Annotated in this window: 38 protein-coding genes (1 of these 38 only partly in view); 29 read left to right on the top strand and 9 right to left on the bottom strand. The window is 48.4% G+C overall.

Translation table 11 applies throughout. The annotated features are described in order from the left end of the window. Positions 1-63, top strand: partial view of a bifunctional isocitrate dehydrogenase kinase/phosphatase gene (gene aceK, locus BCT27_RS11055; protein WP_102317424.1) — the end only. Its footprint begins 1,665 nt before the window's first position; 63 of the gene's 1,728 nt are visible here — the last part of the coding sequence; its start codon lies off the left edge, out of view; its stop codon occupies positions 61-63. Between the two features lie 193 nt (positions 64-256). After that, positions 257-733, top strand: a complete 477-nt coding sequence (locus tag BCT27_RS11050; RefSeq protein ID WP_017013230.1) for a hypothetical protein — start codon at positions 257-259, stop codon at positions 731-733. A gap of 24 nt (positions 734-757) precedes the next feature. On the opposite strand, the gene BCT27_RS11045 is transcribed toward BCT27_RS11050, so the two are convergent. Then, positions 758-1,237: a putative 4-hydroxy-4-methyl-2-oxoglutarate aldolase gene (locus tag BCT27_RS11045; RefSeq protein ID WP_102395837.1), complete on the bottom strand. Its 480-nt coding sequence runs from the start codon at positions 1,235-1,237 to the stop codon at positions 758-760. A gap of 812 nt (positions 1,238-2,049) precedes the next feature. Between BCT27_RS11045 and arcA the strand changes: the two genes are divergently transcribed. Beyond that, the gene (gene arcA, locus BCT27_RS11035; protein WP_017011650.1) at positions 2,050-2,769 is read left to right on the top strand and encodes a two-component system response regulator ArcA; all 720 of its coding nucleotides are present in this window, start codon (positions 2,050-2,052) and stop codon (positions 2,767-2,769) included. Between the two features lie 231 nt (positions 2,770-3,000). Here arcA and arcB read toward each other — a convergent pair whose 3' ends face one another. From arcB to mnmL, 3 genes are all read right to left on the bottom strand, one after another. Beyond that, positions 3,001-5,346 carry an aerobic respiration two-component sensor histidine kinase ArcB gene (arcB, locus tag BCT27_RS11030; protein ID WP_102395828.1) on the bottom strand — a complete coding sequence of 782 codons (2,346 nt, stop codon included), beginning with the start codon at positions 5,344-5,346 and terminating at the stop codon, positions 3,001-3,003. A gap of 114 nt (positions 5,347-5,460) precedes the next feature. Beyond that, positions 5,461-7,206 carry a sensor domain-containing diguanylate cyclase gene (locus BCT27_RS11025; protein ID WP_102395827.1) on the bottom strand — a complete coding sequence of 582 codons (1,746 nt, stop codon included), beginning with the start codon at positions 7,204-7,206 and terminating at the stop codon, positions 5,461-5,463. Positions 7,207-7,409: 203 nt separating this feature from the next. Further along, positions 7,410-8,336, bottom strand: a complete 927-nt coding sequence (gene mnmL / locus BCT27_RS11020) for a tRNA modification radical SAM protein MnmL/YtqA (protein ID WP_102317419.1) — start codon at positions 8,334-8,336, stop codon at positions 7,410-7,412. Positions 8,337-8,926: 590 nt separating this feature from the next. Here mnmL and gltB (BCT27_RS11015) point away from each other — a divergent pair. The 11 genes from gltB (BCT27_RS11015) (at position 8,927) to BCT27_RS10965 (ending at position 26,724) form a co-directional block, all read left to right on the top strand. After that, the gene (gene gltB, locus BCT27_RS11015; protein ID WP_102395826.1) at positions 8,927-13,474 is read left to right on the top strand and encodes a glutamate synthase large subunit; all 4,548 of its coding nucleotides are present in this window, start codon (positions 8,927-8,929) and stop codon (positions 13,472-13,474) included. Continuing rightward, positions 13,467-14,936 (top strand): glutamate synthase subunit beta, encoded by a 1,470-nt coding sequence (locus tag BCT27_RS11010; RefSeq protein ID WP_102395825.1) that lies wholly within the window; start codon positions 13,467-13,469, stop codon positions 14,934-14,936. Before gltB (BCT27_RS11015) ends, BCT27_RS11010 begins: the two co-directional genes overlap by 8 nt. Before the next feature lie 374 nt (positions 14,937-15,310). Next, positions 15,311-19,777, top strand: a complete 4,467-nt coding sequence (gene gltB, locus BCT27_RS11005; protein ID WP_102395824.1) for a glutamate synthase large subunit — start codon at positions 15,311-15,313, stop codon at positions 19,775-19,777. Positions 19,778-19,788: 11 nt separating this feature from the next. Further along, positions 19,789-21,204 (top strand): FAD-dependent oxidoreductase, encoded by a 1,416-nt coding sequence (locus BCT27_RS11000; protein WP_102395823.1) that lies wholly within the window; start codon positions 19,789-19,791, stop codon positions 21,202-21,204. 118 nt (positions 21,205-21,322) lie between these two features. Continuing rightward, positions 21,323-22,024: a 5'-methylthioadenosine/S-adenosylhomocysteine nucleosidase gene (mtnN, locus tag BCT27_RS10995; protein ID WP_102317414.1), complete on the top strand. Its 702-nt coding sequence runs from the start codon at positions 21,323-21,325 to the stop codon at positions 22,022-22,024. Then, the gene (locus tag BCT27_RS10990; protein WP_102395822.1) at positions 22,024-22,989 is read left to right on the top strand and encodes a cobalamin biosynthesis family protein; all 966 of its coding nucleotides are present in this window, start codon (positions 22,024-22,026) and stop codon (positions 22,987-22,989) included. Before mtnN ends, BCT27_RS10990 begins: the two co-directional genes overlap by 1 nt. After that, positions 22,989-23,810, top strand: coding sequence for a vitamin B12 ABC transporter substrate-binding protein BtuF (btuF, locus tag BCT27_RS10985; protein ID WP_102395821.1), 822 nt, complete (start codon positions 22,989-22,991; stop codon positions 23,808-23,810). Before BCT27_RS10990 ends, btuF begins: the two co-directional genes overlap by 1 nt. A gap of 95 nt (positions 23,811-23,905) precedes the next feature. Further along, positions 23,906-24,514 (top strand): TRIC cation channel family protein, encoded by a 609-nt coding sequence (locus tag BCT27_RS10980; RefSeq protein WP_017011778.1) that lies wholly within the window; start codon positions 23,906-23,908, stop codon positions 24,512-24,514. A 192-nt stretch (positions 24,515-24,706) separates the two neighbouring features. Beyond that, a complete protein-coding gene (locus BCT27_RS10975; RefSeq protein WP_017012325.1) occupies positions 24,707-25,123 on the top strand; it encodes a VOC family protein in 417 nt (138 codons plus the stop codon). Positions 25,124-25,195: 72 nt separating this feature from the next. Further along, a complete protein-coding gene (locus tag BCT27_RS10970; RefSeq protein WP_102395820.1) occupies positions 25,196-26,173 on the top strand; it encodes a questin oxidase family protein in 978 nt (325 codons plus the stop codon). Further along, complete coding sequence (locus BCT27_RS10965) at positions 26,173-26,724, top strand: flavodoxin family protein (RefSeq protein WP_102395819.1); 552 nt, start codon at positions 26,173-26,175, stop codon at positions 26,722-26,724. Before BCT27_RS10970 ends, BCT27_RS10965 begins: the two co-directional genes overlap by 1 nt. 147 nt (positions 26,725-26,871) lie before the next feature. Here the strand turns inward: BCT27_RS10965 and tyrS are convergent, their stop codons facing one another. Beyond that, a complete protein-coding gene (gene tyrS, locus BCT27_RS10960; RefSeq protein ID WP_102317409.1) occupies positions 26,872-28,059 on the bottom strand; it encodes a tyrosine--tRNA ligase in 1,188 nt (395 codons plus the stop codon). 213 nt (positions 28,060-28,272) lie between these two features. Here tyrS and BCT27_RS10955 point away from each other — a divergent pair, with 213 nt between their 5' ends. Beyond that, positions 28,273-29,592, top strand: coding sequence for a peptidoglycan DD-metalloendopeptidase family protein (locus tag BCT27_RS10955; RefSeq protein ID WP_102317408.1), 1,320 nt, complete (start codon positions 28,273-28,275; stop codon positions 29,590-29,592). A gap of 81 nt (positions 29,593-29,673) precedes the next feature. Here BCT27_RS10955 and BCT27_RS10950 read toward each other — a convergent pair whose 3' ends face one another. The 3 genes from BCT27_RS10950 to erpA form a co-directional block, all read right to left on the bottom strand. Continuing rightward, a complete protein-coding gene (locus BCT27_RS10950; RefSeq protein WP_102395818.1) occupies positions 29,674-32,889 on the bottom strand; it encodes an efflux RND transporter permease subunit in 3,216 nt (1,071 codons plus the stop codon). Positions 32,890-32,901: 12 nt separating this feature from the next. Continuing rightward, entirely contained in the window at positions 32,902-33,993 is a 1,092-nt protein-coding gene (locus BCT27_RS10945) for an efflux RND transporter periplasmic adaptor subunit (protein ID WP_102395817.1), read from the bottom strand. 77 nt (positions 33,994-34,070) lie between these two features. Next, on the bottom strand, positions 34,071-34,412 hold the full coding sequence (gene erpA / locus BCT27_RS10940; protein WP_017012318.1) for an iron-sulfur cluster insertion protein ErpA: 342 nt from the start codon (positions 34,410-34,412) through the stop codon (positions 34,071-34,073). 225 nt (positions 34,413-34,637) lie between these two features. Between erpA and hemL the strand changes: the two genes are divergently transcribed. The 14 genes from hemL to BCT27_RS10865 all read left to right on the top strand — a co-directional run bounded on the left by hemL (position 34,638) and on the right by BCT27_RS10865 (position 57,200). Further along, positions 34,638-35,924 (top strand): glutamate-1-semialdehyde 2,1-aminomutase, encoded by a 1,287-nt coding sequence (gene hemL / locus BCT27_RS10935; protein WP_102317405.1) that lies wholly within the window; start codon positions 34,638-34,640, stop codon positions 35,922-35,924. A gap of 290 nt (positions 35,925-36,214) precedes the next feature. Beyond that, positions 36,215-37,300 (top strand): AI-2E family transporter, encoded by a 1,086-nt coding sequence (locus tag BCT27_RS10930; protein ID WP_102317404.1) that lies wholly within the window; start codon positions 36,215-36,217, stop codon positions 37,298-37,300. Between the two features lie 128 nt (positions 37,301-37,428). Continuing rightward, on the top strand, positions 37,429-38,454 hold the full coding sequence (gene rsmC, locus BCT27_RS10925; RefSeq protein ID WP_102395816.1) for a 16S rRNA (guanine(1207)-N(2))-methyltransferase RsmC: 1,026 nt from the start codon (positions 37,429-37,431) through the stop codon (positions 38,452-38,454). 212 nt (positions 38,455-38,666) lie between these two features. Next, positions 38,667-42,044, top strand: a complete 3,378-nt coding sequence (locus tag BCT27_RS10920; RefSeq protein ID WP_102317402.1) for a response regulator — start codon at positions 38,667-38,669, stop codon at positions 42,042-42,044. A gap of 862 nt (positions 42,045-42,906) precedes the next feature. Next, positions 42,907-44,586: an ABC transporter substrate-binding protein gene (locus BCT27_RS10910; protein WP_102317400.1), complete on the top strand. Its 1,680-nt coding sequence runs from the start codon at positions 42,907-42,909 to the stop codon at positions 44,584-44,586. Positions 44,587-44,722: 136 nt separating this feature from the next. After that, on the top strand, positions 44,723-45,709 hold the full coding sequence (locus BCT27_RS10905; protein ID WP_102317399.1) for an ABC transporter permease: 987 nt from the start codon (positions 44,723-44,725) through the stop codon (positions 45,707-45,709). A 2-nt stretch (positions 45,710-45,711) separates the two neighbouring features. Continuing rightward, complete coding sequence (locus tag BCT27_RS10900; protein ID WP_102317398.1) at positions 45,712-46,740, top strand: ABC transporter permease; 1,029 nt, start codon at positions 45,712-45,714, stop codon at positions 46,738-46,740. Next, positions 46,740-47,705, top strand: coding sequence for an ABC transporter ATP-binding protein (locus tag BCT27_RS10895; RefSeq protein ID WP_102317397.1), 966 nt, complete (start codon positions 46,740-46,742; stop codon positions 47,703-47,705). Before BCT27_RS10900 ends, BCT27_RS10895 begins: the two co-directional genes overlap by 1 nt. A gap of 30 nt (positions 47,706-47,735) precedes the next feature. Next, positions 47,736-48,725: an ABC transporter ATP-binding protein gene (locus tag BCT27_RS10890; RefSeq protein WP_102391811.1), complete on the top strand. Its 990-nt coding sequence runs from the start codon at positions 47,736-47,738 to the stop codon at positions 48,723-48,725. A gap of 32 nt (positions 48,726-48,757) precedes the next feature. Beyond that, positions 48,758-50,491, top strand: a complete 1,734-nt coding sequence (locus BCT27_RS10885; RefSeq protein WP_102395815.1) for a glycoside hydrolase family 9 protein — start codon at positions 48,758-48,760, stop codon at positions 50,489-50,491. After that, entirely contained in the window at positions 50,484-51,362 is an 879-nt protein-coding gene (locus tag BCT27_RS10880) for a glucosamine kinase nucleotide-binding domain-containing protein (protein WP_102395814.1), read from the top strand. The genes BCT27_RS10885 and BCT27_RS10880 overlap by 8 nt, the downstream gene beginning before the upstream one ends. 3 nt (positions 51,363-51,365) lie before the next feature. Further along, positions 51,366-53,282: a beta-N-acetylhexosaminidase gene (locus BCT27_RS10875; protein ID WP_102395813.1), complete on the top strand. Its 1,917-nt coding sequence runs from the start codon at positions 51,366-51,368 to the stop codon at positions 53,280-53,282. Positions 53,283-53,321: 39 nt separating this feature from the next. Beyond that, positions 53,322-55,727 carry a glycoside hydrolase family 94 protein gene (locus BCT27_RS10870; RefSeq protein WP_102395812.1) on the top strand — a complete coding sequence of 802 codons (2,406 nt, stop codon included), beginning with the start codon at positions 53,322-53,324 and terminating at the stop codon, positions 55,725-55,727. A 60-nt stretch (positions 55,728-55,787) separates the two neighbouring features. Then, positions 55,788-57,200, top strand: a complete 1,413-nt coding sequence (locus tag BCT27_RS10865) for a phosphoglucomutase/phosphomannomutase family protein (protein WP_102395811.1) — start codon at positions 55,788-55,790, stop codon at positions 57,198-57,200. A 60-nt stretch (positions 57,201-57,260) separates the two neighbouring features. Here BCT27_RS10865 and BCT27_RS10860 read toward each other — a convergent pair whose 3' ends face one another. Next, positions 57,261-57,548, bottom strand: coding sequence for an MliC family protein (locus tag BCT27_RS10860; protein WP_102317390.1), 288 nt, complete (start codon positions 57,546-57,548; stop codon positions 57,261-57,263). Positions 57,549-57,671: the final 123 nt, after the last annotated feature.

The raw sequence follows: 57,671 nt of genomic DNA, 5'->3' as shown, positions 1-57,671 counted from the left end.
TTCAACGATGTCTTCCCGTACAGCGATGACACTCGTTTCAATATTCTCAGGGCTAAAATGTGAATTAAGGCTTAACTGGCGTGTCATTTAGGCACGCCGTTTGCTTTTAATTTAGAGAAGAAGAATAGACGGCAACGCACTGACACAGCGACAATTCCCAATTGTAGAAAAAATCTTCAACACCCCTTATCAAAACTGAAACGAGTGAACTAGACTAGACACTTAATCATAAAAATAACAAAAAGGAGTGGCATAAATGAACAAGCTTTTACTCGCTGTCACTCTTCAATTCGTGGCATTTTTCAGTGCTGCACAAGACTCCCTGCCACTTTATGAATATATAGAAGAAGACGCACGCAAGCCTTGGTTTTCGAGTTCAATCACCAGCGGTTATAGCGGGTTCGACAGCTGGACTATCAATAGCGGGTATCACTACCCAGTGCTTAAGAACATAAACGTCTATCTAGCCACTGAAATGCGCACCGCCACCAACGACTCAACAAGTACTAAAGGTTTGTTAAGCGGTATTCAATACAGCTTTAATGAAAAGCTCAGTTTTGAAAGCAGTGTCCAAGCGGAGCACGCTAACGAAGAGACCGTGGGTATTGTCGGGATGGGCAGTAAGTTGCAACTCACCGAGCACCTCAATGTTGAAGCGCGTTTTGATTATTCATTAAACCAAGAGCCTTCAGCGTCAGCACAATATCAACTCGGTGTCGGTTACCGCTTCTAACCGACACTTGCTCATGCGGCAGCATTACTTGACGGGTACTTTGCTGACCATGACACCGTTGAGGTCAGCATACAGATAATCCCCAGACGCTATGGAAACACCACCCAGCTCGAGCGTTACACCCACATTCCCAGCCCCCAACTTTTCGGTTTTGATCGGGCAGACTCCCAAGGCTTTCACCCCTAGCGCCATTGTGCTCAGTGCGCCTGCATCTCGCACGGCGCCAAAAATAACAATGCCTTTCCAATTATTTTCAACTGCGCGTTCTGCCAATAAATCGCCTAGTAGTGCTTTGTTCAAACTGCCTTGCCCATCAACAACCAAAACACGGCCATGACCAGGTTGATTAACCAGCTCCCGCACCTTCGAGTTATCTTCCATACAATGCAGGGTTTCAACCGGCCCTGAGAAAATTGACTCACCACCAAAATCACGCCATTGAATAGGTAACCATTGAACGGTATCGCCGTGCTCATCGCTCAAATCAGGAAGTAAATCGTTCATATCGCCTCCATGCTTTTTCATGATTTTCTTAAATATTCTGTTGAAAAATCGCGTGCATTGCGGGTTTTCAGCCATAACTGTAGCCAAACTTTCACGACCCGCGTTTTTTGGCGAACAGACAATACGTTCTCAAACAAGATGACCCTGACATTCAAAATGGCGTCAGCCTCAATAACAACGTGCCACTCAGATGTAAACTCTAACAAAGTAACTGAATACAATTTAATCATCCATACCAGCACCTTATTTATATATTTAATTTCTCTCTGCGGATTGCTGCACAAATTAGAAAAACGTGAAGTGACGAGCGCAAAGCTCTAAAGGGGAAGTGGTTGACCGTTATGCTACAACATGGTGAGATACCCGCGCTGGCGCGAAATCTCTTTACACAATTTTCACACCTGTTGTAATAGTACGAAAATGTTTAAACGTACTCTTAAAGAATCAGCCAAGTATCTAAGTGATATTCCCCTTTTTGGGACGACTTTCGCCGAGATTGACGTATATCAATAAAGATTAAAAAAAATCGCGTTGATTTATTACTAATTATTGTTAGCACGCTGTTAAATGAATACAATCAGCGCTATCCAATGGATTTGCTGGCCAAAATGATTTGATCAGTAGCATGCAGCGTAAAATTACGCTTCAGCAAAAACCTTCTCTAAGGATGGCGTTCGGATCAGGGAAGTATGCTTTTGAAAGTCGAACAATGGCTTTCTTGGTACTTTTCCTGTTTGTAAATTTTTTTCATAGAATCAACATATTCTGTGATTGTTAAATACCAGATTCCTTAAAGAAATTAGGTAACGCCAATGCAAACCCCTCATATTCTGATTGTAGAAGACGAACACGTAACGCGTAACACGCTGAAAAGTATCTTTGAAGCGGAAGGTTACACAGTACTGGAAGCCAACGATGGCGAGGAAATGCACCAAGTGCTTTCCAACAATCAGGTACACCTGGTGATCATGGACATCAACCTTCCAGGTAAAAATGGCCTGCTGCTAGCACGCGAATTGCGCGAGCAAGGCGACATGGCTCTGATGTTCCTAACTGGTCGTGATAACGAAGTAGACAAGATCCTAGGCTTGGAAATTGGCGCTGACGATTACATCACTAAACCATTTAACCCACGTGAACTGACTATCCGTGCACGCAACCTTTTGACTCGTGCAATGAGCCAAGGTGCGGTACCAGAAGACAAACGTTCTGTAGAGCGCTATGTGTTCAACAACTGGGTACTTGATATCAACAGCCGTTCACTGATCAGCCCAGACAACGAGCAATTCAAACTGCCACGTTCTGAGTTCCGTGCCCTGCTGCACTTCTGTGAAAACCCAGGCAAAATCCAAACACGTGCAGACCTTCTTAAGAAGATGACTGGCCGTGAATTGAAACCACATGACCGCACGGTTGACGTTACTATTCGTCGTATCCGTAAGCACTTCGAGTCATTTGGTGATACACCTGAAATCATCGCTACTATCCACGGCGAAGGTTACCGTTTCTGCGGCGAGCTTGAAGATATTTAATCTTCGCTGACGCAAACGACATATATAGAAAAGGCCTGCTTTGCAGGCCTTTTTGTTTTCAATGTTCAATCATGCAGAGAATGCCTCTACTTACTTCAACTATTCTTCCTCTCCTGCCCATGCTTCATGCCCTATCAGACAGATTGGCGAGCACATCGCGTTCAATAGACAGAAAGGTCAGCAGAAAAGAAAAGGGACAAAAGCATCGGCTTTTATCCCTTCTTCATCTTGTTACTTACTGTATTCATCCAGCCATTGTTTCAACACGGACAAATCGTGCTTATAGCCTTCCTTGATTTCATCAACCCAGTCAGCAATGTTCTCCCACCAAGCAGGTAACTCGGGTGATTGCGCTTTTTGGGCAACTTTCTGAATATGTTTCAAACCGATCGATCCTGCCGCCCCTTTTATTTTGTGCGCTTCACTGGCAATGCCATCCTGATCTTTGGCCGTCATGTTGCTGTCTAAGATTTGGAGGTACTCAGGCATCACCTCTTCGAACATGGTGATGCTTTGATAAACAGGCTCTGGGCCCACAATATCCACGTAGGAGCGCAGCATTTCGAGATCAAGCAGTGTTTCGTAGAGCTCATTTCCCGGTTTCTTCGGTTCAACCACAGGTGTATGTCCTTTACTAAATGGGCATTGAAGCGCTAATCGCTCAATCACATCCGTCACCGCAGCGACGCTAATCGGCTTACTGATAGCGTCATCCATGCCGCGTTGAATGTATTCGGATTTGTCTTTTATGACGTTCGCAGTCAAGGCCACCAAAGGTGGTAAAGGTGCGTCGCCACTACGCAATTGCGCTGCGATATCAAACCCTGTCATATCTGGTAGCTGGATATCCAGAAGTAAAAGATCAAAATGTGCGGTTGGGAATGTCTCGAGTGCTTCTTTGCCACATCGCGCAACCGTCACCGTATGGCCAAGGCTCTCAAGCAAATTCACAGCAACGGTGATGTTCAGTTCAATGTCTTCCACCAGCAGAATGTGCAGCGAACGTTGTTCTGCTGTCACACGCTCTTGGCTTTCAACAGCATCACAAAGCGGGACGCTGAGCGTAACGGTAAACGTACTCCCTTCGCCCACTTCACTGTCAACTTCGATATCGCCACCCATCAATCGCGCCAGTTTTCTCGATACCGCCAATCCGATGCCTGTTCCAACGGCGTGCAGATTGTCTTCGCCTTGTTTTACTTGGTAATACATGGCGAAAATTTTCTTTTGTTCCTCAGGCGGAATGCCGATACCACTGTCTTCAATGTCAAACTGAAGGTGTGCCATCTCGTCTTCAACGTCGCAACTGACCGCGACATTTACCGCACCTTGCTTGGTGAATTTCACGGCGTTCCCGACCAAATTCCAAAGTATTTGACGTAAACGCGTACCATCAACACTCACCGCAGCAGGGAATGACGTCATGCGATCAAGAGAGAAGCGCAGGCCTTTTTGTTCTGCCATCAGACCGCTGATGTTTTCAATTTCAGTGACGAAATCAGGCAAATCCATAGGCTGAGGAAGAAGCTCTAAGCGGCTGCGATCCGATTTATCGAGGTCAATAATATCGTTAAAGATGTTCCCCAAAGTAATCGCACTGACGTGAATCGTGCGGAGATACCCCAGTTGGTCACTCGATAAACGGGTATCCAGCAACATGCGGCTTAAACCAACAATCCCATTAAGAGGGGTTCGCAGTTCATGGCTGATCGTCGAAATAAACGCGGTTTTGTCACGACTCGCTTTTTCCAATGCATCTTGGTAGCGCTTACGCTCAGTGATCTCACGACCAAACCCAACCAGGCCTAAACGGCGTCCATCACGGGAATAAAACGGCAACTTGCGCAGTTCAAAGTACGCTTTTTGGCCATCGTTGTACTCAAGCCATTGCTCGTAAGTCAAAGAAACGTTGTTATCAAAAACCTGCTGATCGGTTTCAACGACCTTGCTCGCCACGTCTTCACTGTAGACATCCCAAGGGGTTAGGCCGACCAGCTCTTTTTCTTTCTTGCCAGTCAGTTCTTCCATGGCTTTGTTACAACCCGAGAATTGACCACGTTCGTTACGGTAATAGATAAGATCAGGCGACGCATCGATGAAAGAGCGCAGCAATGCGGTCTGCTCAGCCAACTCTAGCTGGGCTTTTTCACGCTGATAGACTTCGTTTTCAAGATCGAGCATGGCCTCTTCACGTGCTTCTTCTGCACGCTTACGCTCTTCAATTTCTAAGTTGAGCTGGGCAATGTTATCGGTGAGTTGGCGGTTAAGCTCCATGTCGCGAGAACGCATCTCTTCGAGCTTGGCGACAAGTTTCGTCAAGCGCTGGCGAGATTCTTCAAGTTGGTCGACGACGACAGAAAGGAAATACACGGCCCAAGGCGTGATGAGGAGGCCAAAAAAGACGGAGCGGACGATGTCACTATCATGAACACTGCCATTGAGCACAAGCGTAATGGCCACTTGCACCACAACAGCCAGCGCAACAAGCGCGAGGGCCAGCAACATGCTGAATCGGACAATACCTAACTTTACCAACAAGTCGACGTAGTATTGTGCCAAGAGTTTTATTTGCTTCATTGAACTTCCTGATCAACGGTTCTGAAGCAACATAATAGCGAGCCCCCAGAACAAGCTAAAGAAAAAGGCGTCGAAACGCCCCTTATGTACCCTATTTTTATTGGCTTGCGTGATTTACACGAGATCAACGACTAGGTTTGTCGAGGCGATGCGGTTTCGACCCGCGCGTTTTGCACGGTAAAGGGCTTTATCAGCCGCCAAGACCAAGTCGCCATAATCTTGCCCTTGAACCGGCAAAATGGTTGCCACACCCTGGCTCAAGCTCAATCTCGTTGAGACAGAAGAAAACTCATGTTCGATATTGGCGCGCGCCAATGCTTCTGATATTTTTTCAGCCACATACACAGCCCCCTCTTCCGAGGTATTCGGCAACAAGATGGCAAACTCCTCACCGCCATACCGTGCAACCGCATCAAGCGGTCGTCGAATCACATCAAGGAAGACTTCCGCCACCATGCGCAAGGCTTTATCGCCTTGTTGATGACCATAGTTATCGTTGTAGGGTTTGAAGAAATCAATGTCGCAAAGAATAAGAGACAATGGCTCTTGCTCACGAATGTGGGAATGCCACATTTTCACTAACTGCTCGTCAAAGCTGCGTCGGTTCGCCACTTTCGTTAAGCCATCAACGAAGCTGAGCTCTTCAAGTTCCATGATGGCGTCTGCTAATTCTTGCTGTGTTGCTTTTCGAGCCGTTACGTCACGGGCGATCACCAAGACACCGATAGTGTCATCCGTCGGATCGCGGAATTGGGTTTTTGTTAACTCATACCAGACTTGAGAACCATCACGCTTCATCACCAAGTCTTCATATTTAATGGTCTTGCCATCTTTCAGTACGGGTATATCAACGCGCTGATGATCCGCCAACACATCCGGATCCATGAGATCTGCCGCTTGCTGCCCTTCAAGGTTGTCATGCGGTGCGCCCATGGCTTCTGCAAAAGCCGCATTCCCACCAAGGAAAACATAAGAAGAGTTATAGATCCCAATCGGGTCCACACTGGCCTCGAAGATTGAGGTCAACACATTACTGTGCTGTTTTAAGCGTTGCTCAACTTCTTGCCTTGCCTCAATCTCTTGCTCCAAGACTTCTTGCATCATGTGCCAATTGGTCACGTCGTGGCTAATGCTCAAGGTGCCATAGATACGATTGTCGTTGTCTCGAAGCACTGTTTGACTGGTTTCAAGCAAGCAACTATCGCCAGCAGGGGTGGTCGTCCAGCTTTGTTGGGTTCGGCGGCTGTCAAAGTTATCTTGCGCATTAAAGAACAGGCCTTCGTCTTCTCGCTCTTTCCAGAAACGATCAAACGCATTGTTGGTACCCACAATGCGTCCATCTCGGTCTTGAAAGCACACCAATTCAGCCAGAGAGTTTATGACGCTGCGGAATATATGGTTGTCGTTGTTTGCGAAGGGCTCGCTATAGACGCTTTCAGATTCAGGCTCGAGGGAGATAATCCACGCTCGCTGACCACTGCACCAAACAGGAAGGCCTGAAAAACGCGCATACCTTGGCGCATTGCGGTTTGATACCGCCCTAAAGTCAGCAGTGACATCAATAAAAGGTAAGGGCCAGCGGCGGTATCTCAACAGTGTATCAAACGTCGATTTGTCTTTTGTCCCTTTGAATTCAAGATGTCCATTGACGGTTTCCACGTTGAAAAGACGTACAAAGCCTCTATTCGCAAACAGGATCTTGCCATCCTCAATACCGATCATGGCTTTGGGAGAATACAGATTTGATAAGTATGCTTGCCACGTTTTCTTCGATATAACGCGACGGCGAGACGCCCAAAACGTACCGAGAAGAAAGCCGACAAAGAGCGTTACGGCTGCCATTGGCATCCAATCAGTCATTCAACCATCCCAAACTTGTGTTTCCTTTGCGTCTTTATCACTGGCACATTCGATTTTTGAACAAACCTCACGCTTTATCTTGCCATATGGTTGAGAAAGAAAACGAATAAGCCTACGTCGTTTTGCGACGTAGGTTCGTTAGGGTAACGCGATTTCCGTCACTACAGCACAGGCATGTCCAGTAAAGCGCGGATTTGAGAATATTAGGAAGGAAAGACAAAGGCATCATTTAACAATGCCCCTTGTGCGCCTTTTAGCGTCAACGCACGAGCGACACCCGTCATTGCTAACCACCGATTTTCACACCACGTTGGTGCAAGTAAGGTTGGGCGACGCGCACTGGCCGAGACGCGGTGATACACAACATCTGATGGCGTGCGAAGGATCATTTCTGAAGCACTTTCGACGTAGTCTTCAATCGTGATTTCATCCAAACGGCCTGCACGCCAAGATTTCGCCATAACACTGCCTTCAACAATATGAAGAGGATGAAGCTTGATACCGTCAGTGCCCGTCTCAACAACGCGTTCAATGGTGTCGATATGATCAGCGCGTGTGTCGCCCGGTAAACCGACGATAAGATGGGTGCAAACGTTCAGCCCAAGGGCTCTCGCCTTCTTGGTGACACGATCATAGCAAGCGAAGTCATGACCACGGTTTATACGGTGCAGGGTTTTGTCGTTTGCGGTTTGCAGGCCGAGCTCTAACCAGATCTCAAAGCCTTGAGCATGATAACTCGCCAACAACTCAAGAACGGCATCAGGAACACAATCAGGACGCGTACCCACACACAAGCCAACAATGTCTGCGGTCTTGAGTGCTTCTTCATACATGGCTTTCAGCTTTTCCACTTCCGCATACGTACTTGTGTATGCCTGAAAATATGCCAAGTAACGTTTCGCTCGGCCAATTTCGCCCGCTCGCTGTAACAACTGTGTTGTTACCGACAGTTGCTGAGCCGTTTCATCGGCAAACGACGCGACGTTGCAAAATGTACAACCACCGCGGCCTAGTGTGCCATCTCGGTTGGGACAACTAAACCCACCATGCAATGTGAGCTTGTGTACTTTTTCGCCATACCTGCGTTGTAAATCCTGACCAAAGGTATTCACCAAATGATGAAGTTCCATCGTCGACTGCCTCAGTGTTAAACGTAATAAAATAATGATGCTGAAAAAAAGCCGTCGATTTTATCACCAGCACTAAGCCGAAAAGCTCGATTGAATCAATCAAAATAGTAATTTTGTGCGACGAATTGAAAAAAAATTACAAAATAAAAACATTTACCTAGCCCACACCTCACGAAGGAAAACTCAATATTCAACAAAAGCAGTCCATAGCGAATAATTAGTCAATTTAATCGAAATTAAACGCAATAAATGTAAAATGATGCGCAATCGATTGTTAAGTTTTTATGGTAATTAAATTCCGGAATATGTAGGATATCTACAGCTGCGACTAATTTGTGAGCAATATAATTCGCGAAATTGCGCCTGTTCATAGCGACATATTTGGCATTTAGAAAAAAGCGCAGCATATCTACATAGTTTTGTAGAAAAAAAGGCTTACTTTTCTTCGTGAAAGTAATCTGGCTTGGACACCTGGAAACAACACATTTGTTGTTCCAATATTCGTGTCCGCTATGCCCATGCCCGCAACAGGTATGGCAAGGGAAGACAAATGCTTCCACAGCATTTGTGTCAACTGGAAGGACGTAAAGATGACAGATTCAGTGCTACGCACCGAGGGGCTCTATGTGCCCGAGATGGAACACGATGCCTGTGGTATCGGCTTCGTTGCCCACCTAAAAAACAGAAAGTCCCATGCGATAGTAACCCAAGCACTCGATATGCTGGCTCGTATGGAACACCGTGGCGGTCAAGGCTGCGATCCATGCAGTGGTGACGGCGCGGGTATTCTTCTTCAAAAACCTCACGAGTTTCTTCTTGAAGAAACACGCGCACTCGGCATTCAGCTCCCGTCGACAGACAAGTACGGCGTTGGTGTCATGCTCTTCCCAAGAGACGAAAACAAGCGTTATCAGTGCCGTGAGATCTTTGAACGTAATGCGAAGCGTCTTGATTTGGAGGTTATCGGCTACCGTGAATTGCCAACCGACAACTCCATGATTGGTGCTGACCCATTAAGCACAGAACCCCATTTTGAACACGCATTTGTTACAGGTGGCGAACACCTTTCAATCGATGAACTAGAGCGCAAACTTTTTGTTCTTCGTAACTATACCGTTCGTGTGTGCCTTGAAAGCGTGTCGAACATTGGTGATGACTTCTACATCAACTCGTTCTCAGCGAAAACACTGGTCTACAAAGGTCAATTGACCACAGAGCAGGTGCCACAATATTTCTTAGACCTTCAAAATTCTTCGATGGTCACTGCGTTGGCACTGGTTCACTCACGTTTCTCAACCAATACATTCCCCCGTTGGCGCTTGGCTCAGCCTTTCCGTAATATCGCGCACAACGGCGAAATCAATACCGTTCGTGGTAACCTGAACTGGATGAAAGCACGTGAAGCACTGCTTGAATCTAAGCTGTTCAGCGAACAAGAACTCAAGATGCTACTGCCTATCTGTCAAGAAGGCGCATCTGACTCTGCTAACTTCGACATGGCGCTAGAGCTCCTTACTCTGTCAGGACGTAGCATGCCGCACGTCTTGATGATGATGGTGCCGGAAGCTTGGCAAGAGAAGAAAGACATGGACCCTAAACTCCGTGCTTTCTACCAATTCCACGCCAACATCATGGAACCATGGGATGGCCCAGCCTCTTTGTGTTTCACTGACGGCGTAAAAGTTGGCGCGACCCTTGACCGCAATGGTCTTCGTCCAAGCCGCTATACCGTGACAAAAGATGACTACCTCATCATGGCATCTGAGTCAGGCGTGGTAGAAATCGCACCAGAAAACGTTCACTTCCGTGGTCGTTTGCAGCCAGGCCGTATCTTCGTTGCTGACCTAGAACAAGGTCGCATCATTTCTGATGAAGAAGTGAAGAACGAAATCGCGTCTGCTCAGCCTTACCAAGAGTGGGTTGAGAAGAACTTATTACAACTCGATAAGCTTCCAGAAGCGGGCACGAAGAACCACCAGCCATCACCTGAGCGTCTATTGCATCATCAACAAGCGTTTGGTGTGACGTCAGAAGAAGTGAATGAAATTCTGGTACCGATGGCGAAAGATGCAAAAGAACCGCTTGGCGCAATGGGCGCTGACTGGCCTTTGGCTGTGCTTTCTCACCAGTCTCAACACTTATCTAACTACTTCAAGCAGTTGTTCGCGCAGGTCACCAACCCACCGATCGATCCGATCCGTGAGCGTATGGTCATGTCTTTGAAAACCTACTTAGGTCAAGACCAAAACCTGTTGATTGAAACGCCTGAACATTGCCGTAAAGTGGAATTGGAAACCCCTGTTCTGAGCAATGCCGAGCTAGAAAAGCTGCGTGCGATTGATAACGATCACCTCCAAGCGAAAACGCTAGATATCGTATTCCGCGCAAGCGGCGAAAACGGCAAGCTAGAACGTGCGCTAAAACGTATTTGTCAGTATGCAGAGGATGCGGTTAACGATGGTTACTCCATTATTCTTCTTACTGACCGTGCCGTGAACTCTAACCACGCAGCAATCCCAGCGATGCTTGCAGTGGGTGCCGTTCACCACCACCTGATCCGCAAGGGCCTTCGTGCGAAAGCGGACATTGTTATCGAAACGGGCGATGCTCGTGAAACCCATCACTTCGCCACACTCGTTGGCTACGGTGCGAATGCTGTTAACCCGTACCTGGTCTACGAAACTTTGGTCGATTTACAGCGCACCAAGAAGCTGGATCCAGAAGCGGATGTGGATGTGTTGTTCGAGAACTACCGTAAGTCTATCAACGCAGGCTTGCTGAAAATCTTCTCGAAAATGGGTATTTCTACCCTTCAGTCATACCACGGTGCGCAAATCTTTGAAGCATTGGGTATCAGCAAAGCGGTTGTCGATAAATACTTCACCGGTACTGTTTCGCGTATTCAAGGCCTGACCATTGATGACATCGCGAAAGAAGTGCTGATCCGTCACCGCTTGGGTTACCCAACACGTGAAATTCCCGTTCAAATGCTGGATGTCGGTGGTGTTTATCAGTGGAAACAACGTGGTGAGAAGCACCTGTTTAACCCTGAAACTATCCACTTGTTGCAGAATTCAACGCGCAACAAAGACGTTAAGCAGTTCAAAGAGTATTGCCACGCTGTAGACAGCCAAGGCGATGATGCTGCAACGCTGCGTAGCCAGTTTGATTTTGTGAAGAATCCAGCAGGTAGCATTCCTCTTGAAGAGGTTGAGCCAATCGAAAGCATCCTGAAGCGTTTCGCGACCGGTGCAATGAGCTTTGGTTCTATCTCGCATGAAGCGCACTCTACCCTTGCAGTTGCAATGAACCGCATCGGTGCAAAATCAAACTCAGGTGAAGGTGGCGAAGACCCAGTCCGTTTTGAGAAGAAAGACAACGGCGATTGGGAACGCTCAGCAATCAAACAGGTTGCATCAGGTCGTTTCGGTGTCACGTCTTACTACCTCACCAATGCCGCTGAGATCCAAATCAAAATGGCGCAAGGCGCGAAGCCAGGTGAAGGTGGTCAGCTTCCAGGTCACAAAGTGGATGACTGGATTGGTCGCACACGTCACTCCACCCCAGGGGTCGGCCTAATTTCACCACCGCCACACCACGATATCTACTCTATCGAGGATTTGGCGCAGCTGATTTATGACCTGAAAAACGCAAACCGTGAAGCACGTGTTAACGTCAAACTGGTTTCAGAAGCGGGTGTTGGCACCATCGCGTCAGGCGTAGCAAAAGCCAAAGCTGACGTGGTACTGATTGCAGGTTTTGATGGCGGTACCGGTGCATCACCACTGTCGTCAATCAAACACGCGGGTCTGCCATGGGAACTGGGATTGGCGGAAACACACCAAACACTGCTGAAAAACGGCCTACGTAACCGTATCGTCGTTCAATCAGATGGCCAGATGAAAACCCCTCGCGACTTAGCAGTGGCAACACTACTGGGCGCAGAAGAATGGGGCGTGGCAACCGCAGCACTGGTTGTTGAAGGTTGTATCATGATGCGTAAGTGTCACCTCAACACCTGTCCTGTTGGTATCGCAACACAAGATAAAACCCTGCGTGAGCGCTTTGACGGCCGCGTAGAAGACATTGTGACCTTCTTCACTTACATGGCGGAAGGCCTTCGTGAAGTCATGGCAGAGCTTGGCTACCGTTCTATTAACGAAATGGTAGGTCAGTCTCAGCACCTGAAAGTACGTAGCGATGTAGGCCACTGGAAATACAAGAACCTAGACCTCAATGTTGTTCTTCATAAAGAAGAACCACGTGAAGGTGACGGCATGTACTGCCAGCGCGAGCAAAACCACGGTCTTGAAACCATTCTGGATCGCCGCTTGATTGAAGTGGCTTCAAGCGCGCTTTATGAAGGCCGCAAGGTGGATGCAGAGTTCGCTATCGTCAACACGGACCGCAGCGCCGGTACCATGCTGTCGAATGAGATTTCGAAAATCTACAAAGACCAAGGCTTACCTGAGCAAATGAATGTGAAATTCAAAGGCTCTGCAGGTCAAAGCTTCGGTGCATTCCTTGCGAAAGGTGTGAAGTTCGAAGTCGAAGGCGACGCGAACGACTACTGGGGTAAAGGTTTATCTGGCGGTACCTTGGTGCTTTACCCAGATGCGAAGAGCGACATCATTGCCGAAGACAACATTGTTGTTGGTAACGTGTGTTTCTATGGCGCAACCTCAGGTGAGTCATTCATTCGCGGTGTAGCAGGCGAGCGTTTCTGTGTACGTAACTCCGGTGCGAAAGTGGTTGTAGAAGGTATCGGTGACCACGGTTGTGAATACATGACCGGTGGTGTTGCTATCGTTCTGGGTCAAACAGGCCGTAACTTTGCAGCAGGCATGAGCGGCGGTGTTGCTTATATCTGGGACCAATTCGAAAACTTTGAATCTAAGCTGAACCCAGAGTTGGTTGACTTGGATCCATTGGATGCGGAAGACATCGAATTGCTGAAAGAGATGATTGGTAAACACCAAGCATTTACAGGCAGTGCCGTTGCCGAGACCTTCTTATCGAACGTTGATGAGAACCTCAAGCGCATCGTGAAGGTGATGCCGCGTGATTACAAAGCTGTGCTGGAACAACGCAAAGCAGAAGCCGCAAACAAGGAAGAAGTGGAGGCTGTAAATGGGTAAGCCAACTGGATTTTTAGAATTTGGCCGAGAACTCCCGGGCAAAAAAGACCCCGCTGTTCGTATTCAAGACAACAAGGAATTTGTCCTGAACGAAGAGTTTGGTGAAAAGATTAACGAGCAATCGTCACGTTGTATGGATTGCGGTGTCCCGTTTTGTCATAACGGTTGCCCAATCGGAAACATCATTCCTGAATTCAATGACGCGGTATACCGCGACAGCTGGGAAGAAGCGTGGAACATTTTAAGTTCTACCAATAACTTCCCAGAATTCACAGGACGTGTGTGCCCTGCACCATGTGAAAGCTCATGTGTATTGGGTATCAACCAAGACCCAATCACCATCTGTAACATCGAAAAAACCATCGTAGAGACAGCGTACCGTGAAGGCTATGCTAAGCCAAAAACGCCAACGTCTCGCACCGGTAAAAAAGTCGCCATCATCGGTTCAGGCCCTGCAGGCCTGTCTGCTGCCGAGCAGCTTAACAGTGCAGGTCACTCCGTCACCGTTTTTGAACGTGATGAAAAAGTCGGTGGTTTGCTGCGTTTCGGTATTCCAGATTTCAAACTCGGCATGGACATTATTGATCGCAAGATCAATCTAATGGCCGAAGCTGGCGTACAGTTTGAAGTGAATGCACACGTAGGTGTGACGGTTAACGCGCATCAAATTCGTCAAGATTTCGATGTGGTATTGCTCACCGGCGGTTCAACTGTGCCACGTGATTTGCCAATCCCAGGTCGCGAGCTAAAAGGCGTTCACTTTGCGATGGAATTCCTTGGTCAAAACAACCGCCGTGCAAATGGCATGGATTTGAAAACCGAAGAAATTCACGTAAAAGACAAGCACGTTGTGGTTATTGGTGGTGGTGATACCGGTTCTGACTGTGTAGGCACATCGAACCGACATGGCGCGAAGAGCATTACTCAAGTGGAAATCATGCCTATCCCACCTGAGCTGCGCCCTGCCAACATGCCTTGGCCGCAGTACCCAATGATCATGCGCACTTCTACTTCTCACGAAGAGGGTTGTGATCGTCATTGGAACATCCTGACCAAAGAATTCATCGGTGACGATGCAGGCAATGTTAAAGCCCTGCGTATCGCGGATATTGTTTGGAAAGATGCAGCGCCAGGCGAACGTCCCGGTTTTGAAGAAGTGGCAGGCACCGAGCGTGTTATCCCATGTGATAACGCATTCTTGGCGATGGGCTTCCTTCACCCAGAACCTCAAGGTGTGCTAGCACAACTCGATGTTGCCTTAGATGACCGCGGTAACGTGGCGGCGACCAATTATCAAACAAGTCAAAAAGGCGTATTTGCTGCAGGTGATATGCGTACAGGTCAATCATTGGTTGTTCGTTGTATCAACGAAGGCCGTGAATGTGCGCGCGCCATTGATGCCTTCCTTATGGGTGATACGCATCTCGAGGCAAAAGCTGACTCGTTGATGCTCTCCGCATAATAATAAGTAAGTGTTATCTTCCAGTTTTGCCAGCCCTCAGTGGCTGGCTTTTTTCTTTTTAGAGACAAATTCACGTCAAAACTGCCAAATCCCCTCCTTTCACATTCTATTTCCCGTTCGTGCATGCCAGTAATCTCTGCGACAGACTTAAAAATATCTGCCATAAAATGCTACTCAAAGGGGCTGTTTTCGGCATATATTGCTGTTTATCCGTAAAGTCAATGTAACGTGACGAAATTTGACCTGTTAATCAATAATCGATAACGTGCAATGCCGGAATGAATACCACCGAGTTCCGTTATTAGAGAAATGATGTCAGGAAGACATTAAAGAACTGCAGTCACTGCTTGAAGCAGTCGCAAGGGAGAATTGCAATGTCGCTGTATGATCCAACGCTGGAGAAAGACAACTGTGGCTTTGGTCTGATCGCCCACACAGAGGGTGAAGCTAGCCACAAACTCGTCAGAACAGCCATTTCCGCACTAGACCGAATGACCCACCGCGGCGCGATTAACGCCGATGGGAAAACCGGTGATGGTTGCGGCTTATTACTTCAAAAGCCCGATAACTTTTTCCGCATGATTGCCGAAGAGAACAACTGGACACTCAGTAAACTCTACGGCGTCGGTATGATTTTCCTCAGTCAAGATCCCGAAAAAGCAAAAAAAGCCAAAACGATCTTTGAACGTGAAATTGAAGCCGAAACCCTGTCTATTGTTGGCTGGCGCGAAGTGCCAACAAACTCAGACGTATTGGGTGAAATCGCCCTAAGCTCAGTCCCTACCATCGAACAAGTCTTTATTAACGGTCCCGCTGGTTGGCGCGCCCGTGACCTTGAGCGCCGTCTGTATATCGCACGTCGCCGCGCAGAAAAAGCCCTTCAAGAAGATCCCGATTTCTACATCACCAGCCTGTCGACGCGCACCATTGTCTACAAAGGCTTGTGCATGCCCGCTGATCTGCCGAGGTTCTACCTTGATCTTGCTGATCTTCGCCTTGAGTCGTCGATCTGTTTATTCCACCAGCGTTTTTCAACCAACACCACCCCTCGCTGGCCATTGGCTCAACCGTTTCGTTATTTGGCGCACAATGGTGAAATCAACACCATCGAAGGCAACCGTCAATGGGCGCGTGCCCGTGCTTACAAATTCAAATCGCCGCTATTGCCTGACCTAGAACAAGCCGCGCCGTTTGTTAACGAAACGGGCTCTGACAGCTCTAGCCTTGATAACATGCTGGAAGTCTTCCTGGCTGGCGGCATGGATTTATTCCGTGCAATGCGCATGCTTGTGCCACCTGCATGGCAGAACCACCCAGACATGGATGAAGATTTACGCGCGTTTTACGACTTTAACTCCATGCACATGGAACCGTGGGACGGCCCAGCGGGCATCGTCATGTCAGACGGTCGATATGCCGCGTGTAACCTCGACCGAAATGGCCTGCGCCCTGCACGATATGTTGTCACTAAAGACAAGCTAATCACCCTCGCCTCCGAAGTGGGCATCTGGGATTACGCGCCGGACGAAGTGGCAGAGAAAGGCCGCGTTGGCCCCGGTGAGTTGCTGGTTATTGATACCTTTGACGGTGAAGTGTGGCACTCAGCCGACATCGATAACGATCTGAAAGGTCGTCACCCATACAAAGCATGGCTCGACAAAAACGTTCGACGCCTCACGCCATTCGAAGACATGGATCCAAACGATCGCGCTAGCCAACGCAGCATGAACGATGATGAGCTGCAGGTTTACCAAAAACTCTACGGCGTATCGGGCGAAGAGCTCGATCAAGTGCTGCGCGTACTGGGTGAAATAGGCCAAGAAGCGACAGGCTCGATGGGTGATGACACCCCCATGGCGGTACTCTCTTCCCAAGCACGAAACGTCGCGGATTACTTCCGTCAAAAATTCGCGCAGGTCACCAACCCACCTATCGACCCCTTGCGTGAAAACCACGTTATGTCGCTGGCAACGTCGATCGGTCGTGAGAAAAATGTCTTCTCAGAAACCGATGGTCACGCACACCGCGTCTCGTTCAAAAGCCCGGTTTTGCTCTATTCAGACATGGTGCAATTACTTGAGCTGGACGACGAGTATTATCAAAACAGCATTATCGACATCAACTTCAACCCAGAAGAAAAAGACCTCAAACAAGCCATTGTTGATGTTTGCGACCAAGCAGAACGCGTCGTTCGTGACGGCACGGTATTGGTTGTGTTGTCAGATCGTGGCATCACAAAAGACAAACTCCCCATTCCAGCAGCCATGGCGGTGGGTGCTGTGCAACAACGCTTGGTGAACGCCAATCTGCGTTGTGATGCCAACATTGTTATCGAAACCGCCTCTGCGCGCGATCCACACCAATTTGCCGTTTTGCTTGGCTTTGGTGCGACGGCGGTTTACCCCTACCTCGCGTATGAATCCATCGGCAAGATGGTCGACAACAAAGTGATTGCCAAAACCATGTCGGAAGCGGCACTTAACTTCCGAAATGGTATCCATAAAGGCCTGTTTAAAATCATGTCTAAAATGGGTATTTCGACCATTGCCTCATACCGCTGCTCTCAGTTATTTGAAGCGGTTGGCCTCAACGACAACGTGGTTAACCTTTGCTTTAAAGGCGTAGCAAGCCGTATTCAAGGTGCAGATTTTGATGATTTCCAGCAAGATCTCGTCAACTTGTCGCGCCGTGCTTGGCTCAAGCGTAAGCCTATCGATAATGGAGGCTTGCTCAAATACGTCCACGGCGGCGAATACCATGCCTATAACCCAGATGTCGTTAACTCACTGCAATCTGCGGTTAAATCCGGCGAAAGTGTCGACTATAAGAGCTATGCAAGAATGGTTAACAGTCGCCCTGTTTCATCAATCCGCGATTTAATGCGCCTCAAGCCAGTTGAAAAACCTGCCGTTCTTGAGCACGTTGAACCCGCCAGCGAGTTGTTCAAGCGTTTCGATTCCGCCGCCATGTCGATTGGGGCATTGAGCCCTGAAGCACATGAAGCCCTCGCAATTGCGATGAACCGCCTTGGCGGTAATTCCAACTCGGGCGAAGGTGGCGAAGATCCACGTCGCTTTAACTCTGAGCGTAACTCACGCATCAAGCAGATCGCGTCAGGTCGATTTGGTGTAACGCCACATTACCTGACTAACGCCGATGTGCTGCAAATCAAAGTAGCGCAAGGTGCAAAACCGGGGGAAGGTGGACAACTACCAGGCCACAAAGTCACCGCAGAAATTGCACGTCTTCGTCATTCAGTCCAAGGCGTAACGCTAATTTCACCGCCGCCGCACCACGACATTTACTCAATTGAAGATTTGGCGCAGCTGATTTTCGATCTCAAACAAGTAAACCCTGATGCGCTCGTGTCGGTGAAGCTGGTGTCTGAACCTGGTGTGGGCACGATCGCGGTGGGTGTGGCAAAAGCTTATGCCGATCTCATCACCATTTCTGGCTACGACGGCGGCACAGGCGCAAGCCCACTGACTTCGGTGAAATATGCCGGTAGCCCGTGGGAGCTTGGACTCGCTGAAACCCAACAAGCGCTAGTGGCTAATGGTCTTCGCCATAAAATCCGTCTTCAAGTCGATGGCGGGTTGAAAACCGGTTTAGACATCATCAAGGCCACCATTTTGGGTGCTGAAAGCTTCGGTTTTGGTACTGCGCCAATGGTCGCTCTGGGCTGTAAATACCTGCGTATTTGTCACTTGAACAACTGCGCGACCGGTGTTGCAACGCAAGATGACACCCTGCGTCGCGATTACTTCAAAGGCTTGCCAGAGCAAGTCATGAACTTCTTTAAAGGCCTTGCTGAAGAAGTGCGTGAGCTTATGGCGGAACTTGGCGTTGAAAAACTCACCGATTTGATTGGTCGCACAGACTTACTCGAAGCGGTTGATGGGTTCACGGCCAAACAGCTAAAACTCGATTTGAGCAGCATTCTCGAATCCCCAACGCCCGTGTCAGGTAAATCTGTTTATTGGACCGAGCCTAATCCACCGTTTGATAAGGCTTTGCTGAACCAAACACTCATGGGCACGTTTGCTGATTCCATTGAAAAACGTCAGCCCGCAAGTACCTACCTCAACGTGAAAAACACCGACCGCTCTATCGGCGCGACCTTGTCGGGTGCCATCGCGAAACGTTATGGCAACCAAGGAATGGCGGGCACACCGCTCAATATCCAATTGCAAGGTACAGCAGGACAATCTTTAGGCGTTTGGAATGCGGGCGGCGTGCACATCACGCTCACCGGCGATGCCAATGACTATGTCGGTAAAGGCATGGCAGGCGGCAAAATCATCATCAAGCCACCTGTCGGCTCTGCATTTCGTTCGCACGAATCTACCATCATCGGTAACACCTGTTTGTACGGTGCCACCGGCGGTAAATTGTTTGCTGCCGGTACGGCGGGTGAACGCTTTGCAGTGCGTAACTCCGGCTCTTTAGCCGTGGTGGAAGGCGCTGGCGACAATGCGTGCGAGTACATGACGGGCGGTATTGTGGCCATCCTCGGGCATTGTGGCGTCAACTTCGGTGCAGGCATGACGGGCGGTTTTGCCTACGTGCTGGATGAAACCGGTGATTTTGCAGGCCGTGTAAACCCTGAACTGGTTGAAGCGCTGTCACTCGATGACTTAACGATTCATCAAGAACACCTCCGTGGTCTCATTGATCAACATTTGGAACTCACGGGTTCCGCTCGTGCGCAGGAAATCCTCGCCGACTTTGAACAATGGATCAGTAAATTCTATCTGGTGAAACCTAAAGCAGCAGACGTGCGTTCTCTGCTTGGTCACCAAAGCCGAAGCGCAGCTGAGCTGCGTGTTCAGGCGCAGTAACGGAGGACCTTATGAGCCAGAACGTATACCAATTTATCGACGTGCAACGTATCGACCCACGTAAGAAGCCGATCAAAACACGTAAAACAGAGTTCGTTGAAATCTACGAACCCTTCACAGGCACGCAAGCATCTGCGCAGTCTGATCGCTGCTTGGACTGTGGTAACCCCTACTGTGAATGGAAATGCCCGGTTCACAACTACATTCCTCAGTGGCTTAAGCTGGCGAACGAAGGCCGTATCATTGAAGCAGTGGAGCTTTCTCACCAGACCAACAGCTTGCCTGAAGTGTGTGGTCGCGTGTGTCCTCAAGACCGCCTGTGTGAAGGTTCATGTACGCTGAATGAAGATTTCGGCGCCGTGACCATTGGCAATGTTGAAAAATACATCACCGACAAAGCCTTTGAAATGGGCTGGAAGCCAGACATGTCTGGCGTGGAATGGACCGATAAGAAAGTTGCCATCATCGGTGCAGGCCCTGCAGGTCTTGCCTGTGCGGATGTACTGGTTCGAAACGGCGTTAAACCCGTTGTGTTCGATCGCTACCCTGAGATTGGCGGCTTGCTGACCTTTGGTATTCCGTCTTTCAAATTGGAAAAAGACATCATGCGCAATCGTCAGCGTGTCTTTACCGAGATGGGCGTGGAATTCCAGTTGAATACAGAGGTCGGTTCAGACATCACCTTGGAAACGCTTATCAAGGATTATGATGCTGTCTTCCTTGGCGTCGGCACATACAAATCCATGCGAGCAGGCCTTGATAACGAAGACGCACCAGGTGTTTACGACGCCTTGCCGTTTTTGATTGCCAACACCTACCGTGTGATGGAACTGGAAGGCGATGCGCCTGAGTTTATCGACATGGCAGGCAAGCAAGTTGTCGTGCTAGGCGGCGGGGATACCGCGATGGACTGTGTTCGCACCTCGATTCGCCATGGCGCGAAAAACGTGGTGTGTGCCTACCGTCGTGACGAAGCCAACATGCCTGGCTCTCGCCGTGAGGTAAAAAATGCCAAGGAAGAAGGCGTGAACTTCATGTTCAACCTTCAACCTCTTGGCCTTGAAGTAGACAGCAGCGGCAACGTCACTGGCGTTAATGTGGTGAAAACCCAGTTGGGTGAACCTGACGAAGCGGGTCGTCGCCGTCCTGAACCCGTCAAAGGCAGCGAACATGTACTGCCCGCTGACGCGGTTATCATGGCCTTCGGCTTCCAACCACATCAAATGGCATGGCTTGAACCATTCGGCGTTGATTTAGACCAATGGGGACGCATTCAAGTACCAGAAAAAGGCGCATTTTCGTATCAAACCACCAACGAGAAAATCTTCGCGGGCGGTGATGCAGTGCGAGGTTCAGATTTGGTGGTGACCGCCATCGATGAAGGCCGAAAAGCGGCGGAAGGCATTTTGGATTACCTCGAGGTGTAAACCGCTTCGCTTGCTTCAAACATCACGAAATTAAGTGCCCGCAAGGGCACTTTTTTTTCGCCCGAATTTACCGTCATGTTACACTCAGTGCATTCCCAAAAACCGAACGAGTATAAACATGAAAATTGGTATTATCGGTGCCATGGAGCAGGAAGTTACCCTGCTAAAAAGCAAAATTAACAACTGCCAACTGCAAGAGATTGCGGGTAGCAAGTTCTACACGGGCGACATGAACGGCGTTGACGTTGTTCTTCTGCAATCTGGTATCGGCAAAGTTGCAGCGGCGCTGAGCACATCGATTCTGCTTGATCGCTTTAAAGTCACCGAAGTGATCAACACGGGTTCTGCGGGCGGTTTCGACCCATCGCTTAACCTTGGTGATGTCGTCATTTCTACTGACGTGGCATACCACGATGCTGACGTAACGGCATTTGGTTACACCATGGGTCAAATGGCTGGCCAACCCGCCACCTTTACATCAAACGAAAAACTGATGGACGTTGCAGAGCAAGCACTCGCAGCAATGGACCCAGCGCCGCATGCGGTTCGCGGTTTGATCTGTACAGGTGATGCCTTCGTTTGTACTGCAGAACGCCAAAACTACATTCGTGAACACTTCCCGAACGTGATTGCGGTAGAAATGGAAGCAGCTGCGATTGCGCAAGCATGCCACCAATTCAACGTACCTTTCGTTGTTGTTCGCGCCATCTCTGATGTTGCAGACAAAGAGTCACCAATGACGTTTGATGAGTTCCTGCCTCTCGCAGCGAAAAGCTCAAGCGCCATGGTTGAAAAAATGGTCGAGTTGCTTAGCGCATAATGACCGAGCTCCCTACCCCGTTTGAAACCTTGCTTGGCTATTCAACCTTGCTCGCGATGTGGGGAGCTTTGCTATTGCATTGGTTTTTTCCAGTGCCTCCTTCAGCCAATCCTCTCAGTCTTTGGCGGCGAGTCGCGGATGCTATCGCAGACAAAGTAAACCATCCTGATGACGAACCACAGCAACGTAAGCTGTCGGGCGCATTGGCGTTTGGCATCATGTGGCTGACCCTTGCCGTCGCACTCATCGCCTTAAAACAATTGGTTTGGATCCCTTGGCTGTTTGATTTACTTCTTCTTTGGCTTGTCCTTGGTTGGCGTCCCATCGTCAATCAAACCCAACAGCTTGAACAAGCGCTTGCCCGAGAAGATAAACCTGCTGCACGCACATTGCTTGCTGAAACCCTGAATAGAGATACACAGAGTCTATCTGGCGTTGGCATTGCCAAAGCCAGCTGTGAAACCTTGCTGTTAGGCTATGCGCGACAGGTGGTTGGCGTATTATTTTGGTATGCCTTACTCGGAGGCATTGGCGCGTTTCTTTATACGCTCGTGGTGTTATTGGCGCGCACATGGCCAACACGCCGAGAAGAATATGCAGAATTCGGATTGTTCTCTGCAGCCTTTCTCTCTGTGCTCGATTGGGTGCCAACACGGTTGTTTGCGCTACTCATTGCCGCCGGTCACCGCTTTGAACCTGCCATGCTGGCAATCCGAGATACCGGACAACGCTGGGCAACAAGCGGCAGTGATTGGGTGCTTTCTGCCACTGGCGCAAAGTTTCAGTTATCTCTCGGCGGCCCAGCCATTTACGATAACCAAAAGATCACTCGCCCCAAGTTAGGCGGTGATATTGCTCCCTCATCGGTTCATTTAGCTTTGCTGAATCAGCAACTTCGCCAAAAAGCATGGCTATGGATTGTACTTCAAAGTTTTACCATGTGGTTCGCACACGGATTCCTCTAATGTCTCGCATTTTTTTTGTTTTGCTCTTGTTGCCAACCCTTGTTTTGGCCTCGCCACTGCGCGTGATCAGTTTATCGCCTCACACCACCGAACTGGCTTATGAGGCCGGTTTGGGTAAAAACCTTATTGCTGTCAGCGCCCACAGCGATTACCCACCAGAAGCCCTAGATCTAGAACAAGTCGCTTCATACCGTGGGATCAAAATCGAACGCGTCGTGGCGCTCGAACCTGATCTGGTACTTGCATGGCAAGGCGGCAACCCTGATCGAGAACTGGCAAAACTTGAGCGCCTTGGCATCAAGGTGTTTTATTCCAACCCGCATTCTTTATACGACGCTGCAGACAATATCGAAAAACTGGGTGCGTACTCTGATGATCCCGAGGCAGCAACCGCACGAGCCAATGACGTGCGAAAAGCGTTAAAAACGATAGAAGCCAACCAGAAAAACAAAGCGAAGGTGCCTTACTTTTATCAGCTCAGTGACACACCATTAATGACGAACAACGGCGAACATTGGCCGCAACCTCTATTCTCTTTGTGTGGTGGTGAGAACATTTTTGCCAACAGCGCGGCACCGTATCCACAGATCAGCATGGAGCAAATTGTAGTGAGAAAGCCACTCGCGATTTTCTATCCATCCAGCCGTATTGCACCGATGGACGTTTGGACATCATGGGAAACTTTTATTCCCGCCGTGAAAAACAAACATGTCTTCGAGGTAACGGGAGATTGGCTCAGCCGCCCAACACCACGCGCATTGAAAGCGGTTGCACAAATCTGTACAGCCTTTGATCGAGTAAGAAGCGATCTAAATCACTAATTCGAATAAAGATGACCGACAAGCCAGCGCAATGGATTGCCCAGTTACGGAAATAACGTAAAATCGCGCGCGCTTTTTATAGGGATAGCGCAATCATGCTTTTGTATTTTTTAGACATGTTTGGGACGGCAGTTTTCGCCATTTCAGGCGTTTTATTGGCGGGTAAACTCCGCATGGATCCATTCGGCGTTGTCGTTCTCGCCATGGTTACTGCCATCGGTGGCGGCACCATTCGAGACATGGCACTTGGAGCAACACCTGTATTTTGGATTACTTCACCAGAGTACTTGTGGATGATTCTGGCTACCTGTGCACTGTCTCTACTACTGATTCGACGTCCTCGTCGTCTACCGTGGTATTTTCTCCCTGTTGCGGATGCAATCGGCCTTGCTGTGTTTGTTGCCATTGGTGTTGATAAGGCACTGAGCTATGGCGCATCACCGATGGTGGCTGTCATTATGGGCATCATTACAGGGTGTGGCGGCGGTATCATCCGTGACGTGCTAGCCCGAGAAATCCCCATGATATTGAGAACCGAAGTGTACGCGACTGCGTGCCTTGCGGGCGGTATGATCCACACGCTGGCACTGGCTGCGAACGTGGATTCAGTTGCTGCATCGATTGCTGGCATGGTCACCACACTCTCCATTCGACTCGCCGCCATTAGATGGCATCTTTCTCTGCCCACTTTCGCCATCAAGTAAACACCCGTCCTTGCAAGCCCTTCATGTTGCAGACATGAAGGGACGCCAGACTCAGAATCATTGCAAAAACGCGCCTATTTTCGGCGCGTTTTTTTATGTCCGCCCCAATTAAATAAACCAAAAACTTTACTTAACTACATTCTGACCTACTATATAAACATATAGCTTTACTTAATCACTAAGGAGCACGTCATGACCAGTTATGTAGAACATGCCAATATCACCGTCAGCAACCTCAACAGCGCCATTGCTTTCTTGCAGGCGGCAATGCCGGACTTTTCCATCCGTGGTGAAGGGAGCAACGAAGAGAGAGCATGGTGTCACATAGGAACCGACACGTCGTATATCGCACTTCAAGAAGTGGTGATTGATAAACCTGTCGATCGCCTTCCCTATTATCAACTCGGCGTTAATCACATCGGGCTTGTCGTTGAAGATGTCACACGCGTGGCAGAAAACCTCAAAGCCGCAGGCTTTAAAGAAACCATTTTTGATGAGAGCCACCCTAGCCGAAAACGCGTTTATTTTTGTGATAGCGATGATCTGGAGTGGGAGTTCATTGAATACCTCACCGCAGATTTGACTCGCCGAAACGACTACGCGTTGTAACGATGACACGATGCAAAAACGCTGTGTTGTAACAGCCCTACATTCATAACGAAAGCGCAAAGGAATGCCATCATGTACCAAGCACTCTCTGCGACAGGCCTTGAGCTAATAAGGAAAAGTCATGGCTTCGGGCCGACCTTCGGACCACGCTTTTCAAACCACCTGCCAATGGCAATCACCGCCATGCAAAGACTTGGCGCTTCACCGGCGCAGCTGGAAAAAGAGTACCAGCGTGCCGCCGATCATTTAGCGCCATTGGGAGAAGCACTGGGTGTCGACACGCCAACCTTGGGCGAGAAAGCGCACAACGCCGATTTCGTGGAATATTACCGCAGTATGCTAGGTAACCTTGGTACAGAAGAAACACTGCGACGCATACTGCCATCTCTTCTTCCAGGGATCTCCGCGGGTGCGTTTCATGGCGTTATTCGTCTCGCGTACGCCGTGGAATTAGAAGATATCGACGAGCTCAGTCATGCCCTTGCTTACTGGTCATCGGGATTCACGCCGCTCGGCGATCTCACCTTTCAGCAAGACCTGAGTCCGGAAGATGATTTGAACCAGGCGCTTTCTGTCTTTCATGATCACATCTATCGAAAAGGGATCATCATCGATCATGTCGAAGAACTCGTCACACTGGAGAAGTATCAGACCATCGCACGTCAGCCCGATTCATTGTCGCTGGAAAGAGTGGCGCGTATCGTTTTAACGCAATACACCGCAAGTGACGATTTCACCTTGCTACACGGCGTCACTGGCTTTCAGGCACTCTGTTCACTTCTCCCATTCATCGAAAATAAAGACGTTGCGCTTCATTACTTTTGGCAGGCTTATGTCGCCGCTGCCTGCACCGCCGCTTACCGAGAGCCTTACTCAAACAACGAGCAGCTCTCAGATAGCATCCCGGACTGGCCTCATTGGTTTGAGCAAGCTCTGGAAACAGAAAACGATCACACCATCAAACTGACATACAGCTGCGCGCGACTTTACGATTCTCTTCGCCTTCCCGAGGCTTTATACGCCGTCAAATATCGACTGGAGAACACATAATGAAGCGCATTGCCATCGTCTATTTTTCACAAACAGGAAGCACAGCGAGCATGGCGCGCGCCGTTGCACAAGGTGCGCAACAACGTGATACAGAAGTCCTACTCTACCCAATTGTGGGCACGGACATCATTGAGGGACGATTTAAAAGTGATGCATTGTTTGACGACCTCGCCAATATGGATGCCATTGTCTTTGGCTCGCCAACCTACATGGGTGGTCCCGCAGCACAATTTAAAGCTTTTGCAGATGCCAGCAGCGAGTCATGGTCAAATCAGTTATGGCACAACAAACTTGCGGCAGGGTTTACCACTGGCGGCAGCCCGTGCGGAGAAGTGCAAAGCACAATTGAAAGCTTTTACCTGCTTGCCACCCAACACAGCATGCTTTGGGTAGGAGTCGACGCCCCAGAAGGCACAGCATCAAAAATGTTTAATCGCCTGAATTCATCGCTCGGCGCCATCGGCATGGTGGATGAGAAAGGGCTATTGGATGATATTGATATAAAAACGGCAAAGCGCCTTGGTGAGCGGGTGGCAGAGCTTATTCACTAGGGTCTGTTGACCTGATTTATGACGGGACACTTATTTAGGGCGGGGCAAAGGCACAAAAAAGGCGCTTTTCAGCGCCTTTTCATTTTGCATTCGCTCAGTAGTAAAAGCTAAGCGGTAAAAGCTCAGCCGAAAAAAATCGGCGGTAAATTACGCTAACGTGATACGCGCGAATTTACGTTTACCCACTTGGTAAACTGCCGTGCCAGCCGCAGGAACCAGTTTCGTATCGTCGACTTTCTCGCCGTCAATCTTCACTGCGCCTTGGCGGATCATACGCATTGCATCTGAGGTAGAGCCAACCAAGTCAGCGTCTTTCAGAAGGTTAGCAATGGCGACGCCTTGCTCGAAAGAAAACTCAGCCATTTCATCTGGCATCGCACCTTTTTGGAAACGATTGATGAATTCAGCTTCTGCTGCTTCCGCATCCGCTTCTGAGTGGAAACGAGCAATGATTTCTTTTGCCAGCAAGATTTTCACGTCACGTGGGTTCTTGCCACCTTCGATGTCCGCTTTAAATTGTGCAATCTCTTCCAAAGGACGGAATGACAACAATTCATAGTAGCTCCACATCAGATCATCAGAGATCGACATGATTTTACCGAACATTTCGTTGGGTACATCACTGATACCAATGTAGTTGTGCGCAGACTTCGACATTTTCTTAACGCCGTCCAAGCCCACCAGCAATGGCATCGTAATAACAACTTGCTGAGATTGACCGTTTTGCTTTTGCAGTTCGCGGCCCATTAGCAGGTTAAACTTCTGGTCTGTACCACCCAGCTCAACGTCCGCCTCAAGCGCCACTGAGTCATAACCTTGCAGAAGCGGGTAAATAAACTCATGGATAGCAATAGGTTGGTTGTTGCTGTAACGCTTTTTAAAGTCGTCACGCTCAAGCATACGCGCAACGGTAGAGCTTGCAGCCAAACGGATCATGCCGTCCGTGCCTAGCTCGCTCAACCAGCTTGAGTTGAATTCAATACGTGTCTTAGCAGGATCCAAGATTTTGTAGATCTGCTCTTTATAGGTTTCAGCATTGCTCAAAACCTGCTCACGTGTCAGTGGTGGACGCGTCGTGTTCTTACCACTTGGGTCACCGACCATCGCGGTATAGTCACCGATAAGGAAGATTACTTCATGGCCCAGCTCCTGGAACGCACGCAGTTTATTCATGATCACAGTGTGACCAAGGTGAATATCAGGCGCCGTTGGATCCGCACCTAACTTGATACGAAGAGGACGGTTTTCTTTTAGTTTCGCAATCAGTTCCGCTTCAGGAATCAATTCCTCAACACCACGCTTAATTTCGGCTAGCGCGGCTTCAATGCTCGCCATAGTTTATCGCTCCCACAGAATCGGCAATTTTTCGTAAAGCGACATACTACTTGAATAGCGATGGTTTTTGAAACCAGTTAGACTTATATAAATAAGCAAGATATGACGCTTGCATATAAATCAAAGGGAACCACTCGCCACTCTGATTTTCCGAGGGATTTGGCAAGCATCAGTGTGTTCTGGGTAATTTCATTTTCCTAAACGATATTTTTAATGCCTGTAAACAGAATTGCTGCGCTACCTCGCCTTCATCAGGTGTCTATTATGGCCATCAGTGCGCTTGTCGTGCTGTTGATTTTGCTCCCCTCCGAATCCCCGACTCAGCACCCAGAGTCGAAATTTGAGGTTGGAAAACAATACGCGATAAAACTCGAAGCTAACTCTTTGCTTCCCCCTGAAGATGAAGCCCAACCCGTCGGGCATTTTGCACCGCTGACTTGGCATAAATTCAAAGTCCAAGCCGGTGACAGCCTCGCGGTGATTTTCAATCGTGTTGGGATAAGCCCAACAACCCTTTATCGACTCATCAATAGCGACCAAGGCACCAAGAAGTTAGCCTCATTGAAAGTGGGCGATGAAATTCACCTTGGTTTCGACGACCAAGGGTTGTTTACGCAATTAGTACAACCTCGCGATGTGAATGAAACCCTTGTGGTCACGCGCATTGGCGATCAGTTTGTGTCAAAAGTCGAATCAAAAGAGATCGATACACAGGTCAACTTTGCGTCAGCCACCATTGAATCAAGCTTTTGGAATGCAGGGATAACCGCAGGCCTGAATGCCAATCAAATCATGGAACTGGCAGGCTTGTTTGGTTGGGATATCGACTTTGCGTTGGATATTCGACAAGGTGATGCTTTCTCAGTGCTGTTTGAAGAGCAACTCGTTGAAGGTGAGATCATTGGCCGTGGGAATATTCTTGCGGCGACGTTCACCAACCGCGGCGAAACCTTTACGGCTATCCGTTCGAAAACAGGTAAGTATTTCGACGAAAAAGGCCGAGCAATGAAGAAAGCCTTTTTACGCTCGCCTGTAAACTTCCGTTATGTCAGCTCGAACTTTAACCCTCGTCGTTTACACCCCGTCACAGGCAAGGTGAAATCACACCGAGGCACAGACTACGTTGCCCCTGTCGGCACACCCATTTGGGCGGCGGGTGACGGTATCGTCATGAAGTCTGCTTATAACAAGTTCAACGGTAACTATGTCTTCATCAGACACAGCTCGACTTACATCACCAAGTATTTGCACCTCACCAAACGTAGGGTCAAAACGGGGCAACGTGTGAAGCAGGGACAAACCATTGGTACGCTAGGCGGAACGGGACGCGTCACTGGCCCACACTTGCACTATGAATTCCTCGTTCATGGCGTGCACAAAAACCCACGGACCGTGAAGTTGCCGCAAGCGAAGTCCCTAGCAGGCAAAGAGAAAACCGCGTTCATTGCACTGGCAAAAGACCGACTGGCGCAGTTGAACAAATTGAGTGAGCTTCTTGCCTCTATTGGCACCTTAGAGCGTAACCACTCCTAACGGAGGCGATATCACTCAAACGAAAAAGCAGCGCGATGCGCTGCTTTTTTAATACCACCTCTAAACGCTCCCGCAATGTCGCTAGGACTGAGATGCCGGCACGGTGTTTTGCTGCAACGCTCCAGAAGTATCACCTTGCTCTTCTTCGGTATCAGAAGAGGTAAACATCAATCCTTTTTGCTTACCTGGCGTTTTAGAAGGCGTGTCAGGCATTGCCTTCTTAGGCTCTCTCGCCAACATCAATAAGCAAGGTGTAAGCACAAGCGTCAGCACGGTCGAAAACGCCAATCCACCCGCGACCGCCGTCGCAAGTTGAGACCACCACTGCGTGCTTGGCGCACCAAATTCGACACCTTGGTTCACCAAGTCAACGTTCATCTCTAACACCATGGGCATCAGACCGAGAATCGTCGTCACTGTCGTCAGTAACACGGGCCTCAAACGCTGTGCCCCGGTTCGCAATATAGCGTCTGCTTTCGCGAGGCCTTGGCGACGCAACACATTGTAGGTATCAATCAGAACAATGTTGTTGTTCACCACGATACCCGCCAAAGTGATCACCCCAACCCCAGACATGATCACACCAAATGGACGCTGGAAGATAAGCAAGCCAAGGAAAACGCCTACCGTGGAGAACAGGACGGCACTCAAAATCAAGAAGGCTTGATAAAAGCTGTTGAACTGAGTGATCAAAATGATCGCCATCGCGGCCAGTGCCGCGACAAATGCAGTGATCAAGAAGGACTGACTGTTGTTCTGTTCTTCGTTTTGACCCCGCACGATGGTTTCCACACCACTTGGCAGCCCTAACGCATCGATTTGCGCCGTCAGTGTCGGCAACTCAAGGCTCAAGTTGTACCCTTCAGCCATGTCTGCCATCACTTTGACCACACGCTTACCATCAACGCGATCGATATTCCCTTGCTTTTGCTCGGCGGTGATCTTCGCGAAATTGATAATCGGCACTAACCCGTATTCAGTTTTGATTCTGAGTTCATCGAACCGACCAATGTCCCTTTTATCTTCTGGGTAACGCACCAAAATATCGACTTCTTCGTCAGCATCGTCTGGCAGGTAATCACCAATTTTCAAACCATTCGTCACGAACTGAACCGTATTCCCCACCAGCGTGGCATCAGCACCAAACCTTGCAGCATCAGCGCGATCAATATCAATCGACCAATCAATACCGGGCTTAGTGAGGGTGTCGCTCAAGTTAGTAAAAGCGACATTCTGCTCCAACAGTGCACGAAGTTGTCTTGCCGCAGGCTCGATGTCACTGTTAACGTCTGACGTCACTTCAATGGAGAGATCCTGTTCACTTGGCGGCCCTGCATCTGGCTTTTTAAATTCCAATTCAAGGCCCGCAAGATCTGCCATTTCTTCACGAAGTTCCGCAATGATTTCCTTCACTTTACGACGATCTTGCCAATCGACAGGCTTCATCTGAATAACGCCGATTTCATCTTCTCCGCCTGTTCGGGTATAGACGCTTTCTATTTCATCCATTCCTAGAACACGTGCTTCGACTTCTTTCATCAATACGTCTTTTTCGTAGATTGAAAGGTCACCATGAGAGCGGACTTTAATATTAAAGAAAGCAGGATCAACATCAGGGAAGAATTCAGTACCTAGCCCTGATTTGTTGTACGCAAAACCCACCACGAAAGCGACTAATAGCGCAGAAAACAGGATTTTAAGCGGATGGTGAATAGCGACTTTTAGCGTATTGATGTAGGCACGCGTAATGCCTCGTGCTTCATTGAAATCGCCGTTCTCGATAGCTTGCATACGCGCTTGCTGCTTATCAGACAGAGCCAAAGGCTTACCAAACCAGCTCCCGAGAACAGGGACAAAAAGCAATGCCATCACCAAGGAAGCAAACAACGTCGCTATCAAGGTGAGCGGCATGTACCTCATGAACTCGCCTGTGATATCAGGCCAGAACAATAAAGGGGCGAAGGCCACTAGCGTCGTTGCGGTAGAAGCAATGATCGGCCACGACATGCGATGTGCAGCCTCTCGGTAGGCTTGTTTACGACCAATGCCTTCACGCATACGCCTGTCGGCGTACTCGGTCACCACAATCGCGCCATCCACCAGCAGCCCCACCGCCATGATCAAAGAGAACAGCACAACGATGTTCACGGTGAGGCCAAACAGTGACAATACGACCAAACCCGTCAGGAAAGAGCCCGGAATCGACACACCCACCAAAAATGCCGTTCTCGCCCCTAAAATGGCGATGATCACCACCACCACAAGCAAGACGGCAGACAAGATATTGTTTTGAAGATCAGAAAGCATGGATCTGACGTCATCAGACCCATCCCATGTGTATTTCACTTGCAGTGCAGCAGGCCATTCCGGTTGTTTTTGCGCTTCAACCAACACGGCTTTCACCAACTCCACCGTTTCAATGATGTTTTCACCCGCGCGCTTTTTTACATCCAAAACAATCGCAGGTTTACCGTCTAGTCGTGCAAAGCTTTCAGGGTCTTTAAAACCGCGTCGCACCGTCGCTACGTCTTCAACGGTTACCACCTGAACACCATCCACCTTGATAGGCAACTCAAGAACATCACGTGCAGATTCAAAGACGGACGGGACTTTTACGGAAAAACGCCCATACCCTGTATCAACGTAACCCGCAGCAACAACACGGTTGTTGCGGGCAACAAGATTAAATATCGCTTCTTGGTCAAGGCCGTAGCTTTCAAGCAGCAATGGCTCGACGATGATCTCAACCACGTCATCCCGATCACCCGCCACATCGACTTCAAGCACTTGCTTGAAGCTCTCTAACTTCTCTTGAAGTTTGCGCGCAATCTTTACAATCGCACGCTCGGACACATCACCGTATAGGGCCACCGACAGGACAGGCTGCTCGCTGGCAAACGTCACTTCGTTAACGGTGGGCTCATCACTGTCTTCAGGTAAACGAGGCTTGACCAGATCCACCGCTTCACGCACATCCGCCATGGCCTGTTCTAAATCGACACCCACGTTAAATTCAAGCGTTACCGAGGCATGCCCTTCTGAGGCAATGGCGGTCATTTCCTTAATGCCTTCAATCGAACGCAACTCTTGCTCAACAGGACGAACAAGCAAGCGCTCAGCGTCTTCCGGTGAGATGCCTTCATGACCCACGGACACATAAATGACAGGAATGGTGATATCAGGATCGGATTCTTTCGGAATGGTTTGGTAGGTGTATACGCCTGCTACAAATAAGAACAGTAGCAGGGTCACCATAGTGCGCGTGCGTGCCAGCGACGCATCAATCAAGCTTCTCACAACAAGGCCTCCTTATTGTGCGTCAGATTGACGAACAGCGATGACCGCATCACCATCTCGGACAAACCCTTGCCCTTTCGTGATGACGTCAACGTGATCGCCAAGCCCTGCTAGCCAAACGCCATCTTGTTCAGCTTTGACCAACGTGGTCGAAACAAAAGCGACCTTGTCGCCGAGTAAGGTTTTGACCCCTAAATTTCCCGACTCATCCAGTGCCAACATCGAAGGCAATAACTTCACGGCGCTTTGCTCTTCGAGAGGCAAATCCACTTCGGCACTGATCCCAGCAGGAATCGCTTGCTCAGGGTTAGGAATTTCCAATTCAATGACAAAGGTATTGGTTGTTAGAGAGGCAGTGTTTGACTGATAACGAAGACGGCCTTCAAGCTCATCACCACTCACAAAAATAATGGTGGCAGGCATGTTGGCATCGATATGGCTGATGTGTTTTTCACTGACATCCGCTGTGACGATCAAGGGATCCAGATCGATGATTTTCGCAATCGGATCGCCGACCGCAAGGTAATCACCCACCTCCACCATCACATCATCAACAATGCCATTAAACGGGGCTCGGACTTGCGTGTGGGAAAGTGCAATTGACAAGTTTTCCACGTTGGCTCGGGCTTCAATCAAGTTTGCTTCAGCCAACGAAAACGCGACTTCGCCTTGCAGCCCTTTTTTCTTCAACGACTTCGCCGCGTTATATTCTTTCGTTCTAACAAGACGTAGCGCCTTTGCACGCTCTAACTGCGCATTTCGATCGCCTTTGTCGATATTCAACAGCAGATCCCCTTTCTTCACTGTTGCGCCTTTTTTCACACTGACACTGACAATGCGCCCATCAGCTTCAGAGGAAATCGTCGCTTCGCGATCAGGTGCCGTTCGGCCATACAAAGAGATAGAACGCGTAACCGGTTCGGCAAAGAAAGTATCGACCGACACCCGCGTAAGAGGGGCTTTCGTTTCGTCTTGGGACTGCGCAGGTTGCGTGTCATCGGTGTGACCGCTGCCAACCCAAAAGACGAGAAGAACAAGGAGAACCAAGGAGATGATCCAAGGTCGTTGAGAGAAGTAAGACGTGATTGCGCCTGCATTAGCCATAGTGTTTATCCTGACTTGGTTGCTGCAGAAAATAAAACGGGCTCTATCCATCAAGCCCGTTTAGCATGTCTTATACTTTATACACTGAATGACGCACCACAACCACAGGTGGTCGTCGCATTTGGATTGTTTACGAAGAAACGTGAACCTTCTAACCCTTCGGTGTAATCAACAACACCACCCAGTAAATATTGCAGGCTCATTGGGTCAACCACCAAGGTTACCCCTGATTTTTCAATGGTCATGTCGCCGTCATTCACGCTTTCATCAAACGTAAAGCCGTATTGGAAACCGCTACAACCACCGCCTGTAATGTATACACGCAGTTTCAGGTTCGGATTTTCCTCTTCCTGGATCAGCGTTTTTACCTTGTTCGCCGCTGTCTCAGAGAATTGCAACGGCAAATTGGTATCGCTCATTTCTACCTCACATACGCTTTTATATTGTTTGCATTATCCAATACCCGACTAAAATGGTCAAGTATTGTGCATTTCGCTAAAGAGCATTCAACAATCATCCCTCATATCCGTCAATAATGACATGTCTGTGATAGTAAACGCATCAACTAACTCGCCTGATCTACTCGCATCTCGTACAATACGGTCAGATTTAACACCGACGAACTAATGGCCTAGGAAAGAACCATGACCAAATCAGCCGAGTTATTCCAACAAGCCCGCAAAACCATTCCTGGCGGCGTAAACTCTCCTGTTCGCGCTTTCGCAGGCGTTGGCGGCGACCCAATCTTTATCGAACGTGCTGATGGCGCGTATATTTATGACGCCGATGGCAAAGCTTACATTGATTATGTCGGTTCTTGGGGTCCAATGATCTTGGGTCACAACAACACCGCCATTCGTGACGCAGTGATTGAAGCAGCACAAAGCGGTTTAAGCTTTGGTGCACCGACTGCGCGTGAAATCACCCTCGCTGAGCTTGTGAGCCAGCTTGTTCCTTCTATGGAAATGGTGCGCATGGTAAGTTCAGGCACAGAGGCGACCATGAGTGCCATCCGACTCGCCCGTGGTTTTACTCGTCGTGACAAATTCATCAAGTTCGAAGGCTGTTATCACGGCCACGCTGACTGCCTACTCGTGAAAGCAGGCTCAGGCGCACTGACACTTGGCGAACCAACATCGCCAGGCGTTCCTGCTGATTTTGCAAAGCACACCCTCACGTGTACCTTCAATGACCTTGATTCTGTTCGCGCAGCATTCGAGCAATACCCTGAAGACATTTCGTGCATTATCGTAGAACCTGTCGCAGGCAACATGAATTGCATTCCTCCACAACCAGGTTTCCATGAAGGCCTTCGCGCATTGTGTGATGAGTTCGGCGCACTGTTGATCTTTGATGAAGTGATGACAGGTTTCCGTGTTGCACTAGGCGGTGCACAAGCGCACTACAAGATCACGCCTGACCTAACCACGCTGGGTAAAGTGATCGGCGGTGGCATGCCTGTAGGTGCATTTGGTGGTCGTCGTGAAGTCATGGAATACATTGCACCAACAGGCCCTGTTTACCAAGCGGGCACATTGTCAGGTAACCCTGTTGCGATGGCTGCCGGTGAAGCTGCACTGAATGAACTTCGTAAAGAAGGCAACGAAGCACAACTTGCGAGTATCACGAAGCGTCTTGCAGAAGGCTTTAAAGCGGCTGCAGACAAGCACGGTGTTCCACTGGCAATTAACCAAGTGGGCGGCATGTTTGGTTTCTTCTTTACCGACAAAGAAAGCATCACGTGTTTCGCAGACGTTCAACAATGTGACATTGAGAAATTCAAACGCTTCTTCCATTTGATGCTGGACCAAGGTATTTACTTGGCGCCATCAGCCTTTGAAGCAAGCTTTACCTCTTTGTCTCATGGTGAAGAAGAGCTTGAGGCAACGTTGAAAGCGGCGGATAACGCATTTGCAGCGCTGGCTAACTAGCCGCTAAAGCAACGCACATTAAACGAAAAAAGCGGCGTTATGCGCCGCTTTTTTCGTATCTGTTGATGCCCTGCACGGAGGGTTACTGCCAGAAAATCACCACAAGAATGGCAAGCACGACAAGGCAAACGAGAGGCGCATTGAATCTGCGTCGTTTTTTGGACTGACACTGCCCTTCACAACATCCCATCACATTTACCCTTTTTCCGTTGAAAGTCACAACGTATCATAGTCTTCACACTACACTGTTCACCAGATAATCTGGAGAAGAACAAATAAGGAGCCTATCTGTGGCATCTTCTTACAAAGTTGAGCCTAAGCACTGGACGCTCATTGCCGCATTGGCTTTGGCAGCTTACGCTTGTTACGCCTTGATCGCTCCCTATGTGGGTTCAATCGTCCTTGCTTTCATCGTTTCGCTGCTGTTTTTCCCATTGCATGAAAAAATCGAAGGAAGATTCAGCAAACACCCGAACATTGCAGCATCGCTGTCATGCGTTCTATTGACAGTCATTGTCATCATCCCTTTGATTTTCGTTGCCGCCGCCATTTTGCAGCAAGGGATTCATTTCTTCACCAATGCATATACCTGGTTGACCCATGGCGGGGCAAAAGAAATTGTTTCCATGCCTATCGTGCAGTCATCCCTCAGCACTTTAGACAAATGGCTTCCAGCAGACTCCATTAACTCACAAGAATTGATTTCACGCGTAGCATCCACGGTGTCGTCAATGAGTACGGAAATGATTGGTATCAGCTCACGTGTTCTTGGTGATGTTACCGGCGTTTTCGTCAACTTCTTGTTGATGTTGTTTGTGCTGTTTTTCTTGCTGCGCGATCACGACAAGATCATCCAAACCCTGCGCCATGTCAGCCCTTTATCACGAAGCCAAGAAGACACTTTGCTGGATGAAGTAGAAAAGGTCGCTAAATCCGCAGTGATGGGCTCATTTCTCACCGCCCTTGCTCAAGGTTTTGTGGGTGGCTTTGCCATGTGGGTAGCGGGTTTTCCGGGGCTATTCTGGGGAACCATGATGGCATTTGCGTCATTTATCCCTGTCGTCGGCACAGCATTAATTTGGATGCCTGCGGCCGCCTACCTTTTGCTGATTGGTGAATGGCAGTGGGCTGCATTTCTTGCGAGTTGGGGCGTGTTAGTTGTTGGTTCTGTCGATAATCTATTGCGCCCTCTATTGATGCAGGGAAATTCAGGGATGAACACCCTGTTGATTTTCTTCTCCCTGATCGGTGGCTTGCAGGTTTACGGGCTGATGGGCTTGGTTTACGGGCCCGTCATTTTCTCTCTGACACTGGTGCTATTCCGTATGTATGAAACTGAATTCCATCACTTCCTAGAGAAACAAGACAACTCCTAATCTGAGTCGTCACCAAATCGTTGCACAAAACAATGCAACGATAACGCTATCTAGTGTGCGCGGAGAGTTTCCTCACGACTCGCTTTGTGGGAAAATCCGCGCTCATTTTTTTATACGTCGAGGCGTTCATGTCTTACAGCACCCCAAGCCAAGTAGTGGCTCGTCAACTTGAGTACTTTGAAGGTAAGCATGTATTGCTCGCCGGTGAGCTGGAAGACACTTTCGCCACCGAACTGTGTGAACATGCCGCTAGCGTGAGTATTTTCACCACCAATTTGGCGTACGCGAATCAAATGTCGCGTTACACCCAGTTGGATGTCCAGTTTGGTGATACATACCAAAAAGCACCGAATGTCGACATGGTGTTGTTGTATTGGCCAAAAGCAAAAGCCGAAGCGGAATTCTTGCTTTCGATGCTGATGGCAGCGTTAGGTAAAGACACTGAAATCGTGGTGGTGGGTGAAAACCGCAGTGGTGTTCGCAGCATCGAAAAGATGTTCGCGCCTTACGGCAAAGTCACCAAGTTCGACACTGCCCGCCGATGCAGTTTCTACTGGGGACAATGCATCAACGAACCTACACCATTTGTGCTTGATGCATGGTTTAAAAGCTACCCGCTTTCTCTGGGGCAAGACACCATCACAATTCGCTCATTGCCTGGCGTTTTCAGTCATGGCGAATTAGATGCAGGTAGCAAACTTCTGCTGGACACATTACCACCGCTAAAAGGCACAGTGCTTGACTTTGGTTGTGGCGCTGGCGTTATCGGTACCGCCATTAAACTGCGCTATCCTGATACGCATATCACCATGGTGGATATCAGCGCGCTTGCGGTTGCATCTGCAAAAGAAACCTTACGTTTTAACAATCTTGACGGAGAGGTTTTCGCATCTGATGTATATAGCGCCGTCACGTCAACGTTCGACAGTATCATTAGCAATCCTCCATTCCACGCTGGCTTGAAAACACATTATGCGGCAACGGAAACCTTCCTAGAGAAAGCCACGTCATTTTTGTCGAAACAGGGGCAGTTAATGATTGTGGCAAACAGTTTCCTTCGCTATCCGCCTTTTATCGAAGCGGCATTTGGCCATTGCGACACACCGGCTAAGAACAACAAGTTTGCGATTTATCACGCAATTAAAAACCGTTAAGCCGACAAAGGGCTGTTCGCAGCCCTTCGTTAAAAACGTTAAAACTGAGCACTCGCACGCGCTTCATTGATAACTTACTTGCCAAGAAAAATTAAGTCAGTATAAGGATTTTTGACACGGTCAATCCTGTAAGGCTGCAGTACATAACTCGTCAAAATCGCCAAAATGGGTTAGTGGACTTGCCTTTTGATTTCTTATTTTCAGGCAGAGACATGCAAAAAAAACAGAAGTTCAAGCGACTTCAGCACAAGCTGATGTTAGCTTTTCTGGTGCTGAGTATTACGCCTCTCACCCTGCTGGCTATCTTTTTTCTTGAGTCACATAGCAGCGACTTAGAAACGCAAAGCACCACACACCTCGCATTCCTACGCGACAACAAGCAAGAGCAAATCATTAGCTTCTTCGATGCTCGTCATTCAGAAGTGAAATCTTTTGCGCGCTCAGAACTTGCCACGGCCAGTGGTGGGCGTTTCTATGGGTTAGTCGCCGCATTCCATCAGCTTGGTAAAACACAAGCGCTCGCGCGCGAAGCTGCACGCTTGAGGTACACCGAAAATCCTGACAATCCGCAGCAAAGCACCATTAATGACACCAATTTTATTGGTAGTGAGCGTTATCGATTACTACATAAACGCTACCACTGGGCATTTACCGAACACCTAAAACGTTCAGACTTCACTGACATCTTGCTTGTCGACATTGACGGAAATGTCGTTTACTCAAACCTAAAAGACAACGTCTTTGGGGCAAATTTGTTGTCGCCAGAATGGGTGAATACCGCGGAGGGACAATCTTTCTCCAAGATCAAACGACAAGTCAAAGCACCGTTGGTTGATACTGACAGCACCCCGATCATTTTCAGTGATTTTAAACAATCACCAAACGGCGAAATGATCGCATGGTTTGCAGCACCCATCACTCAGCAAGGCTACCTTCATAGCTACGTGTTGTTTAAGCTGCCAAACACAGCACTTGCCAACATGCTAAATAAAACGCCTGCCGAAACCAGCTACATTTCGACCCTTGTCGTGGGTCGCGACATGCTACCTCGCAACATACTAAGTGAAACGCCGCTTGCGACAGCGTCGAGCAGCGCCATTGATGCCGCGCTCTCGGGTACGCGTGATGTGGGCAGTTTTTTAAGCTCAACCGATGAAAAGGTACTTGGCGCATACTCTCCGGTCGGCGTGTTTGATGAAGAGTGGGCACTTATTCTTGAGCTCCCAGAAGAAGAAGCCTTCTCTCGTATTTATCAGTTGGAGAAAATCTTCATCGTTGTGATGGTGGGGGCTATTTTCCTTGTAGTAGTCGCTTCGCACCTACTTTCAAACTCGATTACCGCACCACTTCTTAGGCTTACATGGGCCGCAGAACAAGTCTCTGCAGGGGACTTAGATCAGAAAATCACGAGCACAGACAGAGAAGATGAGATTGGCCGCCTCGCGGTGAGTTTCGCACGTATGCAGCGCTCTGTTAGGGATAAGCTCGCGTTAATCCGTGAACAGAACAAAGAACTAGAACAGAACATTCAGCTCATTCGCCACAAGAATGATGAGCTCCAGCAAGCAGACCGCATGAAGGATGATTTCCTCGCGACCACGTCACATGAGCTGAGAACGCCTTTGCATGGCATGGTTGGCATTGCAGAGTCCATGCTTGCAGGTGCTGAAGGGCCGCTCCCTGAAAGGCAAAAGCATCAGCTACAGATGATCATTAACAGCGGTCAGCGCTTATCAAACCTGGTGGACGATTTACTCGACTACCACAAAATGCGTTATGGCGATTTAGAAATCAGTCCGCAAGCTGTTGATACAGCCAACGCTGTCCGCCTCGTGATCGAGTTATCAAGCCATTTATTAGGTGGAAAACCGGTTCGGATTATCAATCAAGTGCCGATCGATCTGCCGTTAGTAAAAGCAGACGAACAACGACTTGAGCAAGTGCTATATAACCTGCTCGGCAATGCCATCAAATACACGGATGAAGGCAAGATCATCATCTCAGCGACAGTACTTGATAGCCAACTGCGTATCCAAGTAGTCGACACAGGACAAGGCATTCCATCCGATCAGCTGGAATACATCTTTGAGCCACTCACACAGGCAAAATCAGGCACTTCTGTCTATCGACAGGGCGCAGGTCTTGGTTTATCCATCAGTCGACAGCTTATCGATATCATGGAAGGGCAACTGTATGTCAGCAGCCAACCTATGGTTGGCGCAACGTTCAGCTTCACCTTGCCGCTCGCGACAGAAGAAGACAAAGCCAAGACGCGCTTGGCGAACAATACACACTTTGCCGCGCCTAAAATGGATTCCGATTTACCTGAATGTGCACAACTGCCAGATAACCCTGATGGTCCGCTCATTCTCGTCGTCGATGACGAGCCGGTTAATCTTCAGGTTCTCAACAACTTTCTACGCCTAGAAGGTTACCGCGTTAAAACCGTCGAAAATGGCCGACAAGCGATTGAATCAGTCACTCAAGAAGTGCCTGCACTGATGTTGCTTGATGTGATGATGCCTGAACTGAGTGGCTACGAGGTGTGTTATCACTTACGTGAAAGGCACAGTAGAACAGAGCTCCCGATCATTATGCTTTCCGCACTGAGTCAGGTGCAGGATAAGGTGAAAGGCTTTGATGCGGGCGCGAACGATTACCTGACGAAGCCATTCAACAAAGATGAGTTAAGTGCACGTATCCGAGCCTACGTTAATGCTTCTTTGACGGAACAAGAGCGTGAGCAGAATCGTTTACTGCAAAATGAAATCCACTTCCGCGAGCAAGTTGAAGCTGGATTGCGCGAAGTACAAAACCGCCTTCTTGGCATGCTGGACTCTGCATCAGAAGGCATTTTGTGTGTGCAAGACAACGGCAAAATCAGCTACGCCAATGACGCGTGCAGCAAAGTATTCCACCTAAGTGCGGAACAAATCGAACGCCACCAGCTGAATGACTTCTTGGCGATGGCGTTGCCAGAACCAGAAATGATCCGCGGACATTTCAGTGGGCAGCTCCGCTTTAAGGTAGATAACGACATTGTCACCATAGACAGTGATGTGCTGACCCTGCCTGAATCATCAGGTATGCAGATGATGTTGATTTTAAATACAGGATTAAAAGCCTCGTCGCAGCGCGTTCAGTTGCTCGAAAGCGCTGTTGAAGCACTCTCTGACTACGCGTTTGACGGTGACCAAGGCAAGCTTCAAGAACTACGCGAATTAGGCGGAGAGTTCACCCGCATGGCCGACAAATTCTCCAGCGACAAACCGGATAAGGCTGATGTACTGCGAGAAACGTTGGTGAAAGTCATGCTGGTCACATTGAATTATTGGAGCAATTCAACCGGAAAAACCAAGTTTGATTTAGCAGAAGAAAGCGGCTTGTGGCGTGTTTACCTTGACAGAAGCACACTGCAAACACGGACCTTAGATAAGTATCTTCACGTTGAAACCGTGCCAAAATCCCCGCGTTGGCGCACCGTCATCAACACGATTGACTACGTCTTAGAACGCTGCGAGAGCGAAACAACAGAGCGCGGCGAACTTGCAATGCTACGAGATAAGCTGCAATCGCTTATCACACGTTAGGCGCGTTTTATCCTCCGGCATTACCACGCACCAACGCCATATAAAGCCCCTTCAGGGGCTTTATTTTTATCTATTCCCCCTAAGTCATACATGCCGATTTAATTCTTCTCGGCTTGGGCTAGAAACACCTGAGATACCCAATTTCACGCTGTAAGCCTTCCAGACCCGATTGATACTGACGCGAAATACAAACCTCAGACAATGCCCAAACATGCCCCTAAAACCCGCAAACGACTCACCGTGACGCCAAGTTTAAATAAGACCGACCCCAATAAGAGAAACAGGAGGAAGAACTTATTTTTCGCCGTAAAAGACGTGTTTGAAAACGAAGGTATTGGTTGGGTATATCGTGATTTTACCGCCGTAAAATCGGCGATAAATCACACAACCCTGACTTCTACGTGAGTTTAATTCCGTTTATGAGAAGAGACTCACAACAAACCAGAGTGCGAAATTTTCAGCAAAAAATTAACGCGATGAACAAATGGAGATCCTGATCAACATAGCCTGCAAAAATCCAACCCCTCCATTTAAAACGGGGATTTAAATGATAGTACACACTAACTTTTCATATCTAAAACTTATCAAAAAGTACGAAAATTGACCTAAATCAACCGTCTGTGTTTTGCACTAAAAATGTAGGTTTTAACGTTTTTGACAGGGTCTTACGTGGTTTTGACGTTTTTAACGGGAAACTCAATTGACCCAAAATCAGAACAGGAGTTTCCTTAAGTGGCACTGAGCCTGCACGGCCATTTGGATAACCAAGATCACTTGCCTGGTTGTTCATAGCGGGGTCGGGCCTGACCACAATGATTACGGTCAGAACCAAGTGGAACAAAGCAACTAGTAAGGAACAGCTATGCTTGCCAATCTTAAGAAAACAAAACTAGCAGTAGCCGTCGTTGCGGCCGCAGCGTCTGCACTGGCAGCACCAACTGTTTTAGCAGCTGAAAAAAGCCAGCTAACAGTGGTACCTCAGTTCTACCCTACATTAGTTCAAAACTTTAACCCTTTCCTAGAGTCTGCACTAAACACAACGACTGAGTTTGTTTACGAGCCGCTGGTAATCTTTAACCAGATGCAAGGTAACAGCCCAGTAATGCGTTTGGCACAAGACTACTACATGTCTGACGACCTAATGGAAGTGACTTTTGTCATCCGTGACGGCGCTAAATGGTCTGACGGTAAAGCTTTCACTGCGAAAGACGTGGCTTACACAGTTGAGCTACTTCAAGCGAAGCCAGAGCTTGACCGTACTGGTCTAAACAAATGGGTTAAAGAAGTTAAAGTTGATGGCAACAAAGCTATCTTCTCTCTAACTCAAGCTTCTTCTAACGCACCATTCGAAATTGTTAAGGCACCTATCGTTCCTGAGCACGTTTGGAGCAAAGTGAAGAACCCTGAGTCTTTCGCTAACGAAAACCCAGTAGGTTCTGGTGCGTTCACTGAGATCGACACCTTCACCTCTTCTTTGTATGTTCAGTGTCGTAACCCTAACTACTGGGACAACGACAACCTGGAAGTTGACTGTCTACGCGTTCCACAGATCGCAGGTAACGACCAACTGCTAGCTAAAGTTATCAACTCTGAGCTTGATTGGACTTCTTCATTCATCCCAGATATCGATAGCACTTATGCTGCAGCGAATCCAAACCACAAATACTGGTACCCAGCTGCGGGCACCCAGTCTTTCCTACTGAACTACAAGTCGCCTAAAGAAGGTAACAACGAAGCAATCAACGATGTTGATTTCCGTCGTGCATTCTCTATGGCTCTTGACCGTCAAACCATCATCGACATCGCTTTCTACGGCAATGGTAAACCAAACGACTATGCGTCTGGTCTAGGTGATGCATTCGAGTCATGGGCTGATAAAGGCACTTACAACAAGTACAAAGGTTTCAATACCTTCGATGCTGCTGGCGCGAAAGCATTGCTTAAGAAAGCTGGCTACAAAGACATCAATGGTGACGGTTTCGTAGAAACCCCATCAGGTAAAGAACTGAAGCTTGAAATTCAATCGCCTAACGGCTGGACTGACTTCAACAACACAGTTCAACTGTCTGTTGAACAATTGAATGATGTTGGCATCGACGCAGTAGCGCGTACTCCAGACTTCCCTGTGTATAACTCAGCGATGGCTAACGCGACTTATGACGTTGCTTACACCAACTTCTTCCACGGTCCAGATCCACACGTTTACTGGAATGACGGCTTCAACTCAGCGTTCCAAGACGGTGAAGGTCTACCACGCTTCGCGATGCACCATTACAAAAATGCAGAATTGGATAAGCTACTAAACAGCTTCTACAAAACTTCAGACCGTGATGAGCAGTTGAAAATTGCTCACGGTATTCAGCAAATCATCGCTGAAAACCAAATCACTGTTCCTGTAATGTCTGGTGCGTTCAACTTCCAGTACAACACTACCCGCTTCGACGGTTGGTGGAACGAGAACAACGCTAAAGGCCGTCCAATGATTTGGGCTGGTGTTCAAGAGCGTGTTCTTCAAGTTCTGGACCTGAAACCTAAGTCATAAGTTCTACGTAGTTTGCGGTGCGCGCCCTGCGCACCGCCTTTCCCCCCTCCTTTTATATTTATGGCAGATTCTGTCAGGGGAAGGGTTTGTCCTAAATTCGGTAGCAGGACGCTACTGGTTTGGAAAGGTGTGAGTGATGGGTTATTTCCTACGACGTCTGACGTTCTATTTTATTGCTTTTCTCGTGGCTGCCACGATCAACTTTATTCTTCCTCGGGCGATGCCTGGTGACCCAGTCACCATGATGTTTGCTAACGCAACCGTACAGGTTACGCCAGAGCGTATCGCGGCAATGACCAAGCTACTTGGCTTTGTTGATGGTCCTCTCTACGAGCAATACTTCACGTACATTAAAAGTATCCTGAGCTGGAACCTGGGTATCTCTATCCAGACTTACCCGCAAACTGTAAATGCCATGCTTGGCAACGCAGTGGGCTGGTCTCTGTTCCTAGCAGGTACTGCTGTTATTCTTTCTTTCTGTATTGGTTCTGTACTGGGCATCTTCGCTGCTTGGAAACGCGGTAGCCGATACGACGCATTCATTTCTCCAGCCATGCTTGTTGTTCAGGCGGTACCGCCTGTCGTAACAGCCATGATTGTGCTTTATACCTTTGCTATCGGCTTAAAATGGTTCCCAACCAGTTACGCCTATACACCGGGTACGATGGCTGACTGGACAAGCCTCGCGTTCTATAAAGACATTGCTTACCACGCTGTTCTTCCACTTTTCTGTGCAACCATTATTCAGATTGGTGGCTTCCTCATCGCCATGCGTAACAACATGATTAACCTTCTTAATGAAGATTACATCACCATGGCTAAAGGTAAGGGGTTGTCTGACAATCGCGTTGTCTTTAACTACGCCGCTCGAAACGCACTATTGCCAAGTGTTACCGCACTTTCAATGGCGCTAGGTATGGCAATCGGTGGCCAGATGATTGTCGAAATCATCTTCAACTACCCAGGTCTTGGTACTGTTTTGCTTAACGCAATCAACAGCCGTGACTATCAAGTTCTTCAGGGCCAGCTTCTGATCATGACCTTGTTCATGCTGTTCTTTAACTTCCTAGCTGACTTGCTCATCGTTGCTCTCGACCCACGTCTGCGTAAGGGAGGCAAATAATCATGAAAGGTCTTATTACTCTTCTAAAAGGTAACCCTAAGGCACTGTTTGGTGTGGTTATTCTTTCGGTATTCATCTTAGGTGCCATCTTTGCTCCTCTTATCACAAGCTATGCGCCTGATAAGAAGACTGGCGGCCCACACGAATACCCTGCGTTTATTGTAAAAGCGGCACAATCAAGCCCTGATGGCTGGATCGCGGAAAACCTTGCAGATAACCGTCGTACGCTTCTTCTTTCCAAGAAAGCTGAACACGTACTCGGCACCTCTCGCATGGGTCGTGATATCTGGTCTCAAGTTGTATACGGCGCGCGCGTTTCGCTAGCTGTTGGCTTTGGTGCTGGTCTTCTTGTGTGTTTCCTAGCAACAGCAATTGGTGTTTCCGCAGGTTACTTCGGTGGTCGAGTGGATGATGTGTTGTCGGCAGCCATGAACATCATGTTGGTTCTGCCTCAATATCCATTGCTCTTCGTTATCGCCGCCTTTATTGGTCAGTCGGGCCCTCTCACCATCACCTTGGTTATCGGCCTCACCTCCTGGGCGTGGGGTGCGAGGGTTGTGCGAGCACAAACCTTATCAATCCGCGAAAAAGAATTTGTTAAAGCCGCAGAGGTATTAGGCGAATCAACGTGGCGCATCATCTTCGTTGAGATTCTTCCAAACCTTATCTCAATCGTCGGCGCGAGCTTCATCGGCTCGGTCATGCTGGCCATCATGACGGAAGCGGTTATCTCCTTCCTAGGCATGGGCGACCCGAATACCGTGAGCTGGGGCGTCATGCTTTACAACGTACAAACGTCTTCTTCTATGATTATCGGCGCTTGGTGGGAGCTGTTGGCTCCATGTATCGCACTGACTCTGGTTGCGACTGGTCTTGCAATGCTTAACTTCGCGGTCGATGAAATTGCTAACCCGCAGCTTCGTGCTCAAAAAGGCATGAAACGCTGGAAGAAAATGCAAGAAGACGAGCAAAAATCACGTAGCCAGGCTGAACTTGCTCCTCAAAATGCAGTACTGAGCGGAGAAAAATAATGACTGATCCACAACTATCAATCCGCAACCTATGTGTTGACTATATTACCGACGCGGGCGATGTCCGCGCGGTAAACAACGTCAGTTTCGACATTGGTAAAGGCGAAGTATTTGGTCTAGCTGGTGAATCTGGCTGTGGTAAATCAACCGTTGCAATGTCCTTGATGCGTCTTCATAAGCCACCTGCATTCATCAGTGGCGGCGAAGTGTTGTTCAACGGCGAAGACATCATGAAGTACAGCGACGAACGCATGAGCCGTTTCCGCTGGAAAGAAGTGTCAATGGTGTTCCAGTCTGCGATGAACGCACTGAACCCTGTATTGACCATGGAAGAGCAATTCTGTGACGTGATTATGCGTCACACCAACATGACGCGTGAACAAGCGGTTCGCCGCGCAGAAGGCCTACTGGAGATCGTTGATATCCATGCTAGCCGTCTTCGCGACTTCCCACACCAGTTCTCAGGTGGCATGCGTCAGCGTTTGGTTATCGCTATCGCCCTAGCATTGAATCCGAAAATGATCATCATGGATGAGCCAACTACTGCACTCGACGTGGTTGTTCAACGTGAAATCCTTCAAAAGATCCATGCGCTTAAAGAAGAGTTTGGTTTCTCTATCTTGTTCATTACGCACGACCTTTCTTTGATGGTCGAGTTCACTGACCGTATCGGCATCATGTATGCGGGTCAGTTGATTGAGGTAGCACCTGCTAAAGAAATCCTAAAGAACCCGTATCACCCTTACACCGAAGGGCTTGCTAGCTCCTTCCCTCCGCTGACGGGACCAAAAACGCGTCTTACCGGTATTCCAGGCAACCCATTGAACTTGCTTGAAATCCCACAAGGCTGCCGTTTCCAGGCTCGTTGTGGAAAGGCCAAAGACAGCTGTTTCAACGTCGCAAACACCCTGACTCAGGTCGAATCTAACCGTTTCACCAACTGCCACTTGTTCACGAATAAGTGATCTGGCGTTTAGCGACTTGTAGGAGTGAACATGACTAAAGAATTAGGTAACCCGATCATTGAAGGGAAAAATCTGGTTAAAGATTTCCAGATTAACAGCAACGCGCTGAACAAACCTAAAATGCGTGCCTTGAATGATGTGTCATTCAAGCTTTATAAAAGCCGTGGCTTGTCAGTTGTAGGTGAATCTGGTTCAGGTAAATCTACAACGGCGAAAATCATCGCCAAGATGTATGCAGCAACTGCCGGTACGATTGAGTACAAAGGCCGCGACATCGAAACCATCACCAGCAAAAATGACCTGATGCTATACCGTCAGGGCATTCAAATGGTATGGCAAGACCCGTTTGGCTCTTTGAACCCAACACACACTATTTTCCACCACATAGCGCGTCCTTTGAAAATTCACAACAAAGTTGGCAGCAATGCAAAGGAATTGGAAGAGCGTGTCTATGAACTGCTTAATCAAGTAGGCCTAACACCACCAAAAGAAACGGCTGCGAAATACCCGCACCAGCTTTCTGGTGGTCAACGCCAACGTGTCAACTTGGCGCGTAACTTGGCGGTAGGTGCTGAAGTCGTGCTGGCTGACGAACCAACGTCAATGCTTGACGTTTCTATCCGTGCAGGTGTTTTGAACCTGATGGAAGAAATGAAATTCGAGCGTGAAATGGCACTGCTATACATCACGCACGATATCGCAACTGCACGCTACATCGCTGAAGACTTAGCGGTTATGTACGTAGGTCACATGGTTGAGTGGGGCGATTGTGAAGAAATCATCCACCACCCTCAACACCCGTACACCAAGCTGCTTGTTTCTGCGGTGCCTGATCCTTCTAAGTCTATTCACCAGAAACTTGAAGGTAACAAAGGCGAAATCCCTCTTTGGACACCAGATACTCGCGGTTGTCCATTTGCGGGTCGCTGTCTGCATGCTACTGACAAGTGCCGCGAGCAATTGCCGGGTGTAACCAAGCTCTCAGACAACCACTTCGTACGCTGTTACTTGTTCGAATAATTGTTTTTCGAACAGACTATTTAGGAGGAACAATGCAGCTGTTGACCAACCATATCGGCTATGAGCGTTTAGGCAGTAAAAGTGCGCTCATTCTTGCTAAGCATGCCGTAACTGCTGAGCTTGCCGATATTGTGGATTGCCGTACCGGTCAATCCGTGATGCAGCTGCCTGTCTGTGCTTGTGGTCCAGTAGACCAATGGCATACTGGTGATGTTTATAGCATCGACTTCTCCGCACTCGAGCAGTGCGGAGAGTTCTGCGTAAAAGTAGGAGAGACGACCTCTCCTGCTTTTTCTATTGCAGACGGTATTCTTTTTGATCGCACGTTTTCTGATGTGATCCACTACTTTAAATCTCAGCGTTGTACAGGCAAGTTTGATCAATATGATCGCGCCGTTCCACTGCTTGGTTCTGACCAAACAGTTGACGTTCGCGGTGGGTGGTATGATGCTTCTGGCGATGTCAGTAAGTATTTCAGTCACCTTTCCTACGGTAACTATTTAAACCCTCAACAAATTCCAATGATCGTCTGGAATATGCTTCATGCATTAGAAACACTTTCCAACGATGCACCTCGCTTTACCCAAATACGTCTGCACGATGAAGCCCTGTTTGGTGCTGACTTCTTAGTCCGCATGCAAAGTGACAATGGGTACTTCTACACCACAGTGTTTGATAAGTGGAGCAAGGACACAACTCAACGTGAGATCTGTGCTTACGAAACCCAAAAAGGCAACAAAACTGATGCCTACCAAGCGGGATTCCGCCAAGGTGCTGGTGTTGCGATTGCGGCTTTAGCAAAAGCGGCAAGGCTCGGTGAAGGGGCAGATTTTTCCGTTGAAACCTATAAAGACACCGCAGAACGCGGCTATTGGCATTTAAAAGAAAACAATAACGCCTATTTAGATGATGGCTGTGAAAACACCATCGATTTTTACTGTGCTTTGCTTGCCACTGTAGAACTTTACCAATTAACTCAAGACGCGACTTACCTTGATGAATCGCGTTATTGGGCAGCTCGTTTGATCGAGCAGCAAAAAAGCGACGAAAATATCGCACACTTCTGGTCAGCGAACAGTGACGGCTCTCGCCCTTACTATCACGCTGCAGAAGCTGGTCTTCCTGCTATCACATTGATGCAGTATTTGACGATTGAAACGGATGCAACACTAAAAAGTGCGGCACTTCAAACTTTCGTCAACGCATTGAATTTTGAGCTACTTATAACGCATCAAGTCAATAATCCGTTCGGTTATCCAAGGCAGTATGTGAAAAATGTTGAGGGGGCAAAGCGCACTAGCTTTTTTGTCGCTCAGCAAAACGAAACTGGCTATTGGTGGCAGGGTGAGAACGCACGTTTGGGCTCTCTCGCAACCATGGCATTTATGGCAATCTCGTTTGTTGACGATGAATCTTTAAAACATCGTCTGAACACATATGGACAAAATGCTCTGAACTGGATTTTGGGTCTCAACCCTTATGACATGTGCATGCTCGATGGGCACGGAAGAAACAACCCTGATTACCTTCCTGAACTCGGCTTTATCAACGCCAAAGGCGGTGTTTGCAACGGTATTACCGCAGGGTTTGATAACCCGAATGACATCGCCTTCAACCCTGATATTCACAAAGATGACATGCTACAGAACTGGCGCTGGGGCGAACAATGGATCCCACATGCTGGTTGGTACTTGCTGGCGCTGGCAGCACAAAAACAAGCGATGAAAAACGTCACATCTCACGATAAGGCGCTTTCTCATGGCTAATTTCTTTTGTGGTGTGGATGGCGGCGGCACGTCATGTCGTGCCCGTATTGTGGATGACAAAGGGACGGTTGTCGGCGAAGCAAAAACTGGCTCCGCCAACATTTTATTGGGCGTAGAGCTGGCGATGTCTTCCATCCAATCCGCAGTCACTCAGGCCGCAGAGCAAGCAGGTATTTCTGATCTTTCTTGCATCTCTGTTGGCCTAGCACTGGCTGGCGCTGAACAAAAATCAGCTTGGCTGGCGTTTATGGCCCAGCCACGCCCTTATCAACACATGACGCTGAATACCGATGGTTACGGCGCTTGCATGGGTGCATTTAAGGGTGAGAACGGTGCCATTGTGATTGCTGGTACTGGCTCAGTCGGCATTGCACTTCAAAACGGCCAGCAAGTAGTTATTGGTGGTCGAGAGTTCCCGATTTCAGATCAGGGTGGCGGCGCTGTGATGGGCCTTCGCCTGATCCAACAAACCTTACTGGCTCATGATGACTTACGTCCTTCATCAGCTCTGTCGGATTATGTTCTTGCACACTTTAACAATGACCTAGACGAGATTGTTACTTGGTCAAAAACAGCAAAACCTCGTGATTACGGCCAATTCAGTCCGAAGATTTTCGAATTGGCCATGCAACGAGATGCGCTCGCTATGGAGTTACTGCAAGGCTCAGCCGACGACGTAGAACGCATCATACTGGGATTGGCCCGTAAAGGTGCTTCACAAATCGCATTAATGGGCAGCATTGGTGAACGCATTGTCGCGTGGTTGTCACCTGCTGCTCAGAGCTTGCTGGTTGAACCCAAGGCGGATGCCATGGCCGGTGCCCTATTAATGGCACACGGTAACCACAACCTCTACCCGCTTTCGAGATAAGCCATGAATTTTCGTTTAGACCTCAACGTGATTGACGTCCAGCAAAATGAAAGTCGCTTTGCGCTGGTACTGCACAATCTCTCAGAAACAAACATTGAACACTGGCAGCTAACGTTTAGCGTTAGTCGCTTTGTTCTTCCTACGAGTGTTTCGCATGGCACATTAAAGCAAGTAGGCAGTCTGTGTACGTTTGAAAGCGGACAGCCACTCAATGCCAATGATCACCTGTATGTAGAATTTAGCCACAGAACTAAGCCTTTCTCTCTTCATGACGAAGGTATCGCTGACGCTTGTTTGCTTGTTACTACCTCAACAGGTGTACAAGCTATTCCAGTCGAAACGACCACGATCAACCTTGGTGCGCAATCTCCTGAACGTGAGCCGCTATCGCTTCCTGAGCCGAAAGACATCAATCTCATTCCACAGCCAAAAGCCATGGTGGTTAAATCCGGCCACTTTGCAATCGCTGACGATTGCGCGATTGCGAGTGATGATGAAGACGCAAAATCAGCGGCACTTTGGCTTTCAGAAGAACTGTCAGACCATTTGCGTCGTGATATTTCAGTCAAACAAGAAGGCCAGATTCGACTTAAGAAAGACGCATCATTAGCACCGTCGAAATACCGATTGAGCGTGTCCTTGAATGCGATAGTCATTACCGCATCAGACAAAAATGGCTTTAGTTATGGCGTAGCTAGCTTACTTCAACTGCTGCCAGTTAACGCCTCTCATCGCCATTACGCTGGGTTCGCGATCCCTTGTGTTGAGATTGAAGATCACCCTCGCTTCGGCTACCGCGGCATGATGTTGGACTGTGCGCGTCACTTCCACCCGCTTCGCCGTGTGAAGGACCTGATCAACCAACTCGCACGCTTGAAATTCAATCATTTTCATTGGCACTTGACCGATGACGAAGGCTGGCGCATTCAGATTGATGCTTACCCAGAGCTCACTGAAATTGGCGCGTGGCGTGGGCCGTTCGAAACCATCGAACCGCAGTACACATCATTGTCAAAGATCCACGGTGGCTTCTACACCAAAGATGAAATTCGCGATGTGATCGCGTATGCCGCTTTACGTGGCATCACAGTCGTCCCAGAGATCGACATTCCTGGGCACTGCCGCGCAGCCATCAAATCACTGCCGCATTTGTTAGTAGAAGAGGCTGATACGTCGGTCTACCGCAGCATTCAGAACTTCACTGACAACATTTTAAATCCGGGTATTGAAGGCACTTACACCTTCTTAGAAACCGTGTTTGATGAAGTGTGTGAATTGTTTCCAAGTCATTTCATTCATGTGGGTGCCGATGAAGTACCTGAAAATGTATGGACTGAAAGCCCGTCATGCCAAGCCTTGATGAAAGAAAAAGGCTATGCAGACAGCAAAGATTTGCAAGGTCACTTGTTACGTCATGTTGAAAAACATCTCGAAGCAAAAGGCAGAAAAATGCTGGGGTGGGAAGAAGTGGTGTTTGGCGACAAAGTCAGCAAAAACACCCTTGTCTTCACATGGGTCAGTGAACAATCTGGCTTGGATTGTATTCGCAATGGCTATGACATTGTGTTGCAACCTGGCCAAGAAACTTATCTCGATATGGCACAAGATTTCTCGGCTGATGAGCCGGGAACAGATTGGGCTGCAAAGATACCGCTTGAAAAAGCATACCACTACGAGCCTTTTTCCCACTCAGACGCCACTCAAAATGATTTTGAGAAGGTGAAAGGTATCCAGTGCGCACTTTGGTGCGAAATGATCAATACCCAAAGCCGCTTTGAATACATGATCTTCCCTCGCCTTTTGGCGATTGCAGAAGTGTGTTGGAGCGCCAAGGAACAGCGAGACTGGGCAGACTTCCAAGCCCGTCTTAGCGGACAACTACAGTACCTGGATCGCCTAGGTATTAACTATCGTCGGTAATAACTTCAATTTTTTTGATTTTGTAGAAGGAAATACGCCATGAATTACGGCTTCTTTGATAACGATAACCGGGAATATGTCATTACCCGTCCTGACGTACCGGCGCCATGGACCAACTATCTGGGTACAGAGAAATTCTGTACCGTGATTTCTCACAATGCGGGTGGTTATTCGTTTTATCAAAGTCCTGAGCACAACCGTGTCACTAAATTCCGTCCAAACGGAACGTTTGACCGCCCTGGACACTTTGTTTACCTGCGTGATGACGAAACTGCAGATTACTGGTCGATCTCTTGGCAACCAGTAGCAAAGAGCCTTGAAGAAGCTTCATACGAAGTTCGTCACGGCCTGTCGTACTCAAAATTCAAGTGTGAATACAAAGGCATCACTGCATCAAAAACCTTGTTTGTACCAAAAGGTGAAGATGCACAGCTTTGGGATATCACGATCAAAAACGACGGCGACAAGCCACGTACGATCAGTGCATTCTCTTTCGTTGAGTTCTCATTCAGCCACATCCAATCTGACAACCAAAACCATCAGATGAGCTTGTACTCTGCAGGCACATCTTATGAAGATGGCGTGATTGAATACAACCTGTATTACAACACCAATGATTACGATGGCTTCTACTACATGGCAGCAAGCTTCGACCCTGACAGCTACGACGGTCAGCGCGACAGCTTCCTAGGCATGTACCGTGATGAAGCAAACCCAATTGCCGTTGAAAAAGGCCGTTGTTCTAACCACGTACAAACCTGTTACAACCATTGTGGTTCTCTGCATAAGCAATTCGTCATCCAACCAGGTGAAGAAGTTCGCTTCGTTTACATCCTGGGTGTAGGCAAAGGCGAAGGCCAACGTCTACGTAAGAAATACCAAGATTTTGCTAACGTTGACGCTGCATTTGCTGGCATCAAAGAGCACTGGGACACGCGTTGCAACAAGTTCCGCGTATCATCGCCAAACGAAGGCCTAGACACCATGATCAATGCTTGGACATTGTACCAAGCAGAAACCTGTGTGGTTTGGTCTCGCTTTGCATCGTTCATCGAAGTAGGCGGTCGTACTGGTCTTGGTTACCGTGACACCGCGCAAGATGCGATTTCAGTCCCTCACTCAAACCCTGAGATGACCCGTAAACGTCTTGTTGATCTGCTACGCGGCCAAGTGAAAGCTGGCTACGGTTTGCACCTGTTCGATCCAGATTGGTTCGATCCAGCTAAAGCTGACGTGAAACCATCTAAGTCGCCAACAGTTGTACCAACACCAAGCGACGAAGATAAGATCCACGGCATCGATGACACCTGTTCTGACGATCACTTATGGATCGTGCCAACGATCATCAAATACGTCACCGAGACCGGTGAAGAGAGCTTCCTAGACGCAACCATTCCATATGCAGACGGCGGCAACGCAACTGTTTATGAGCACATGAAAGCGGCGCTAGATTTCTCTGCAGAATACGTGGGTCAAACCGGTATCTGTAAAGGTCTACGCGCAGACTGGAACGACTGTCTAAACCTAGGCGGTGGTGAATCAGCAATGGTTTCGTTCCTTCACTTCTGGGCGCTGCAAGAGTTCATTACTCTAGCGAAACACAAAGGCCAAGATGCTGACGTTCAGAAATACACTGAAATGGCAGCGAACGTACGCGAAGCGTGTGAAAAACACCTTTGGGACGAAGAAGGTGGCTGGTACATCCGTGGTCTAACTAAAGACGGCGACAAAATCGGTACCGCGCAACAAACTGAAGGCCGTATTCACTTAGAGTCGAATACGTTGGCTGTGCTTTCTGGTATGGCATCGCAAGACCGTGGCGAAAAAGCCATGGATGCCGTTGATGAGAACTTGTTCTCTGAATACGGCTTGCACCTAAACTCACCGTCTTTCTCAACGCCAAACGATGACATCGGCTTCGTTACCCGCGTTTACCAAGGCGTGAAAGAAAACGGCGCTATTTTCTCGCATCCAAACCCATGGGCATGGGTAGCGGAAGCGAAACTGGGCCGTGGTGACCGTGCAATGAAGTTCTACGATGCACTTAATCCGTACAACCAAAACGACATGATTGAAAAGCGTGTTGCTGAACCTTACTCATACGTTCAGTTCATCATGGGTCGTGACCACGAGAACCATGGCCGTGCAAACCACCCTTGGCTAACAGGCACATCAGGTTGGGCTTACTTCGCAGTAACCAACTTCATTCTGGGCGTACAAGTTGGCTTTGATGGCCTAAGCGTTAACCCTTGTATTCCAACAGAATGGCCTGGATTTGAAGTAAACCGCGAATGGCGCGGTGCAACTTACCAAATCAAGGTAGAAAACCCGAACGGCGTAAGCAAAGGCGTAAAAGCTATCACTTTGAACGGTGAAGTTGTTACCGGCGCTATCCCAGCACAAGCTGAAGGCTCTGTGAACGTTGTTAACGTTGTAATGGGCTAACAAAAAAAGGAGGGCACTTTTGCCCTCCTTTTTTATTCCTGTTTAGAAAGGAGCTCTATCATGATTCAATTTGGTACAGGCGGATGGCGCGCCTTCATCGGTGAAGAATTTACCAAAGACAACGTTCGTCTCGTGGCGCAATCTCTTGCGAACATCATGATCACCGAAAATGCTTGTGATCCAGGGTTCGTGATTGGTTACGATCGTCGTTTTCTCTCTGACAAAGCTGCTGCATGGTTTGCAGAAGTGCTTGCTGCAAATGGCATCACTGTCAGCTTCATCGATAAATACGTTCCAACCCCAATCGTCATGTTCAAAGCAAAGCAGATGGAAACACACTACTCTGCGTGTATCACAGCGTCTCACAACCCTGCGGACTACAACGGCATCAAAGTGTTCATTCAAGGTGGTCGTGATGCAGACGAAGTCATTACGGCAAAAATCGAAGAACAAGTCGGTCAGCTGAAAGACACTGACGTGAAATCAATGGATTTCGAAGACGCGCAAGCCAAAGGGCTGGTTAAGATCATCAACCCAATGAACGAATTCGTTGATTCGATCATTGATTTTATTGATATCGAGGCGATTAAAGCCGCTAACCTTCGCGTGCTGATTGACCCAATGTTTGGTGTGGCTAAAAATGCCCTGCAAACTGTTTTGATTTCAGGCCGTTGTGACGTTGACGTAATCAACGATGGTGAAAACCCAGGGTTTGGTGGCGTAATGCCTTCACCAAACGCTGCAACCCTTTACCGTTTGAAGCACATGGTTGCTCACGAGGGCTATGACATCGGTATCGGTACAGATGGTGATGCTGACCGTCTTGGTATCATTGATGAAAAAGGTAACTTCATTCATCCGAACGAAGTGTTGCTGCTTCTCTATTACTACATGTTGGAATACAAGGGCTTAAAAGGCTCCGTTGTTCGCAACATCGCAACGACTCACCTTCTGGATAAAGTGGCTGCTGACCACAATGAGAAAAGCTTTGAAGTGCCTGTTGGCTTCAAACACATCAGCTCGCAAATGGAAGCGGATGATTCTCTGATCGGCGGTGAGAGCTCGGGCGGTCTCACGATCCGTGGCCACATCAAAGGTAAAGATGGCGTATTTGCTTCAAGCTTACTGGTCGAAATGATCAGTGTAACAGGCAAGAAACTGTCTGAAATGCTTGATGAAATCTACGGAAAATACGGCTATGCCTATACAGCAGAAGGCGACTGTACATTCAAAGCATCTAAACGCGACAGCCTTTACAATCGTATCTATGTAGATAAAGAGTTGCCTGAGTTTGCTTACGAAGTTGAAAAGGTTAGCTATGCCGATGGCTTGAAGGTGTACTTCAAAAATGGCGGCTGGGCATTAGCTCGCTTCTCAGGCACTGAGCCACTGCTGCGTATTTTCGTAGAATGGGAAGACAAAGAAACTGCAGAAGCACTTGTTAGTCAGATTAAGTCCTTCCTAAAAGTTTAAAATAATTATCAACTCGTTGATTTTAAAGGGTAGCCATCGCTACCCTTTTTTGACTGAGCTTTAACGCATTACGCACTCACGATAAGACAATTCATCCCACACCAACATGGCATCTTTGCCTTTGGTATATAGTCCTGTTTCTTTATCTTCTGATTCATACTGAGCACCAGACGCCGCTCGAATTCTTGGTATTTCTCTTTGTTCATCGTTAATACGAATGACTGCATTGTCTGATGTCACCATTGCATCGAACCCAAAGCCATCTTCGCACGTGAATTGGTGAGGCAACGACGAGCTACAAGCCGTCACGAGTGTCGATACTAAACAAAGGCCCATTATTTTTTTCATCTCACTCTCCTTTAACTAAACCGCGACATCCATATGATTCCATGCTCATAACTATATGGCTATTTGGTTGGTCACAATGCGCAAAGTTATTTAGTCAAAAAAGACGAGAGTGCGAGAGTGCGA

The organism is Enterovibrio norvegicus (assembly GCF_002876705.1).
GTDB lineage: Bacteria > Pseudomonadota > Gammaproteobacteria > Enterobacterales > Vibrionaceae > Enterovibrio > Enterovibrio norvegicus_B.
This window is presented reverse-complemented; position numbering and strand designations above follow the sequence as displayed.

Coding starts and splice junctions, on each gene's coding strand:
- BCT27_RS10885 (WP_102395815.1), top strand. CDS start 48,758: ATGCAGCTGTTGACCAACCATATCGGCTATGAGCGTTTAGGCAGTAAA.
- BCT27_RS10920 (WP_102317402.1), top strand. CDS start 38,667: ATGCAAAAAAAACAGAAGTTCAAGCGACTTCAGCACAAGCTGATGTTA.
- BCT27_RS10975 (WP_017012325.1), top strand. CDS start 24,707: ATGACCAGTTATGTAGAACATGCCAATATCACCGTCAGCAACCTCAAC.
- gltB (WP_102395826.1), top strand. CDS start 8,927: ATGACAGATTCAGTGCTACGCACCGAGGGGCTCTATGTGCCCGAGATG.
- gltB (WP_102395824.1), top strand. CDS start 15,311: ATGTCGCTGTATGATCCAACGCTGGAGAAAGACAACTGTGGCTTTGGT.
- arcA (WP_017011650.1), top strand. CDS start 2,050: ATGCAAACCCCTCATATTCTGATTGTAGAAGACGAACACGTAACGCGT.
- arcB (WP_102395828.1), bottom strand. CDS start 5,346: ATGAAGCAAATAAAACTCTTGGCACAATACTACGTCGACTTGTTGGTA.
- BCT27_RS10905 (WP_102317399.1), top strand. CDS start 44,723: ATGGGTTATTTCCTACGACGTCTGACGTTCTATTTTATTGCTTTTCTC.
- hemL (WP_102317405.1), top strand. CDS start 34,638: ATGACCAAATCAGCCGAGTTATTCCAACAAGCCCGCAAAACCATTCCT.
- tyrS (WP_102317409.1), bottom strand. CDS start 28,059: ATGGCGAGCATTGAAGCCGCGCTAGCCGAAATTAAGCGTGGTGTTGAG.
- BCT27_RS11000 (WP_102395823.1), top strand. CDS start 19,789: ATGAGCCAGAACGTATACCAATTTATCGACGTGCAACGTATCGACCCA.
- mnmL (WP_102317419.1), bottom strand. CDS start 8,336: ATGGAACTTCATCATTTGGTGAATACCTTTGGTCAGGATTTACAACGC.
- BCT27_RS11025 (WP_102395827.1), bottom strand. CDS start 7,206: ATGACTGATTGGATGCCAATGGCAGCCGTAACGCTCTTTGTCGGCTTT.
- BCT27_RS10945 (WP_102395817.1), bottom strand. CDS start 33,993: ATGGCTAATGCAGGCGCAATCACGTCTTACTTCTCTCAACGACCTTGG.
- BCT27_RS10970 (WP_102395820.1), top strand. CDS start 25,196: ATGTACCAAGCACTCTCTGCGACAGGCCTTGAGCTAATAAGGAAAAGT.
- BCT27_RS10965 (WP_102395819.1), top strand. CDS start 26,173: ATGAAGCGCATTGCCATCGTCTATTTTTCACAAACAGGAAGCACAGCG.
- BCT27_RS11050 (WP_017013230.1), top strand. CDS start 257: ATGAACAAGCTTTTACTCGCTGTCACTCTTCAATTCGTGGCATTTTTC.
- erpA (WP_017012318.1), bottom strand. CDS start 34,412: ATGAGCGATACCAATTTGCCGTTGCAATTCTCTGAGACAGCGGCGAAC.
- BCT27_RS10870 (WP_102395812.1), top strand. CDS start 53,322: ATGAATTACGGCTTCTTTGATAACGATAACCGGGAATATGTCATTACC.
- BCT27_RS10860 (WP_102317390.1), bottom strand. CDS start 57,548: ATGAAAAAAATAATGGGCCTTTGTTTAGTATCGACACTCGTGACGGCT.
- BCT27_RS10910 (WP_102317400.1), top strand. CDS start 42,907: ATGCTTGCCAATCTTAAGAAAACAAAACTAGCAGTAGCCGTCGTTGCG.
- BCT27_RS10875 (WP_102395813.1), top strand. CDS start 51,366: ATGAATTTTCGTTTAGACCTCAACGTGATTGACGTCCAGCAAAATGAA.
- BCT27_RS10880 (WP_102395814.1), top strand. CDS start 50,484: ATGGCTAATTTCTTTTGTGGTGTGGATGGCGGCGGCACGTCATGTCGT.
- BCT27_RS11010 (WP_102395825.1), top strand. CDS start 13,467: ATGGGTAAGCCAACTGGATTTTTAGAATTTGGCCGAGAACTCCCGGGC.
- BCT27_RS10990 (WP_102395822.1), top strand. CDS start 22,024: ATGACCGAGCTCCCTACCCCGTTTGAAACCTTGCTTGGCTATTCAACC.
- BCT27_RS10865 (WP_102395811.1), top strand. CDS start 55,788: ATGATTCAATTTGGTACAGGCGGATGGCGCGCCTTCATCGGTGAAGAA.
- btuF (WP_102395821.1), top strand. CDS start 22,989: ATGTCTCGCATTTTTTTTGTTTTGCTCTTGTTGCCAACCCTTGTTTTG.
- rsmC (WP_102395816.1), top strand. CDS start 37,429: ATGTCTTACAGCACCCCAAGCCAAGTAGTGGCTCGTCAACTTGAGTAC.
- BCT27_RS10890 (WP_102391811.1), top strand. CDS start 47,736: ATGACTAAAGAATTAGGTAACCCGATCATTGAAGGGAAAAATCTGGTT.
- mtnN (WP_102317414.1), top strand. CDS start 21,323: ATGAAAATTGGTATTATCGGTGCCATGGAGCAGGAAGTTACCCTGCTA.
- BCT27_RS10980 (WP_017011778.1), top strand. CDS start 23,906: ATGCTTTTGTATTTTTTAGACATGTTTGGGACGGCAGTTTTCGCCATT.
- BCT27_RS10895 (WP_102317397.1), top strand. CDS start 46,740: ATGACTGATCCACAACTATCAATCCGCAACCTATGTGTTGACTATATT.
- BCT27_RS10955 (WP_102317408.1), top strand. CDS start 28,273: ATGCCTGTAAACAGAATTGCTGCGCTACCTCGCCTTCATCAGGTGTCT.
- BCT27_RS11045 (WP_102395837.1), bottom strand. CDS start 1,237: ATGAACGATTTACTTCCTGATTTGAGCGATGAGCACGGCGATACCGTT.
- BCT27_RS10900 (WP_102317398.1), top strand. CDS start 45,712: ATGAAAGGTCTTATTACTCTTCTAAAAGGTAACCCTAAGGCACTGTTT.